Below are 54,209 nucleotides of genomic sequence, written 5' to 3' on the forward strand. Positions count from 1 at the left end.
GTTCGAGTAACCGATCAGCGCGAGGATCGCCGCCAGCGTGGTGATGTCGAACTCGATCCAGGTCAGCGACATGAATCCGAGCACCATCACGGCGTCGTGGATCAGCGCGGCGATGGCGCCGACCGAGAACTTCCACTCGAAGCGGAACATGATGTATAGCGCGATGCCGATGAAGGCGAACAGCATCGCCAGACCGCCCTTGTTCGCCAGCTCCTCGCCGACCTGCGGACCGACGAACTCGATGCGACGCAGCGTGATCTTCTGCTCATCGGCATGCAGCGCCTGCAGGATGTTGGTGCTGACCTGGGCCGACGAGACGTCTGCTTCGGGCGGCAGGCGGATCAGCACCGCGGTGCTCGCGCCGAAATACTGGACGACCGCCCGCTCGTAGCCTGCCGAACCCAGATCGCTGCGAACGTGGTCCAGTTCGACGGTCTGCGGATACTCGACCTCGACCAGCACACCGCCGGTGAAATCGATACCCAGGTTCAGGCCGCGAACCAGGACCAGCGCGATTGCTGCGATCGTCAGCACGGTGGAGACGATCAAGCCCACCTTGCGCTGGGCCATGAAGTCGAAATTGGGAACGCGTGCAAAGAATTTCATGATGTGTGCTCCGCGTTACCAGATCGGCAGTTCTTTAATCTGGCGCTTGGCAAAGACCAGCTGCGCCAGCGCACGGGTACCGACGATCGCGGTGAACTGCGAGGTGATGATGCCGATGGCGAGCGTGATCGCGAAGCCCTTGATCGGACCTTCGCCAAGCGCGAACAGCACCAGCGTCGCGATCAGGCCGGTGACGTTGGCGTCGGCGATCGTCAGGAAGGCGCGCTCGTAGCCGAGCTCGATCGCCGTATGCGGTTTGGCCCCGCCGCGTATTTCTTCGCGGATACGTTCGTAGATCAGCACGTTGGCGTCGACCGCGATACCCATGTGCAGGACGATACCTACGATGCCGGGCATGGTCAGCGTGGCCTGCAGCAGCGACAGAATCGCGACCAGCAGCACCAGGTTCAGCGCCAGCGCGGAGATCGCGAACAGGCCGAACACGCGGTAGTAGAACACCATGAACAGCACGACCAGGCCGAAGCCGAGCATCGCCGCCTGCATACCCTGGCGGATGTTGTCGGCACCGAGGCTCGGACCGACCGTGCGCTCTTCGACGATCTCGACCGGCGCGGCCAGCGCACCCGCCTTGAGCAGCAGCGCCAGATCGTGCGCCTCCTTGCTCTCCAGGCCGGTGGTCTGGAACTGCGGACCGAACACGCCGCGGATGTTGGCGATCGAGATCACTTCCTCGACCTGGCGATGCTCGCGGATCGGCTCGCCCTTGGCGTTGTAGTTGGTGACGACTTCGCGTTCCTTGAACAGCACCGCCATCGGCTTGCCGACGCTCTTCTCGGTAAACGCGAACATGCGCTTGGCACCGGCACCGTCGAGCTTGACGCTGACCGCCGGGCCGCCGTTCTCGTCGGCGGTTGCCGCAGCGTCGATGAGGTTGTCGCCGCCGGCGATGATCTCGCGGCTGAGCAGCACCGGACGCTTGCCTTCACGGGTATAGAACAGTTGGGTGCCGGCCGGGATGATGCCGGTGCTGGCCGCGGCGTAGGCGTCGTCTTCGGAGACGGCGCGGTATTCGAGGGTTGCGGTCGCGCCGAGCAGATCCTTGACGCGGGTCGTGTCCTGCACGCCCGGCAACTGCACGACGATGCGGTTCTGCCCCTGGCGCTGCACCAGCGGCTCGGCCACGCCGAGCTGGTTGACGCGATTGCGCAGGGTCTGCAGGTTCTGCTGGACCGCGAAGTCGACGATGCGCTTGGCTTCGCCTTCCGAGAGGCGCACTTCCAGCTGCAGCGCGGAATTCGGCAGCGTCGTCAGCGTGTACTCGGGGAAATCCTTGCCCAGCACCTTGCGCGCGGCCTTGACCTGTTCCTCGTTGGCGAATTCGAGGATGCCGGCGTCGCCCGCCTGGCGGCGCGCCGTATAACGCACGTTTTCCTTGCGCAGCACCGCCGGCACTTCGGTGACGATGCGTTCGACGGCGCGCGTGCGCACATCGTCGACATCGACTTCAAGCAGGAAGTGCACACCGCCGCGCAGGTCGAGGCCGAGGTTCATCGGCTTGGCGCCCAGCGCACGCAGCCATTCCGGCGTCTTCGAAGCAAGATTGAGTGCAACGACGTACTGACGGCCGAGTTCGCGCTTGAACAGATCGGCGGCCTGCAGCTGCGCCGTCGGGCTGTCGAAGCGGACGATCCACTGGGCTTCTTCCAGCTCATGGCCGTGAGCCTGCATCTGCCCTTCGGCAAGGATGCTGTCGACCCTGGCGCCGAAGTCGGCGCTGAGCGGCTCGCCGTTGGCCTGCGAGATCTGCACCGAAGGGTCATCGCCGTAGATGTTCGGCGCGGCGTAGATCGCACCGAAGATCAGGGCAACAATCAGGACGACGTACTTCCAGGTTGGATAGGATTTCATGAACGGGAACTCACGGCGGCGTACCGGTTCGCCGCACGGGACGGCGGCGAACGGCACAGCCCGCCATCAAAGCGCTTTCAGGGTGCCCTTGGGCAGGACGCTGGTGATCGAGGCTTTCTGCACCTTGACCGCAACGTTGTCGGCAATCTCGACCGTGATGTAGGCGTCGGTGATGTTGACGACCTTGCCGGCAATGCCGCCGGCGGTGACGACTTCATCGCCCTTGGCCATCGCGCCGAGCATGTCGCGATGTTCACGGCTGCGCTTCATCTGCGGACGGATCAGCATGAAGTAGAACAGCACGACGAGCACGATCAGCGGCAGGAACTGCATGACCGGACTGGCCGGCGCGGCAGCGGCCTGCGCGTAGGCAGGACTAATCAGAAAATCAAGCACAGAACAGGCTCCCTGGAGGCCGATGAAGGCATGGGGTGAAAAATGAAGGCGCGGATTATGCCACGGGCGGCTTGGCCCGACCGCTGCCCCCGACCCTCGTCGCAATCCCCTGTCCCGCTTCTGGGGGCAGCCGGGGCCCGTTCAACCCCCGGCTGCCAATCAGGCCCGGCGGCGGCCGATGCCCTGATAGACGAAGCCTTCGGCCGCCAGCTGCTCGGGGTCGTATTGATTACGGCCGTCGAGCAACAGCGGACGACGCAGGCGCGCCTTGATCGCGGCGAAATCCGGGCTGCGGAACTGTGACCATTCGGTCACCAGCACCAGCGCATCCGCCGCATCGCAGGCCTCCTCGGCACTGGCGCAGAGCCTGAGATCGGCACGCTCGCCGTAGATCTTGCGGGTCGCTTCCATCGCGATCGGGTCGAAGGCCTGGACGCGGCCGCCGGCGGCCCAGATCGCCTCCATCAGCACGCGGCTGGGCGCCTCGCGCATGTCGTCGGTATTCGGCTTGAAGGCAAGCCCCCACAGCGCGATGGTCTTGCCTTTGAGGTCGCCCAGATGCGCCTGCAGGCGACCGAACAGCAGGGATTTCTGATGATCGTTGGCGGCCTCGACGGCATTGAGAATCTTCAGCTCGTGGCCCTGCTCGGCGCCGGTGCGGACCAGTGCCTTGACGTCCTTCGGGAAGCAGGAACCGCCATAGCCGCAACCGGCGTACAGGAAATAGGTGCCGATACGCTTGTCCGCACCGATGCCGCGACGCACGCTTTCGATGTCCGCGCCGACCGATTCGGCCAGCAGCGCCAGCTCGTTCATGAAGGAGATGCGCGTCGCCAGCATGGCGTTGGCGGCGTACTTGGTCAGCTCGGCCGACTCGATATCCATCGCCATCAGGCGATCGCGATTGCGGTTGTAAGGGGCGTAGAGCTGGCGCATCAGGTCCAGCGCGCGCTCGCTGTCGGTGCCGACGACGATCCGGTCGGGGCGCATGAAATCCTCGACGGCCGCGCCTTCCTTGAGAAACTCCGGATTCGAGACCACATCGAAGTTGAGCTGCGCCCCACGTGCGGCCAGTGCGGCATTGAGCGCGGCACGCACCTTGGCAGCGGTGCCGACCGGCACCGTCGACTTGGTGCAGACGACCCGATAGTCCGCCATGTGCTCGCCGACGGTGCGCGCGACCTGCAGCACGTACTGCAGATCCGCCGAACCGTCTTCCTGCGGCGGCGTACCGACCGCAATGAAGATGATCTGGCCGTGGTCGACCGCCTGCGCGGCGTCGGTCGTGAACTGGATGCGTCCGGACCGCGCATTGCGGATCAGCAGCTGATCGACGCCCGGCTCGTAGAACGGACAGTGGCCGTCCTTGAGCATCTGCACGCGCGCCGCATCGACGTCAACGCAGACCACTTGATTGCCGGAATCGGCAAGACAGGCAGCGGTGACCAGACCCACATAACCGGAACCGAAAACAGTGACTTTCATGGCCGTGATTGTTCGGAAGAAGCGCGCATTGTAAGGGGCGCACTGTTGCAAGAATTGTCGGGTTCGCTGCCTGTCTGGGTAGGTCAACGCGCAGGAGCGCTGTGCTAGCCTGACGCCCCCATTTTGACACCGGACCGGCACATGGCCAGCTACAAGGCGCCGCTGCGCGAAATCAACTTTGTCCTCGACGACGTGCTCAAGGTCGGCCAGCTGACCGCCATTGAAGCCTTTGCCGAAGCCAGCCCCGACACCCTGCTGGGCCTGGTCGAGGAAGCCGCCAAGCTGATCGAAGAGCAGCTCGCGCCGTTCCATTCCAGCTCCGATGCCCAGGGCTGCGTCCTCAAGGACGGCGAAGTCACGGTGCCCAAGGGCTTCCCCGAGTTCTGGAAGATGTACAGCGAGGGCGGCTGGATCGGCATTTCGCAGAAGTCCGAGTACGGCGGCGCCAACCTACCGTTCACGCTGGGCAAGGTCATCGAGGAGATGCTGTGCTCGGCGAACGTTGCCTTTGCGCTGTACCCGGGCCTGACCCAGGGCTGCCTTGAGGCGCTGGAGGCCTCGGCCACCGACGAGCTCAAGCACACCTATCTGCCGAAGCTGGCGACCGGCGAATGGGCCGGCACCATGTGCATCACCGAGCCGCAGGCCGGCTCCGACGTCGGCGCCGCGAAGACCAAGGCGACGCCGCAGGCCGACGGCAGCTTCCTGCTCGACGGCGGCAAGATCTTCATCACCTCCGGCGAACACCGGATGGCCGACAACATCGTCCACTTCGTGCTCGCGCGCCTACCCGATTCGCCGGCCGGCGTGAAGGGACTGTCGACCTTCGTCGTGCCGAAGTTCCTCGTCAACGCCGACGGCACGCTCGGAGCGCGCAATGGCGTCAGCGTGCAGTCCATCGAGCACAAGATGGGCATCAACGGCTCGGTGACCTGCGTGCTGCAGTTCGACGGCGCGAAGGGCTGGATCGTCGGCTCGCCGAACCAGGGCATCCAGAACATGTTCGTCATGATGAACCTGGCGCGCATCATGGTCGGCTTCCAGGGCCTCGGGCAGTGCGAGCTGGCGACGCAGAATGCGATCCGCTACGCGATCGACCGCAAGCAGGGCAAGGCCTTCAACGGCAAGGCCGAGATCATCGAGCACCCCGATGTGCGCCGCATGCTGCTGCAGATGAAGGCGACGACCGAGGGCGCGCGCGTGCTCGCCTACGAAACTGCAATGTACGTGGACATCGCCCGCAACCACGCCGATCCGGCGGTACGCGAAGTCGCACAGGACTGGGTCGATCTCAACACGCCGCTGGTCAAGGCCTACTGCACCGACTCCGCAGTCGACCTCGGCTCGCTGGCGATCCAGGTCTACGGCGGCCACGGCTTCATCAAGGAACACGGCGTCGAACAGATCGTCCGTGACTCCAAGATTCTCTGTCTGTACGAAGGCACCAACGGCATCCAGGCCATGGACCTCGTGCGCCGCAAGCTGACGATGCACAACGGCCGCCTGCCCGGCCGCTTCTTCGCCGCCGCACGTGCCGACCTCGGCGCCGGCCCGGAATCGCTTGCCGGTCCGCTGAAGGCCGCGCTCGATGCGCTCGAAGACACGACGAAGTGGGTGCAGCAGAGCTACAAGTCCACGCCGGACGATGCCGCCTTCGGCTGCTGCGACTACCAGCGTGCCTTTGCCCTGACCTACCTGGGCTGGAACTGGCTGCGCATGGTCCGCGCCAGTTCCAATCATGCCGACGCCGGCTTTGCCAAGGCCAAGCGCGTGACCGGCGAGTTCTTCGCCAGCCGCATGCTGTCGCAGGTGCCTGCCCTGCTCGCCAACGTCCGCGAAAGCGCGACGCCGATGATGGAGCTCGAAGCCGCGAACTTCTGAGCCATCGGCCAGCCCTTGCCGTTCCGGGTGCGGGCGCGCGTAGAATCGCGGTCACTCTCATCCCGGCATTCATTTCGCAGGAGCACAGCATGGGCAGCGCGGACACGGTGTATGGCTTTGAAGCCAAGACGATCGACGGCAAGCAGCAGTCCCTCGGCGAATACGCCGGCAAGGTCCTGCTGATCGTCAACGTCGCCAGCAAGTGCGGCTTCACGCCGCAGTACAAGGGCCTCGAAGCCCTGTGGCGCAAGTACAAGGACAAGGGCCTCGTCGTTCTCGGCTTTCCCAGCGACCAGTTCGGTCATCAGGAACCCGGCGACGAAAACGAGATCAAGAACTTCTGCTCGCTGACCTATGAGGTCGACTTCCCGATGTTCGCGAAGATCGACGTCAATGGCGCCAATGCCCATCCGCTCTACCAGCACCTGAAGTCCGCGGCGCCGGGCGTGCTCGGCAGCGAGGGCATCAAGTGGAACTTCACGAAGTTCCTGGTCGGCAAGGACGGCAAGGTCGTCAAGCGTTACGGCTCGATCGATACGCCGGAGAAGATCGACGGCGATATCGCCAAGCTACTCTGATTCCGCGGTTCCCTGCACGACAGAAGCCCGCCTCCCGGCGGGCTTCTGCTTTTCGGGCCGGCGTCAGCGCAGCTGCAGCACGCCACCGCTGTCGGCCGTCGCCGTGCCGCCGACAGCGAGCGTCAGCGTATTGCCGCTGCGCGTCACGGTGTAGCCGGCGTTCGGAGTGAGGCCGGTGATGAGCACCCGACTCGCGCCGGCCGGCAGCGTCAGCGTGAATGCCCCGGCGTTGCCGACGGTTGCCGGGAAGATCGCCGCATCGCTGCCGACGGCCGCGCCCTGCCATGCGTTGTCGCCGCTCGCGAAACCGCTGACCGCCTGCAGCTGCGCGTTGCTGTCGGCACCCTGCAGCACGGTCAGGAAACGCGCCGTCTGCGGATTGCCCGGCGCGGTGATCGACAGGCGCGCCGTCATCGGCTCGTTGTTGGCGATCTTGCGCTCGATGTCCGGATCGTAGGCATCGCCGGTCACGCTCGCGAGCACGGCACCGCTCGGCAGCACGCTGGTGACGCCGAGCGACTGCCCTCCATCGGTGCGTGCCGTCGCGCGGTTGCCGCTGATCGTCGCCGGATTCGGCAACTGCAGCCAGAAGCGCTTGAAGCGGTTGGCGCTCCTGGTCTGCGCACGGTCGTAGACGAAGACCCGGTCGGACTGCAGCCAGACGATGCTGCGGTTCGCGAGCAGCACATCGGTGCTCGATTCATTGGTCGAGTTGTACAGCGTCGTCGCGTCGCCGAGCGCATAGGCGTAGTCGGCACCGAAACTGCGCGCACGGACGACCGGAGCATCGTCGCTGCCCAGATACCACTGGCTGCCGCGCCGCCACAGGTCGATGCGGTAGTCGCTGTTGTCACGGTCCGGCCGGTCGTTCTCGATGCACAGGCCGTTCGCATACTCGGTGCTCGCGATGCTCTCGCCGATGTCGGCATAGCCGAGCGTCGTCTTCGTCAGCCACTCGCCCTTGCGGAACATCGCGAAGCTGTTGCCTTCGGCATTCTGGTGATCGATGCTGTTCCAGGACAGCGCGTAGGTGAACCAGCTGGCATCGGCGTTCCAGCCGCTGCGCGCGAACATTCGCGCTGGACCGCTGGCGTAGTAGCGCGTCGCCAGCGCAGGGCGCGGATCGGTCGGCGTCGCCGCCGGGTCGAGCACCATGAAGTAAAGGATCGCCTCGCGCAGATCGGCAGGGTTGGAGATGCGCCGCATGACTTCGGCGGCGCCGCCGACCGGCGTGTTGAGCACCGCCCAGCGCGCCGCGTTGAGACGCGCCGGATTGCCGCCGTTGCGGCGGTCATGGATCCCCAGCGGCGCGAAGCTGTTGACGAAGTCCGGCAGCTGATACTCCTGCGCATCGCCGTAGAACGCCGGCAGATACTCGGCACCGCGCGATTCCTCGCGAACGACCGCGGCCGGCGACAGCGAATGGAAGTACGCGGTCACGAAATCGCTCCAGAACGGCATCGTGTCGATCGCCCGCGCATCGTCGCCGCCGGCACCGGCAGTGTTCAGCGCGAGCAGGAACTGCAGGTGGTACGCGGCAGTCTGCGGGCTGTACTCGAAGCCTTCCGGCAGCAGGCCGCCGGCCGAGTCGATCCGCACGAGTTCGCGGAAGATGTAGAAGTACGCACCGGTCGCGGTGTTCAGATAGGTGCGCAGCTGGCCGCCGGCGTCGTCGCCGGCATCGAGCGCCAGCGCCATCAGCGCGAGGTTGCGCATGTGCGCGCCGTAGTAGTTGTTGGCGGCGAAGCGGCGCTGGTACTTGTCGGCGTAAAGAGAAGGATCGTTGAGCAGGCCGACCGGCTCCGGATGGCGATAGCCGCGATTGACGATCTCGCTGCTCCAGCGCAGGAACACCCGGCGGATCGCGGCGCGGTCGGCGCCGCTCAGGCTCGGATAGATCCAGTCGACCGTCAGGCCGAAGGCTTCGCCGTGATAGCGCGCACGGTCGCGGTCCTCGGTCGCGAAATCCGGGTGGCGGAAGCGCGGATACTGCTGGTTGCCATCGCAGTTGAAGTTGCGCGCCGGCGCCGGCCCCTTGTCGGCCTCGTTGATGATCGTCATCAACAGCGTGCGCGCACGTTGCGCATAGCCGGCGCGCTGCGCTTCCGGCGCAACGAGCGACAGGAAGCCGAAGAACGCCGCGTAGCTCTCGGTCGGATATTCGGTGTAGCCGACGTCACCACAGTCCTCGGCAACCCTGCCCTCGTCCATGTCATTGACGGCGCGCTCGGCGGCGAGCTTCAGGCCGTCCTCCCAATAGGGATTGCCGCCGACGGCGAGCGAGCGCAGACGCGGCAGGTCGCTGGCCGTCAGCCACAGGCGCGGATGGCCCAGCGCGGTCGGCGTCAGCGTCGGCGCCGGTGTCGCGCTGGGAGTCGCCGTAGCCGTAGCGGTCGGCGTCGCAGTCGGAGTGGGCGTCGGCTCCGCGCTCGGACTCGCGGTGGGCGTGGCGGTCGACGTGGGGGTCGGCTCCACCGCCTCGCCATCTCCACCCGAATTGCAGGCACTCAAGAACACAGCGCAGGCGATCGAAAGCACCGTAATTGCACGCCGCGACACAGAATTCATTTCCCCACTCCCATCAGACAAGACGAAACGCGCCCCGGCGATAGCGTCGGGCAAACCGCCGGATCCGAAGTGGCCCACTGCCTGGCAAAAATGCGCGACACCCATTTCCGGGTACCGGCACCCGCTGTGGTCCCTATCCCCGCAAACGCAAACGCCGCGCAAATCCGGACATCGGTCGCACTCCGCCGCTGACGGCGCTGCTAACATCGGACGCTCAGAGGGCGGGCGGCATGACGGACATCACCGGAGTCATCGAAACAGCGCAGGGCAGCCAGGGCGTCGCCGTCGACGCGCTTTGGGACGCCGCCTACGACGAGCTGAAGAAACTCGCACGCGCGCGACTGCACGCGGCCGGTGGCCTGAGCCTGCTCGACACCACCGCGCTGGTCAACGAGAGCTACCTCAAGCTCGCCGCGGCGGGCACGCTGAAGGTCGAAAGCCGCAGCAAGTTCTTCGCCTACGCGTCGCGGGTCATGCGTTCGGTCATCGTCGATCTGGTCCGCGAGCGGCTCGCCGAACGCCGCGGCGGCGGTGCGCTGCATGTCACGCTCAATACCTTCGTCGCCGACCAGGCCGCCGCCGAGGATGAGCCGCTGCGAGTCGACGAAGCGTTGCGCAGCCTCGAGCAGCTCGAACCGCGGCTGGCACAGGTCGTCGAGATGCGCTATTTCGGCGGTCTGACCGAAACCGAGATCGGCGAGCTGCTCGGCCTGACCGAACGCACCGTGCGCCGCGACTGGGAAAAGGCGCGGCTGCTGCTGCGCGACATGCTCGCCTAGAGGGCGGCGCAAGAACCGATGTCCGGTTTACAGGCAGGGTTCCGTTCGAGCTGCAGGAGAGCAATTCGAGTCACCGCGTAACAATGACAACATCCGGCACCACCGAGAACCCCCCCGCCCAGTGCCCGCCGGCACTGTGGCCGCTGTTCTCGTGCCTGCTCGATGAGGCGCTGGACCTGCCGGAAAACGAGCGCCAGCGCTGGCTCGCCAGTCTCGATGCCAGCCATGCGGAGGTCCTGCCCTGGCTGCGCCGTATCCTGCTGCATCCCACAGGCGCCCCGACCCGGGACTATCTCGATGCGCCGCGCCTGCCCGCCGCGGATCCGGGCAATAGTTTCCAGCCCAGGCAGCGCGTCGGCCCCTACGTGCTGCAGCGCGAGCTCGGCCAGGGCGGCATGGGCGTGGTCTGGCTCGCCGGCCATGCCGACGGCCGCATCAAGCGCGCGGTCGCGCTCAAGCTGCCGCACGCGCATCTGCTGGCCGGCGCGGTGCGCGAACGCTTCGATCGCGAGCGCGACATCCTCGCGTCCCTGAACCATCCGCATATCGCCGCGCTCTACGATGCCGGCCTCGCCGACGGTGGCCAGCCGTATCTGGCCCTGGAGCACGTCGAGGGCAAACCGATCACCGAATGGTGCCGGGCACACGGTGCCACGCTCGCCGAACGCATCGCGCTGATGCGCCAGGTCATGGCCGCAGTGCAGTACGCGCACAGCCGGCTGGTCGTCCACCGCGATCTCAAACCCGGCAACGTTCTCGTCGATCCGCAGGCGCGAGCCAAGCTGCTCGACTTCGGCATCGCCAAGCTGCTGAGCGGCGACGCGCCTGGAGAGCTCACTGCGCTGACGCGGCTCGGCGGCGTTGCCGCGACACCCGACTATGCCGCGCCGGAGCAGCTCGCCGGCGATGCGGTGACGACGGCCACCGACGTCTATGCACTCGGCGTCATGCTCTACGAGCTGCTGTGCGGGCAGCGCCCGTTCCAGCGGCACGGCGGCCCACGTCTCGATCTCGCGAACGCCAGCCGCGCCGATGCGCCGCGCGCCTCCAGCCGTGTCGATGCCGCGCACGCGCAGAACACCGGCAAACTCGGAGTGCCGGCGCTGCGTCGCGCATTGCGCGGAGATCTCGACGCGATCCTCGCCAAGGCGCTCAGTGCCGATGCCGAGCAGCGTTATGCGTCGGTCGAAGCCTTCGCCGCCGACCTCGACCGCGCGCAGCACAGCGAACCAATCCATGCGCGGCGCATCGGCCGCCTGCAGCTTGCCGGCAAGTTCCTGCGCCGCCACCGGCTCGGTGCGACATTCAGTGCGACCCTGCTGCTGGTCGCACTGGCCGGCGCCGCCGGCGTGATGTGGCAGGCGCGCGAAGCCGAGCAGCAGGCGCGCCGTGCCACTGCCGTCAAGGACTTCCTGCTCAGCGTGTTCAAGGCCAGCGACCCGCGCATTGCCAGTGATCGTCCACGCGGTCAGATCAGCGCGCGCGAACTGCTCGACCTGTCGGCGGCGCGTATCGACGCGCGTTTCGCCGACGATCCTGAGGTGCAGATCGAACTGTTGCGCAGCGTCGCCGACATCTATCGCGAGCTCGGCGAAGAGCAGGCCTACGAGGCGCTGCAGGCGCGCCAGCTCGAACTCGTGCGTAGCCACTATGGTCCGCATCACGCCAACCTGCTCGACGCCGCCGTGGAAACCGGCGCGCGCAGCTGCGCGCGCGCCGATGCGCAGCGCTGCGCGCAGGCACAGCTGCAGGCGGATGCGCTGCTGCGCGCTGCCGGCGATGAAGATGCCGAACGCCGCGCGCTGTGGTGGATCAACGAGGGACTGCGCCTGCAAAGCAATCCCGAGCAGCGCGACGCGACCCGCGACGCCTATGAGCGCGCGGTACAGCTGCTCGCCGAACAGGTCCCGCACAGTCGCAGCCATGTCACCGCATTGCTGGAGCTGGCGAGCTTCGAGCAGACCCAGTTGCGGATGGCGGACAGCGTCCGTGTCACGCGGCGCGCGATCGATGTCGCCGCCAGCCTGCCTGAAAGCAACGATGCCGAACTTCAGACGCTGTGGGGCAACCTCGGCATCACCTATCAGCAGATGGGCCAGTTCGCCGATGCTGGTGCGGCGTTTCGCACCGCCGCCGAGTACGCGCAGCGTACGACCGGCGCCAACTCGCCGACCGCCTGGGGGCCGCGCGGCCAGGCCGCGCGCACGCTGCACCTGGCCGGTGAGCGCGAAGCGGCGCTACGCGAGTACGCGCTGCTGATCCCGCTGCTGCCGCCACTCGACCGCCTCGACCGCGATCTCGCGCTACAGCGTCTCAACTACGGCGACCGGCTCAGCGCCGAAGGCCGCGCCGCCGAGGCGATCCCGCAACTGGAAGCCGCGTCGCGCTACTTCGCGAGCGAGCAGGCCTTCGAGTTCCAGCATCGCCTGTCGCGCCGCTTCCTCGGCGAGGCTTATGCGCGCGCCGGTCGGCACGACGACGCGGCCCGCGAACTCAAGGCTGCGCTCGACGCCTACCTGCGTCACGACGAGCCACGCAATCAGCCGGTGATGGCCGCTCGCGAAAGCTGGGGCCGCTTCCTGCTCGACCATGCGCAGCCGATCGAGGCACGCGCGCAGTTCGAAGCGATCATCGAACACGCCGAGGGGCGCAAGCTTGCGCACATCGCCCTCGCACATGGCGGACTTGCGCGCGTTGCACTGGCGCAGAACGATCGCGCGCGTGCGCTAGCCGAAAGCGCAGCGGCGCTGGAGGTATGGGCCGCAGTGACCGGCTTCCGCGACGTTCGCATGGGGCCGTACCTGCAACGCATCCGCGCCGACGTGCTGACGGCAGACGGGCAAGTCGACGCCGCACAGGCGCTGGAGGACGAAGCCGCCGCAGCCAGCGCGCGCTACGACGCGCCGGACAGTGCGACAGTTCACAGAAGGACGCTGCGCCCCGGCTGAGCGATGTCCGGTTTCGGCACCGCAACGCGTTCGCTCCGGTATCCACACGCACGGAGCAGGACATGCGTTTCCAGACTCAGGCAGGATTTCTCGCACTGCTGCTATTCGCCACCGGAGTGACCCACGCGGTGCCCGGCTACTATCCGCCCAGCCAGTATCCGTCGGCCGATCCGACTGGGCCGCGCATGAACACACCGGACTACCGGCCCGGCTTTCCTCCAATCAATAACCAGGAGCGGTACAACGACGCGGTATCCGATTGGATCATCGACGCCAACAACCGCAGCGCCAGCCTGAAGGGCGATGTCGAGACACTGAAGCAGAAGGTCGCCGAGCTGGAGAAACAGCTCGCAGCGCTGAAGCAACAGCCGGGCGGCGGATCCAATCCCGCGCCGTCGGGCGGCAACGATGCCCGTCTGCAGGCGCTCGAAGACCGCGTCGCCAGGCTCGAGGCAGCGGGCACAACACTGAAGGCACCACTGAGCGTCACAGGCGCCGGCGGCAAGACGATCCTCAGGCTGAGCGCCGACGGCGCGCTACTGCTCGGCAGCGACGCCGGCAACCAGGTCGCGCTGATCGCGCAACCAAACGCACCGGCGCGTGTCGGCGTGCAGAGCGGCGCCTACGCAGTGCAGCTCAGCGCCGGCAACGGCAAGGCGTTGGTCGATGTGCTCGCGACCGAAGCGCGTACGGTCAGCCTGACGGCGGCAACCGACAATCTGGGCCTCAGCGTCGAGAAGGACGGAAAGCCAGCCGCCGGACTCGGCGCGGTGCTAGGCAAGAGCGTCGCGCTGCGGCTCTACGACAAGGCCGGCCGGACCATCGCCGCCGCGGGCGAGAACCCGGCGACGTCCGGCACCGGCATCGTCTATGTCGGCAACGGCAGCCGCAACAGCGCGGCACTGGCGGCGAACGATGACGGCGCCGGTGTAGTTCATGCCTTCGCGAAGGACGGCACGGTCGGTGCCGGTCTAATTGGCGCCGAGCGCCTGGTCGCCGCCTACAACGCGGCCGGCAACGCCGTCGTCACGATCGGCAAGAGCGAGAACTCCGAAGGCGGCAACGTCACCAGCCGCGATCCGAATGGCGAAGGCGTGTTCCGCGCCGGCTACCGCGCCGACATCGGCGGCGGCGAAGCCTGCGTCAACCGCGTCAAGAAGGGTCGGACGATCTGCCTCGGCCTCAACGTCGGGCCGATTCAGTGAGCGCAATGTCCGGTTTTGTGCGCCTGCCCCGTTCTCTGGATATCACCGCCCGGAGTTTTCGATGAACCACTCAAGACTCGCCTGCCTTGTCCTGCTTTTCGCCAGCGGCGCGGCGCAGGCCGCACCTGCCGCCTGCGAACCCTATCTCGCCGCAGCCGAGAAGACGGGGCAGCAGACCAGCCGTCACACGATCACCGAGTCCGACGACGGCACCCGCCTCGAGGCGATCCGCACCGGCGGCAAGACCTACATGAACACCGGCGAGCGCTGGCAGGAGATGAAGGTCGATCTGGGCGCTGCCGAAAACAAGATGATCGCGCAGATCCGCAGCGGTACGTTCTCGATCAAGGATTGCCGCAAGCTCGGCGACGAAACGGTCGACGGCATCAAGACCAGTGTCTACGCCTACACGCTCGACGTGCCCGGCCTGCCTTCGGGCAGCGCGAAGGTCTACATCGGCAAGGACGGACTCGTGCATGCACAGTCCACCGAGGGCACTCGCGTTCGCTACTTCTACGCCAACGTTGCCGCGCCCAAGCTCTGAGACAGGTTCCGATCATGCGCAAAACAATCATCGCGGCTGTCTGTGCCACGCACTTGCTGGCCCTCGCCGCCTGTGGAGGCGCCGACTCGGGTGCGTCCGAATGGCCGAGCCAGAGTGCGCCGCCGAAGGCCGTTGCGGTAGCGCAGAAACCGCTGCCGCCGGCCTGCACGCTGGTCACCGCCGAGGAAGCCGGCGCGATCATCGGCCAGGAGGTCGGCCTGATGGGCGATGAGCCGGAGAACTGCGTCTGGGCCAGCGCCGGCAATCCCGGCATGTTCACGATGGTCATGGTCCAGCTCGCCCGCGAAAGCTCGGTCGCACAGGCCGAGACGATGTTCGACGCGATGAGCAACGCACCCGGCGCCCTCAACGCGCTGATCAACGACCAGGCCGGCAGCAAGATACAGAAGTCCGGCCAGGAGATCGATGGCCTCGGCGATGCCGCCTGGCGCTCGGGGAGCAATGCCGACCTGATCGGCACCCAGCAGTTGGTCGTGCGCAAGGGTAAGACCGTGATCAGCATCAACATCACCGGCATGACCAAGGACGGCAAGCTCAAGGGCTTCGAGCAGCGCCTGGAAGCAGCGGCACGGACCGCGGTGTCGCGGCTTTGATCGCGATGCGCGTTGCGGCGCTGCTGCTGGCCTGCTGTTGCGGAGCCGCACAGGCAGAGACGCAGATTCCTCAGATCGCCGGCCTCACCATCGTCACCGCGGTGGCGGAAAAGGACGGCGACTACGAATCGCTGAAGACCTGGATCGCCCGCGAGGATGATCTCTGGCGCCTGCGCTACAGCGCGGAACTGCGCAACAGCGACGGACAGCACACGCCGGTCGCTGCCGAGAGGCTGGTCCACGATGTCGACGTCGCGGAGGCCCGCGCCTACCGGCACAGCTTCGAAAACGGCGTCGAGGAGGACTATCCGGGCACGACGGCGACCGGCGTCTCCAGGCGGGTGCTCGACGAGTTGCGCAACAACGGTAGCGCGGCGTTCTCGCTGATCGGCGGCGAGCGCTGGATGCAGAGTGGCCTGTCGACACCCAGCGGGCTGCCCGACCCGGCGCTGCTCGGGGCGCTGACGCGCGACGCCAATCTGCGCTTCAAGGGCGAGCTGCAGCGATTGCGGCGCGACACGCTGGCGGTGCTCGTCAACCAGCAGACCCGCAGCTTGCCGGTGATCGTCGCCAGCGGCCGCTTCACCGCGAAGAACGGCGCCTGGATGGACGCCGAGCTGAGCCTGCTCGACGACGATGGCAATCCGCTCGCGCTGCAATGGAAGATCGGCAAGGCCGTGCTGCGCGTCGTGCGCATCGACCTGCCACAGCCGCCGCAGACGCTGGGAGATGCCTTGCGCAAGCAACAGCGGATCGCCCTGCCCGGCCTGTATTTCGACAGCGGCAGCGCGGTGCTGCGGCCGGAGTCCCGCGCAGCGCTCGCCACGATCGCAGCAGCCCTCCGCGCACTGCCGGACGCGGAGCTGACGCTCGACGGCCATACCGACAATGTCGGCGCCGCCGCAGGCAATCAGGCTCTGTCGCAGGCCCGCGCGGAGGCGGTGCGCGCCGCGCTGATCGCGATCGATCCCGCACTGCGCGACCGCCTGCGCGCACAGGGCTTCGGTGCGATACGGGCGGTTGCCGACAACACGACGCTGGAAGGCCGCGCGCGCAACCGGCGCGTCGAGCTCGCGCTGCCGCGCTGAGCGGCGCGTCGCCCACAAAAAAGCCCGCGGTGTCGCGGGCCTTTTTGCTGCAGGCGGCGCTTACAGCTTGCCGCGTTCCTTGAGAAACGCCAGCAGCTTCTGCACCGACTGCTCGATGCTCAGCGCCCCGGTATCGATCGTCAGCTCCGGATGCTCCGGTGCCTCGTATGGCGAGTCGATGCCGGTGAAGTTCTTGATCTGACCGGCGCGCGCCTTCTTGTACAGGCCCTTCGGGTCGCGGCTTTCGCAGACGTCCAGCGCGGCGTGGACATGCACCTCGAAGAACTCGCCGTCCGGCAGCAGCTTGCGGACCAGTTCGCGGTCGGCGCGGAACGGCGAGATGAACGCGGTCAGCACGATCAGGCCGGCGTCGGCGAACAGCTTGGCAACCTCACCGATGCGGCGGATGTTCTCGACACGGTCGGCGTCGCCGAAGCCGAGATCCTTGTTGAGGCCCATGCGGACGTTGTCGCCGTCGAGCAGGTAGCTGTGCTGGCCGAGGCGGAAGAGCTCGCCTTCGAGCGCATTGGCGACGGTCGACTTGCCGGCGCCGGACAGGCCGGTGAACCAGATCACGCAGGGCTGCTGCTTCTTTTGCGCCGCGCGGTCCGCGCGCGAGACGTTATGGGCGTGCCACACGACGTTGGTGGCTTTGACGGTCGGTTCCAAGGCGTTCATCCGTTGCAGGGGTGTCGAAGGGCTGCAAGATTAAGGACGCGGCCACGATTTGACCAGCGCCAGATGCAGCTTGCGCCGGCCGGATTGTCTTGTTCAGGACAAAAAAAGGCGGCGCAGCCGCTGGGGCTGCGCCGCCGGCAGACCCCTAAATCCTCAGTTCGGAATGACCGCCTTGTTGACGCCGGCTTCGCCGACGATCATCAGCCCATCCTTCCAGGCCATCACCGCCGCCAGCGAACCGCCGCCGAGCGAGGTGATCGGCATCTCGATCTGCGCACGGCTGACCTTGCCGTCCACCGCGATGTGCACGATCGCGCCGTCGCCACCGACGAGTACGACACCGCCGTCCGGCAGCACGGTACCGCCGAACATCGACAGCACGGTGCCGATATCGACCGCCGACCACTGGCCGCCGCGGACGTCGTCGCTGCGCAGGACGTTGCCGCGCAGGCCGAACACAACCGCGCCCTTTTCGCCCACCGGCAGCACGCCGAACAGCGAGCCGTCGTAAGGCAGCGTCAGGCGCTCCCAGGTCACGCCGTCCGGGCTGATGCCGAGCAGGCCGGTTTCGCCGACCGCGAACAGCTCGCCGGTCTTCAGGCGCGTGATCGCATTCAGATGCAGACCTTCTTCAAGGATCACCGGTGCGTCGACATCGGCCCAGGTCTTGCCGCCGTCGGTCGTCGACATCAGCACGCCGAAGGCGCCGACGATGACGACGTTTTCGGGGCTGAGCGCGACGACGCCGAGCAGGGCCTGGTTCTTTTCCGGCTCGAAGCGCTGCACGTTCCAGGTCTTGCCGGCGTCAGCCGTATGCAGAACGGTGCCGTCGTGGCCGACCGCCCAACCCTGCTGGGCATCGGCGAACGCGACCGCCGTCAGCGCGACGTTGAGCGGCACCGCGACCTGGGTCCAGGCCACACCGTCCTCGGAACGCATGATCGTGCCGCGGTCACCCACGGCAACCAGCGTCTGGCCGGCCGGCTTGATGTCGAGCAGCAGGCTGGTCGCCGCCAGCGGCGCGATTTCGGCGGCACGCGGCTTGAAGCTGCCGAGGCCCTCGGCAGCGGCAGGCATGGCGACAGCGGTGGCGGCCAGGGCCATCAGCGTGGCCGCACTACGGATCAGGCGCTTCATGCGGCGGCTCCGGCAGAGGGACGATCAGACGTCGCGTTGGGGTCCGGCTTGAGCAGGAACGCCGCGAAGGCCGGCAGCAGGATGACCGCGGCGACGGCGTTGGCGAGGAACATGATCGTCAGCAGGATGCCCATGTCGACCTGGAACTGCAGGCCGGAGAGCAACCAGGTGCACACCGATGCGGCCAGCGCCAGGCCGGTGACGATCACCGCCTTGCCGGTCTGGTGCAGGGTCTGCGCATAAGCGGCGCGCAGCGTCATCTTCTTCTCCTTCACGCATTCCTCGAACACGCTGTAGATGTAGATGCCGTAGTCGACGCCGATACCGGCGGCGAACGCGGCCACCGGCAGCGTCGAAATCTTCAGACCGATGCCGAGCCACACCATCACCGCATAGGTCAGCACCGACACCAGCGCCAGCGGCACCAGCACGCAGACGAGGCCAGCGAGGCTGCGGAACGAGGCCCAGACGCAGATGCCGATGAACAGGAACAGCCAGGCCAGTACGGTGAACTCGGTTTCCTCGATCACGTCGTTGGCGGCGGCCATGACGCCGACGTTGCCGGTCGCGAGGCTGAACTTCACCAGCGGCTCGGGGCCCTGTTCGGAAGAGAACTTCTCGACCGCGGTGATGATGGTGTCGATCGTCTCCGCCTTGTGGTCGGCGGTGAAGATGAACACCGGCATCGCGCTGCAATCGTTGTTGAGGAAGCCCGTCGACGTCGGGAAGCGCTGGCCGGCAAGCACGAGCGCGCCCGGTTCGCGCGGCAGGGTCAGCCACTTCGGCGAGCCTTCGGAGAAGGCGTTGAAGACGATCTTCGCGACCTGCGGCATCGACAGCGTCGACTGCACGCCCGGCGTGTTCTGCATGCGCCAGGCGAAACGGTCGATCTCTTCCATGACCTCGTGGTTGATGCAGCCGTCGGCCGGATTCTCGGCAATGACCTTGATGACGTCGACGCCGATCGAGAACTCGCTGACGATGCGCGCGCTGTCCTTGTTGTAGCGCGAATCCGGGCGCAGCTCCGGCACGCCGTCATGCAGTTCGCCGATGGCGAGATCCTTCGACACGTATTCGGCATAACCCCAGGTCAGGATCGCCACGCCAAGCACCATCGCAGCAACCGGCTTGGCGGTGATACCGGACAGCCAGTGCCAGACCGGCTCGAACGCGGCATCGCGACGGCGCTGATGGTCGCGGAACTTGATCGGATCGTTGAGCTTGGCGAACGACAGCAGGCAGGGCAGCAGAATCTTCTTGCAGACGATGACCGCGACCAGGCCGAACATCGCGTTGATCGCCATCTCCTGCACGATGCCGACCGGGATCAGCAGGATCGTGCCGAAGCCGACGACGTTGGTCAGCAGCGCGGTGATGCCGGGGATGACGAGACGGCGATAGGTCGCACGCGAGGCGTCGAGGCTGTTGTGCCCATGCTCGGCCACTTCATACAACCAGAAACTGGTGATCTGGATGCCGTGCGAGACGCTGATCGCCATGACCAGGAACGGCACCAGGATCGCGAACGGATCGAGGCCGTAGCCCGCCATGTGCAGGATGCCCAGCTCCCAGACCACGGCGAGGATGCCGCAGGATAGCGGGATCAGCGCGATCAGCGGCGAGCCGGTGTACCACCAGAGGATGATCCAGGTCAGGAAGATCGTCAGCGCGAAGAAGCCGACGACCTCGAGCGAGGCATCGGCAATGTCGCCGACGACCTTGGCGAAGCCGACGATGTGCACATCGACATTCGGGTTGTAGTCCGGATTGGCGACTTCGGTGACTTCCAGATCGCTGCCCTTGATCGGGTGCAGCTCGATCTCGCCGTTGGGCAGCTGGTATACGCCGTCAACGGTCTTGAAGCGGAACATGAAACCGCGCGGATCGCTGTACGTGGTCGTCGCGATATCGCCCGCCTTGTACGGCGGGCTGTCGACCTTGAGCTTGTACTCGAACATCTTCGGTTCGGTGAAATGCCGCCGCACGTCCTCGATCAGGTGCGCGGTCTTGACGTAGTCGAGCTTGTCGCCGGTGACTGGATTGAGTTCGAGCAGCTCGGAGAACACCATCGCGCCGCGCGAATCGTTGGCGACGAGGCGGCCGATGATCTTGGCCTTGGTGACGTTGGAGCGCACCTGGTCGAGCATTTCCGGCGCCGGCGAGTACTCGGCGGGAATGACGTTGCCGCCGTAGAGTCCCTCCTCACGCACCTCGACGTAGCGCACGTCCGGCGTGAACAGCGAGCTGACGCGGGTGCGGTCCATGCCCGGCGTGAAGGCGACCGCTTCGGTCAGGCCTTTCAGCGAAGCGAGGAACTCGCCGTTGTAGATGTCCTTCTGCGGCGCATCTTCCTTCAGCACCAGCGCAAAAAGTACCGTGTTGGCTCCACCGAACTGCGCCTGGTACTTCTTGAAGATCTGCATGTACGGATGCTGCAGCGGCAGCTGCTTCTCGAAGCCAGTATCCAGCTTGAGCTGCGAGGCCTGCCAGGCCATCAGCAAGGTCATGAAGAACAGGACCGTCAGGGTCCGGCCACGGCGGCCGAACACGATCGGCTCGGTGACACGGATGAACATCTGCGAAAAAGCGCCGCGGGCATCGCCGTGCATGGACTCCCCCTGCCAAAAATGACTGCTAATGACTACTTGATATCGTGTGCTGCACGCGCACCGGGATGGCCCCTCGACCGCCCCGCTCCAAACTGCGCTGGCAACCCAATTCGTTAAAAATCCGCCGGAAGCTGAAGTAACTTAAAAGCTTCCTGTGCTTCGGCCCAGCATATCCTGTTTACCGGCGAATTAGACCACCCAGCGCAGCGAACAGGCCGGTCGGCGCGGCCTAAAGCTGGCTTGCCGCAAAGGTATCGCAACGGTCCGGATCGCCGGACGCAAAACCGGTGCGAAACCAGCGCACGCGCTGCTCCGAAGTCCCGTGGGTGAAAGCGTCCGGGACGACCGTGCCCTGGGCCTGCTTCTGCAGGCGGTCATCGCCGATGGCCGAGGCGGTATTCAGCGCCTCTTCGATGTCGCCGTCTTCCAGCCATTGCAGGCGCTGCTCGGCGCGATGGGCCCAGACGCCCGCCAGGCAATCGGCCTGCAGTTCCTGGCGCACCAGCAGGCCACCGTCGCCTTCGAGATCCTTGCCGGCGCGACGCGCATCGTTGACCCGTGCACTGATGCCGATCAGGGTCTGGATGTGATGCGCCACCTCGTGGGCGATGACATACGCATAGGCGAAATCACCGCCGCCGCCCAGGCGCTGCTGCATCTCCTCGAAAAACGACATGTCGAGATAGACCTGATGATCGCCGGGGCAGTAGAACGGCCCGGACGCCGAGCTGGCGTTACCGCAGGCGGAACTCACCGCGCCGGAAAACAGCACGAGCTTCGGCGCTTCGTAATGGCTTTTGGCCTTCTGGAAATAATCGGCCCAGACGACTTCGGTTTCGCCGAGGATGCTGCGCACGAACTCCGCGCCCTCGTCGTTCTGCGGCGGAGCGACACCCTGCTCCTGAGCCGGGGCCGGCATGCCCTGCGTCACCTGCTCGACGAAGCCAAGCATCTCCAGCGGATTCTTGCCGAGCAGCAGGCTGACGACGACGACGATCGCGACGCCGCCCAAGCCCAGCTTGCCACCGGGGCCGCCGCCGCGCGGACTCATGCCGCGCCGGTCGACGACGTTGTCACTGCGGCTGCCCGACTTCCATTTCATTGCGGTCTCCGGCGAAAGGCTATGCGGCGCTGGCTCCGGCACGGCTGCGCGCCGAGGCGCCGGCCGGTCCCGCCAGGAAGTCCTCGGCGAATGCAGTGTAGCGATCCTGCTCGATCGCAGTGCGGATCTGCTGCATCAGCGTCTGGTAGTAGCGCAGGTTGTGAATCGTGTTCAACCGCGAACCGAGAATCTCGTTGCAGCGATCGAGATGATGCAGGTAGGCGCGCGAGTAATTGGCGCAGGTATAGCAGTCGCAGGCCGGATCCAGCGCCTGGCCGTCGTCCTTGTACTGAGCGTTGCGGATCTTGACGACGCCAAGGCTGGTGAACAGATGCCCGTTGCGCGCGTTGCGCGTCGGCATCACGCAATCGAACATGTCGATGCCGCGCGCGACCGCCTGCACCAGATCGCGCGGCGTGCCGACGCCCATCAGGTAATGCGGATGATCGGGCGGCAGCTCCGGGCCGATCGCATCGAGCACCTGCAGACGCTCCGCCTCGGGCTCGCCCACTGACAGCCCGCCGAGCGCATAGCCGTCGAAACCGGTATCGCGCAGGCGCTGCAGAGACTCGCGGCGCAGCGTGGTGTGCATGCCGCCCTGCACAATGCCAAAAAGCGCGCCGTGATTGTCGCCATGCGCGGTCTTGCAACGCACGGCCCAGCGCGCCGACAGCTCCATCGACTTGCGCGCCTGCTTCTCGGTGGCCGGATACGGCGTGCACTCGTCGAACTGCATGACGATGTCCGAGCCCAGTGCGTGCTGCACTTCGATCGCGCGCTCGGGCGTCAGGAAGATGCGGTCGCCATTGATCGGCGACGCGAACTTGACGCCCTCCTCGGTGATCTTGCGCAGCGCCGACAGGCTCCAGACCTGGAAGCCGCCGGAGTCGGTCAGGATCGGCCCGTCCCAGTGCATGAACTTGTGCAGTCCGCCGAGCGCCTTGATCAGCTGCTCGCCCGGCCGCAGCATCAGGTGGAAGGTGTTGCCGAGGATGATCTGCGCACCGACGCCGCGCAGCTCTTCCGGCGACATCGCCTTGACCGTGCCGTAGGTGCCGACCGGCATGAAGGCCGGCGTCTCGACCGTGCCGCGCTCGAAGCTGAGGCGGCCGCGGCGAGCGGCAGCGGACGTGGAAATGAGTTCAAACTTCACGGCGACGCGGACCCATCAGGCGATGACGCGCGAATTGTCCCATGCCGGCCCGTCTCTTGCTGCTGCTTTGACTTGCCCCGGAGGCAGGGGTAGCGTCGAAACCCCCAGGGAAAGGATGTCCCCGATGAAGTTCGTTTCCGGCATGCTGGATCGCTTGTTGTTCGCGTGCGGGCTGCTGCTGTTTCTGCAGCTGCCGCAGTTCATCGATCACTACACCCAGCGCCTCGGCGGCTATCGCCAGGCGGTCGCCGACAGTGTTGCCGATTACCAGCGCAGCGCGGATACCCATTACGCCGGCGATCTCGATCGGCTGGTCGCGGATTTCCGCACCGACGACAACCCGGCCCAGCGCGACATGGGCGACAAGATGCAGCGCGATCGCGATCGGCTGGTCGAACTCGACAGCGCCATCGCGGTGCTGTCCGGCCACAGCCTGATCGACAAGCTGATCTTCCTGGCGCGCAACGTCGACATGCCGATCGCGAAGGCGACCGCAGAATCCTTCACGCCAGGCTTGCCGCTGAACCTGCAGGCGGGTGTGTGCGGGTTGATCGGCGGGTTGCTGGCCAGCGGTCTGTTCAACCTGCTGATCTGGCCGATCCGCAGGGCCAACCGCTACCAGCCGATGCCCAATCGCTGAGCCGCGCGCTTTGGCGCGGCTCAGCCTTGAGATTGATCAGCGCCGGCTGCGGGCGCGCGCGAAATTGAGGTCGCTGGTCGTCGTGCGCAGACGGCTGCCGAGGTAGTGCGCCATCTCGCGGTAGAACTTGACCGCCGTCGCCGGCCGCGCATCGAGATACTTCTGCAGCGCGCTGTAGGAGATCACGACGATCTCCGACTGCTCCATCGTGCGTGCGGTCGCCGAGCGCGGCTCGCCGTCGAGGAACGACACCTCGCCGAAATGCGCGCCGGTGCCCAGCGTCGCCAGCATCACCGTGTTGTTGTCGCCGTTCTGCGAGATCTGCACCGAACCGAACTTGACGACCAGCAGCGCATCCGCCGTGTCCTGCTCGTTGAACAGCACCGTGCCGGCGCTCAGGGTGCGCGGCTCGGCGACGGCTTCCAGCGCCGACAGCTCGTCCTCAGTGAAAGCCTTGAACAGGTAAATGTCGCTGAGGATGTGACGGGCCATGCAAAAAATCTCCGGGGTTTTCAGGTGCAGTGCGGGCGGTAAGGCCGGCTTGCGCGCCAGCATACACCAGCCATTTGCGCGGATCAGTGACCGGATCGGCAGACCGGGCCCAGAGCCTCAGCGCGCGTCGGCGCCCGCCGCCAGCGGCTCTATCAGCATGGCGTCGCCATAGCTGAAAAACCGGTACTGCTGCTCCACCGCGTGGCGATAGGCGGCCATCAGCCGCTCGTAACCGCCGAACGCGCAGACCAGCATCATCAGCGTCGACTGCGGCAGGTGGAAATTCGTCAGCAGGCGGTCGACCACGCGGAAGCGGAATCCCGGCGTGATGAACAGGCGCGTGTCGCCGCTCGCCGGCTCGATCATGCGCTCGCGGTCCTGCGCCAGCGCGGCGGATTCCAGCGCGCGGTTGACCGTGGTGCCGACCGCCACGACGCGGCCGCCGCGCTCACGCGTCGCCGCGATGGCCGCGCACAGCGCGGCGCTGATCTGGTAGCGCTCGGCATGCATGCGGTGCTCGGCCAGGTCGTCGCTGCGCACCGGCTGGAAGGTGCCGGCACCGACGTGCAGGGTCAGCGTCGCCGTCTCGACGCCGCGGTCGCGCAGCCGGCCGAGCAATTCCGCATCGAAATGCAGGCCCGCGGTCGGCGCGGCCACCGCACCTGGCTCGCGGGCGAACACGGTCTGATAACGCTCGGCATCCGCCTGATCCGGCGTATGCGTGATGTACGGCGGCAGCGGCAGCTGGCCGGCGCGCTGCAGCAGTGCCATGACGCCGTCGGTGCCGTCGTAGCGCAGGCGGAACAGATCCTCGTCGCGATCGATCGCCGTCAGCTCGTCGCCGCTGTCGAGCAGAATCTTGCCGCCGGGCTGCGGCTTCTTGCTGACGCCCAGCTGCGCGACCAATTCCTGCGCATCGATCACCCGCTCGACGAGAATCTCGACGCGCCCGCCGGTCGGCTTGCGGCCGAAGATGCGGGCGGGAATCACGCGGGTGTCGTTGAAAATCAGCAGATCGCCGGGCGAAAGCAGCGCCGGCAGGTCCGTCATCTGGCGATCGGTCCGGTTGCCGTCCGCGGCCAGATGCAGCAGCCGGCTCGCCGAGCGCTGCGCCGGCGGATGCTGGGCGATCAAGGCCTCGGGCAGAACGTAGTCGAAGTCGGAACGGCGCATGTTGAAAGCAGAGGATCGCGGCTGTCTGGCGCACAGTTTCTCATGGGCCTGCCTCCTTGATCGCGGTGAGCGGCGGCGAGCTGCGGACAAGAAAAAGGCCCGGCGCGAACGCCAGGCCATTCTCGAATTGGTGCCGGAGGTGGGCAACGGAGAAACCAACGGCATCAGCGGCTTAGGGTGCGTCTGGCGTAGCTATGGCGCTTGCCTCATGTGAGTCCCGCGCCGTGACCGTCATTGTACCGCGCCCACAAACGACAAAAGCCCCGCCAACCCAGAAGGGCTAGCGGGGCGTCATATATGGCGAATTAGAGCCGATTCGGCGCGATATTCGGCTCAGGTGGCGAGTTACGGCGGCTTTGGAATCTGCGTCGACCTGGCTCTGATCTCATTGTCCCGGCGCTGGATCGCGGCCACGGCATCTACGCGCTTTCGGTCGCTGGCCTGGGTCGCCTCGATCCGGTTCACTTGCTGCTGGATCTGGGCAATCGCCCCGACCTGCTGGTCGAGTTTGCCGCCGATCTCCTTGAGGGTCGTCATCGCCCCGTCCCCGAGCATGGTCCGGTCGAGCTTCTTGATCTCGACGTCGGTCTGAAGCTTGAACATCTCCAGCTGGAACGCACGGTCCCGATCCGATCCCTCGTTGAACTTGTCGAGTAGCAGCGCGCCACCGGTCATCGAGGGCAGGCCAACGACGAAAAACAGCATGGCAAAGCCCAAAAGCGCGCCAACTCCGAGACGCATAACCTTTTCGGGCGTCTTGGCCGTTTCTGATGGCTGAAACAGGAACCGGACCAGCCGCATCATCATGTGGTTGAAGTCGGGCGAACTGCTCGCCAGTTCAGCGTCCGATGCGCGTCGGCCAATGCTGCCCTTTTCAGGCTCCACCTCTGCCTCTGCCATCAATTCGCCTCCCCTACGTTGTCGTTATGGAACTGCCGGATAGCATCCAACCGGTTCAACTCGACGGAACAGGCTGCAAGGTCGTCGGCGATGGCTTGGGCGAACTCTCGATCTGCTTGGTCTTGAGCTTCGCTGCGGGGCGGTCCAGATGGGCCGGGAGCGGAGGACAGCGGTAGACGATCTGGGGCTGGCTTGCGCACGCAGACATCGTGCACGCGAGCAGCAATGCGCTCGACAGTCGGAGCATCGGCTTCCTGTTTCTGGACATAGCTGGTGACGGCCTCCAAGCCGGTCTGGGCTGCGCGGGTTTCGGACTGGCTGGCGGCTTTGTCGATCGACGCCTGCTGTTCGGCAAGGTCGTCTTGGGCGCCGTCGAGGCGATAGGTCTGCAGGCCGCAGAAGGCGACCAGCAGAAGGCAGATGTGGGGCCAGGGGATCATTGCGCTTGCTCCGGAGTGAGCGGCGCGGACTGTGGAGGATTCTTCAAGGTGTCCCGATAAGGCAGGTAGCAGTGCTTGCCGGACCCTGGCGAGACATCCTGCAGATGAACCCATGGATCACTGTTGGACCGACCAGCAGTCCACCGGGGATCTTCCATGTAGAGCCGGTGCTTCTTGAGCATCGCGCAGTCGTCGCGGAGGCAGAATCTGGCGAGCTTCCGAGTCGTGAAGGTGTCCTGAAGGTCGACACCACGGCAGAGCATGTGCTTCGACAGTGCCGCTGCATTCGATGTTCGGGCGTTCACTGCTGCCGGTCGATAACCGGACGCAACCGGATTGCCGCTGATCTGATCGTTTGGCAACTCAATGCCTTCGGCGGCCGCATCTGCGAGCAGCGCGTTGACACGTGCGAGCAAAGTCTTTGTCGCTGCCTTGTCGGCGCCGACATCGCCATGCAGCTTGAAGTAGTCAGCTTCGGTGATCTGCGTCACAGCATCACCGCCAACACGACCAGCCCAACCACGACCGCGCCGATGATCAAGAACGGACGCGCAGTCAGCCGATCGACCCCCGGCACGATGCCGAGGATGCGTTCAATGAGTTTCATGGAGACTCCGGGTTGAGGCCGTCCGTGGCTCAGGGGAAATCAGGAAGTGGGGAAAGGGGCTGTTGGGGGCGTGAACGGCGTCGTCGTGTAGCGACTCGCTTGAGTCAGGCGGAGTGCGTGCACGCGCCCGTTGAAGTACCGATTGGCGCCAGTAACGAGCCTGCCAATCTGAATGCTGGAGTGGCCGTTAACTCGCGTTCCGGTGATGGTCCCGGAGCCTCGCTCAACGCCCGCGATGTAAGCCTTTGCGGAAGTGCCATTCACGTTCCCTGCAACGTGGTAGATGTTGCCCGCCGTGATCGACGCGCCGGACGTCACGACATCGACGTTTGCTGAACCGCTACCGTTCTGAACTGAGAAGCGGAGGTTTCCGGAAGCGGCCACCTCGAAGACAAGGTCTACTGCTGCGGTGCTGGACCCGTTGCTGATGGAGAAAATCTCCATCTGAGTAGCACTGACAGCTGGCTGAATGATTGCCTCTATGCAGAAATTGCCCGTGCCAATGGCATTGGCAAGAGTGGCAATCAGGTAGTCGCCGGACCCATCAAGTAGAAGTTGATTGGAGTTCTTTTGCGCGTTGCCTGCAGCGGTCCAAGTAACTCCAGGGATCGCGTCAGTGAACGCTGATGTCCCATCGGCGCCATTGAAGTTGGGAAGCGCAATAACGCTGCCGAATAGTGGATCTGTTACCCCCGCATCGATGAACAGGTTCACGCCAGCACTCGCGTGTACTTGATCGAGAAACTGAGGCCGACCAGCGACGAAAGGCTGCTGAGCGTTATGACAATGTCATCGCCTGCAGAGAAGGCGTTGCTCGAACTATGTGACTGGCTTTGTTCAGAGGAGCTTGCTGAGTTCGCTGTGCCGCCAAGGGCCGTCGTATTGATCTTGAAGGTGACAGTGCCAGTGCCGCTTTCAGACCTCGTGGTCGTTTCCGTGATGGTCCCGCCATGCGCCGCCTTTACGACGATCCGATAATCCTTGGCAGATGGAGAGCCGATATATCCCGCCATCATCTCGTCTGGCTGCGTAGTGCTTGCCCCACCGGATGCTGTATTCAGCCATGCAGCCAGAGTGTCGAGCTCCAAGCGATAGTTCGCCCCTCCAAGGACAATCTCTAGGGATTCACTGCCAGCAAGATCCGAAGCGGAGGCTTCAGGAAGTTGAGAAATCTTCAGGTTTGGCATTCGGGCGCCTCAAATGAAAAACCCCGCTCGATGGCGGGGTTCTTTGATTCAGTAGGGGGTTACTGCGAGCGCTTGTAGACAGCGTTCGAAAAGACCATGTCAGGCCCATTGGGGCCGGCGAAAACCTGGGTAATGTCAGACCCGGGTGGGCTATTAACGCCGCGGACTACTGCCTCGGGCGGGAACAATTCAAAGGCAAGATCCATCGTTACTGGATCGAAGGCCTGAACGCCCATGTACTCAACAGCATCAATGACAGTGGTTGTATAGGAAGGAGGTCCGGAAACGATCTGCTGAGCCGTCACGGTGTAGCGTGAGTAGGCGTAGATATTCGTTCCATCGAAGTACAGATGGCCTCTCGGGCCCTGCGGACAGAACGGCCCCTTCTCTCCGGAATCCCCGTTGTACCAGCAGGGGATTGTCTTCAAGAGAGACCCGTCAGCGGCAGAGAAGACGCGGACATCCTCCTGCCCCATCATCCAGATTTTGCCCTGCGCATGGACAAGCTCGATGCCATAGCGAGGGATATCAGCGACGGTCCATACAACATCCCCGTCAGGCTCCATCTTCGCCAGCGTGGATGTAGTCCATGAGTTCTGAACCGCATAGACATGCGTGGCGTCGGTTGTGACGGCGTAGCAGATGCCTGGAATTCCAGTCACCACTGCCATGTCGATCGTATCGACGTCAGCCATCGTGTCCTTATCGAGCACGAACAGGCCCCCCGATGCGACAAAAAGATTCTGTCCGAGGATTGCCATTGAGGCCTGAACAGCACTGCCAGAGCCGCCGCCAGGCGGAACCTTTATCCGGCTGATCGTCCCTGCCTGAAGTGCCGTAGCATCGAAACGCGTGACGAACCCGGTGTTGACCAGATTGTCGTAGTACTGCGTGTATACCGCGTCAGCCGTGACGAGCAGAAAGCCGGTTAGCGTCTCCTGATTGGTGACGGTGGCGATCTCCTCGTAAGTGTCCTTGTCCAGAACAGAGATGGCGCTAGCAACTGGCGCTCTTGGAGAAGAGGTGTAGCTGTATAGATAGCTTCCGTCTCCGCGGACAATGGTCGGAAAGTAGGGCTCAATAGAGATATCCGGATAGAACACAGCATCTGGATTTATGACGGCATTCTCCAGCAGTCTCAGACCTCCATCCTCAAGAAGCCGGAAGCTGCCATCCTCCAGCAGTCGAACATCCTCTGCATAGCCGAATTCGATGACGCGAATCTGACGCTGCCAACTTGGGATTCCCGCTCTTACGCTCTCAATCTCTACTCGGATTTCACCGGCAGCAGAAAAGTCTGGTTCCCATTCAGTCCCGGAAATAGGGCCGCTCTGGAGTAACAACTCGTCGGTGTCGTTGTTGTAGAGGTAGACGGTATAAGTCGTCCCAGGCTCAGGGCCGATGTTCCCCTCGCCCTGATGGACTAGATAGGCCGTCTGCTGGACGCGGTCACGGTGCGCCCAGGTAATCTCTATCGGATCGTCGATCGGACCCGGCCAAGTCTGCCCGTTGACCTTCACGTTTCCGGGTGGATATGGGCGGGCCATTCGCTGAGCCAGCGTGATCTGCATCGGCTCGGCATCTTCAAGGTCGACCGCCCCGCCAGTCGCCAAGGTCTGTAACTTCACATCGACGACGTCTCCGGTCGCGCGCTCAGTAGGATCAGCCCCAAGAGCATTGTCTGTGAACCAGATCCTGGTCAAAGACGGCCAATCCTTCGGGACCGTATCCAGAACACCGCGGGCGACATTCATGCCAGTCTGGTTAGAATCCAGGCCGAGGAATTCGACCCATTCAGCCTCTCTGCCAGAGCCAATTAGAACCAGCGTCCCTTCCGTCACAGAGTTCAGGTCAATCGCGTTCTCGAACTCGAGGAAGTCATCTTGTTCCGTGATCGATCCAGACAGGATGGCAGTGGGCGCGAACTGTCCTACAGTCTGCTCAACATAGTCCGTTGAACCGACTTTTGAGTTGATTCGATAGCTCTGCCAAAGGCCATTTTCCCGAGCTGCCAGAGTGCGGACGAACCCTGCGTCTGCATCAAGCGCGCTGACCAGAGGCGCATCTGGGTCATCGCCAACAGCTCGGGCCATGTCCCAGTAAGTCGCCTCAAGAACATCCTGCTTCTCGATCGGATCTGCAGAATTATCGGGCGGCGTCCAGAGCGAATCCTGTTGATTCGAGTAGGTCGCCAGCGGCAATCCAAATACATCCTCAGCCGCCTGGATGGTTACTGCGCCATCTTCGAGAGTGCCGGTGTTGACCGAGAGAACACGCATCGGAACCGCTGTAATGCCGAGCTTCGGCCAGCTGACCAGGATCACATCGCCAACCCGAATCAACGCACCTTCGCGGTTAACCTTCATGGTGGCTTTGGAGAGCAAAGTGCTTTGAGCCACCAGATCGCGCATCGCTACGCGACCGGCGATATCGTTGCTCCGGATGCCAGGGTACTGCTTGGTCTGCGAGACAACCGCGCCTTGAGACTGGATGTTGGCGAGGTCTTGGACGGTGACGCTTAGCGACTGCCCGTTGTTCCGGTCGGTATAGACGACCGATATCTCGTTGACAGTCTCTCCATAGCCGGCTCGCTGGAACGAGTCCATCGACAGAATGTTCGTCTCATCGAGCGTGATCAGATCGCTCAGCGAGTAGTCGCCGCGAATCAAGACCAGCTGAAATTTGCCGGTGACAGGATCGATGCGCAGAACGCCGCCGATGTGATCAAGAACAATCTGTATGAAGTCCTCGATGGAAGACTGCTGATTCCAGATCATCGAAAGACCGAAGTCTTCCGAGAACAGGGTGTCGGCAGCACGGGTGAAGTACGCCTCGTCGATGCTGCTAATCGGATATCCCATGCCCCACTGAGGGTCGGTCAGGCACTGGTAAACGATATGCGCGCCGTTCATGTCGTAGTGCGCGCCGCCCAAAGCAGCAGCAATCGAATCTGTCAGCGCATCCGGATCACTCCCAGGAACTACCGGGACCCCATCTGCTGGTGTGTTATCCAGGAATGAGCTGTAAGTGGTATCCGAGAGATCGATGTTGAAGGCAAAGGACTGAACACCATCTACAGAGAACAGAGTGTCAGCCGCCTCGCGGGCCACCATCTCTGCATCTTCTGGGTCCATCGGGAATGGATATCCCGTTCTAGAAGGAACCCCATCAGTTATGAAAATGAACGTTTTGTCGCAGTCCTCCGGCGCCCCTGCGAAGAAAGCTGGCGCCGGATCAGTGGCGAAGACAAAGTCCGTCTCTGTACCGTTGATGTCCAGATCATCAAACCAATCCTTGATGTCCTGAATGTCATCAGCTGTGACCGATCGGCGGGTGATCGTCGTGGTGTAGCTGCCCCAGCCAACACCCATGAGGTCGAGGGGCAGACCTGATTCCTGAGTTAACGCCAGGATGTAGTCAAGCAACCCGGAAATGGCGACTTTGGCGTTATGGGCTCTTGTCTCTCCGTTCGGCGTCTCATCGTTCATTGACCCGGAGATATCGAGCGCAATGACAATGGCCTGAGGGTAAGTCCACTGGTTACCGATTGGCGCGGTTTCCGGATACCACGCGGAGCCACAATTCCAGCCGGCCAAAATTCTCCGGACACGGAATGACCACGGCTTCAGATATGGATTGTTGGCGGCAACCAGGCCAGTCTTGGGGCCGGACCGAAGAGATGTCGACAGAACAGACCAACCGCCTTCGTACTCTGGGACATCACTTTGAACTGTCGAAGGCCCATAGAGAATTGCACTGAACACGCCACGATAGGCAGGTATCTGCTCGCCGAGCTGGCTGACCAGATAAGAATCCTTGCCTTGGTTAGAAGCCCCCATGCAAACCTGCACAACCCCAGCCAGCCCGCCCTCGCGATCGTCACCACCAAACAGATTCGGCTCGTTGATGGTGATGGGTCCGCTGCTGGACTTAATCCCGCGCCAAGCAACGCGCTTGTCGGATTCGATCCTCTCCAGAGCATCAACGGGGCCATAGCAGACAGCAAACTGAATGCCCATGAAGTAGCGATAGCCAACGGTTTGTTTTTTACCGGAGCCCATCGTTCTTCCTCGCGTGTTCGACGACCTTCAGGGCCATCGCATCGCCTGTTTCTTCCAAGACTTCGGCGTCAATGCCGTGCCGTAGAAACTGCGGCCAGTTGATGCCGTGGCGTTTCGCGAACGCACGACTCCCCGCTGCGCAGAACTTGAGTTCGCGCAGATGGGTCAACGTGATAGTCACTTCCCGCCTTTCTTACGGATCGCAGAAGTAGAGAGGTCGCCGTACCAAACAACGTTAGGGCCGGTCACGAGAACAGTGCCGAAGACAACCGGAATCGGCCTGCCCTGCTCTGCAGTGGGGATATCGAAGTCAGCCAAGCTCGCTGGCTTAGGCTTCGGCGGCTTTGGGGCAAGCGCATAGCTGACGATCGCCGAGACAACCAGCACCGCCAGATAGAATGCAAAGTTCATTTCAGTAGACCGACGTCCCGCCGAAGGGGTTTTTGAAAGGGATGAAGGGGAACCCGCCGTAGTTGTCGAGGTTTGCGTAGACGTCGTCGCAGGTCGCCATCGTGTGATCGCAGCCCGGATAGACCGTCACCGGATCACCGGGGCTGATCCCGTTGAACGGCTGAGACAGACTCAGCGTCGATCCAGTAAATGCCATGATGAATCGACGCTCGATGACGCCTTGCGATTGCTCCCAGTCCACGAAGCCGCCGCCGTATGGCTTAGTCGCCATCGCGCCGACTTGCAGGGATACGCCACTGACAGCAACCACCGACACCGACTGAGCCTGCGTCGTGCGATCAAGGTTGCATCCGGGGCCATAGAGAACGTGCGGGCATTGCGCCTGGTACATCCGGCGAAGCCCGGTTCGGCGCAGAGAGGTGCTGACTGGCTCGCAGCTGATCAGCGCTCTCGCGCCATTGAACGCCACATTGAGCACTCTCCCGGCCCAGATGACTGCGGCATCAGTTGGCGAGCCGCGGTGAACGCGCTTTATCGTCAACGTCACTACATCCGATGGCGGAAAGACGCGGTACAAATCCGCGATCGGCAGGTTCCGGCGCGTCGTCAGGTTGATGTTGCTGCGCGGCAGCTCCGGCGTTGCCTCAATTGGAGAGCGAGAAATCTGATCGGATGGATACAGCTTCCCCGAAAGCGTGAAGTCGGCCTCAGACGAGGTATAGCGGTAGATGACCAGCTGCGCGGGAGTGCCATCACAGTCGCTTGGGGCTGGATAGGTGACGCGGGCGAACTCGTATAGCTCAATCGGCGCTCCGTTCTGTTCGCTAGTCTCGTCCGCGATGTAGGTCATAGCGGCACCTCAACGCAGGGAACAACCACGCGAGCGCCATATCCGGCGATGTAGGCGAACTCAATCCGGTCAGTGTCGAGCGTGACGCGGAACATGAGGCAAGCCATCGAGACATCGGAGACATTGATCGCGCTCGCGGCCGTGCCAACGAGAGTCAGGGCTTCCGTCGTGCCGTTGTCGATCGCCGAAGAAACCTGCAGGGTCGCGTAAGAGCCGTCGCGGCGCTGGATGAACAGATCACCGGACCCATAGCCAGCAGCGAATCCAACCGAGCGGATCGTGATCGAACCAGCGCCCATCGAGACATCCCCAACAAGCTGGATGCCGTTATTCTGCGATGGCAGCCAGAAGGCCTTCTGTCGCCCCTTGAGGAAGTAGAACCACTGGCGCAGCTGATAAACCTCGGCGCCCTTCTTGGGGATCCAAGCGGCGCTGAGGCGCTGCACAGCTCTGCTCATCGTGTCATCGAAGAACGGGCGGGCAATCCCGTTATCGACCGCTTCAACGTCGCGGATGGTTGATTCAGCAAGAGACCCGGCGCCAACCTTTGCGCACTGCTTCAGCAGCGGATTGCCGCGGTAGGTAGGAGCTTCGAGATCGTCGGCAATGTCAGGGCTGTCGTAGATACGCCACTCAATGTCGGCCTCGACATGCTTGCCTGCTGGGTGCTCTGCTCGCAGCCCCTCCGGCGCATAGGCAGAAAACGCCGGCGCCATGCGGGCATTCGCCCAGTTCTGAGTGGGGCCAACAGTGAGCACGATCTGATCGGGAGCAACTGAATCGATCAGAGCCACCTCACCCTCATCGTCTTTGCAGAATGAAACCCGGCCGCCGGCGACGTAATCCGCGATGGACGTATCGACAGGGATGACAGTTTGGCCGGCAGCCACGCTGATCTTGACGGCTTGAGACCACTCCGGTAGCCAGAAAGGCCCGGGCAAGCCCCCACGCATCATGGCCCGAACACGGTCATAAACCGTATTACGGAACGCATGCTGGTGCACCCAAATTCGCCTGGGCGTGTCGGTTAGCCTGATTCTCTGCTCAGCCGCACGAGCGCGCAGCGTGTCCGTCTTGAACTCGATCAACTCGACCATCTCTGCCCGTGGACAGAATGGAACGATCACGCGGGCATTCCGGCTGCGATCTGGCGAATCACCGAGCCATTGCGGCGGATTACGTTCATCACGTTCATCTCGCCTGGCTCGCTGCTGATGACGCCAGCCATAGTATCGGTGTCGAGCTGGTTGTAGATGCGGATGTTTTGCGCGCCGCCTCCGGTCTGGCTGCTTTTACCTGGGACAATCGATGGAGCCGCGACGGGCGCTGACTTCCCGCCGACTGATGGGGGCGTAAACCCAAACGCACTGCCGAGGGCATTTACCCCCATAGTTATCAACTGCTGAGAAAGCTGGTTCGCGGCAATACGACGCATTGCGTCAGAGAACTGCTTGACCATCCCATCAAGGCCATCCTTAAAGGGATCAAAAAGAAAGTCTGCGAAGGCGTCCTGAGCGTTACGCGCGGATTGGTCGGCAAAAACTGAAATCTGCTCCGAGGTTTCCTCGAGCTTTGGGTCAAGGGCCTCCAGAGAGCGGTAGTACTCATCATTGATCTGCACAAGACGACGCGTGCGCGTTTCAGCGTCAATGATCTGCCGGGTGTATTGGTCGTTCAGCTTTAGGATGTCAGCATCACGACGCTCATCCGGAGTGCGCACGGAATCTCGTACTGCCTGCCCCTCAGCTCGATCTGCCTCCTCCTGGGCGATCAGGCGATTCAACTCCTTGACGGCCTCAGCAGCACGCTTGGCGTCCTTCTCGGTCGAGTCTGCAGTCAGCTTGAAGGACTTGCGGATTTTGTCGTTGGCATCCTCCGCCGGCGCAGGGAGCGCGGCCATCCCTTCTTTCCAGATGTTGTCGATTCCTTCGAGGACATCGCTGACATCGCCTTTGACGTCGGAATACCAAGCTCGGGAAACCTCGTCTGCAGCTTTGAAGCCATCCTTGAACAAGGCGACCACGTAGGCCGCAATTCCGCCCAAAGTCTTGCCGACGAGGTCCGCAACGTTCTTCAGAACAAGGCCGGTAGTGACGACCAGCTTGAAAGAAGCTGCAAGGCCGCGCATTGCTTTGTCTACGGCCTCAGTGTCCTTGAGGTTCGTAATGAAGGTTTCGCTCAGCTTGGCGAGCGTCGGCAGCAGCTCGGCGGCGGTCCGCGTGGCAACGCCGCGGACCATTGCGCCGATCCGGTCGAGGTTGTCATTGAACTCGTCTGCCGCTGCAGCCGTGTCGCCGCGGATCGTCAGGCCAAGCGCCTCTGCCTCGGCGCGGAGCTCGGAGATGCCCTTCTTCCCCTCATTCAGCAAAGGGATCAAACCAGCGCCGGACTTGCCGAACAAATCCTGAGCGAGCGTGACCTTCTCTGCGCCATCCTCGTACTGGCTGAAGGCGTCGGCAACATCCAGCAGCAGGTCTTCCGTGCTACGGAGGTTTCCTTCCTCATCACGAATGCTGACGCCAAGCGCCTTGAAGGCTGCGGTTTGGCCCTTGCCGCCCTGCGCAGCCTCGCCGATCGTCTTGTTGAACTTTGCGAGACTGCCGGTCAGATCATCGACGCCTGCCATCTTTGCGGCGTAGTCGAGCTGAGATAGAGCTTCTGTCGCTAGCCCTGTCGTCTGGGACAATCGATACATGTCATCTGCGGCGTTGACCGCAGACTTCACGATGCCAGCAAACGCCGTAGCGCCTACAGCCAGCGCTGCGCCAACTGCTTTCCCGAAAGCGACAGCATCTTTCTCGAGTTGCTTGAAGTTCTTCTCGGCACGTTTCGCAGACCGATCCATGTCCGTGTCAAAACGACCCGTCAGCGCTTCAAGGACAACTGAGATTTTCATTTCTTGTCGTCCTGGAGAACGCTGCGAGACCACGCCAGTTCATCGGCTTCCCGCTCGTCTCGGACCCAAGGGTCTTCTCGATACGGAAGAAACGACTCCAGCCCCGTCTTCGAGGCATTGGGGTCTGTTTTGAAATCGGCGTAGAGCTTGGTGAAACGGGCTACGGCCATCTCGACCAGTTCGCCCTCAGTCGGCTGGCGCGCCATATAGGCTTCGAGAAGATCGATGTCGCGGAATGACCACGACCCGACCTCATGCAACGGACGGCGGAACAACACTGCCAGCCGGCATAGCCTGCGCAGCAGTGGGTCCGCCGCTAGTCGTTTTTTGCTGTATCGCCGTCTTCGTCATTGACTTCGTCAGCGATGGCATAGAGCTTCTTGATAAGCTTTGCAGACTGGCTCTGGACTGCCTTGAGGTTGGCGAAATGCCCAACGCCTTCTTCATTGCAGACCGAGTACAGCACCATCTTGTGCTGTTGCTCTTCGTTCAGAGCGAGGTCGATTTCCATGCGCGTGCCGATCCCGACTTCGCGGCTGACCTTCTGGCCTTTGAGAAGCTCGATGCGCTCTGCGCCCGTTATCTCTCGGAAGTGGTAGATCGATCCATTGACCTCCACCGACTTAACAACCAGATGCTTAAGGCTCATGGCTTAGTCGTAGATCGGAGTAGCGCGGTCACGCTTGAGCGGGCCGCTCGGCATCAGCACCAAGGTCGCGCGAACGATGTCGTCAACGGCCTTCTCGGTGCCGAACGACACGACGTAGGCCATGAAGCCATTCGTCGTTGGGCCAGGGCTAACGAGATAGCCTTGGCTGTCCAAAGCATCCGGCGTACCGACCTGGTCGGATAGAACTTCCATCCACGGCACGATCTCGCCGGAATCTTCCAAGCGTTCGAGCGCCTGATGGGCGGCAGACTTGGCGATGTAGTTCACGTTGATAGTGAGCTGCTGCCAAACCTTCATGCCCTGCTCGCCTTCGCTGCGCTCGCTGTCCAAGCAGGTCTTGTCGACATTGTTCGCCGGCGCGGCAAGCTGGCTGATGCCGGTTGGGCATGCCACCTTGTGGATCTCGGATGAGGAGACGCCAAAGAACAGCCGCGTTCCCTGGGTCTTAACGGTGCCTGTGGTCATTTCCTTTGCTCCAATAAAAAACCCGCCGAGTGGCGGGCGGGTTGCTGCTTCAAACTTCTATCTAATCCAGAACGAGAAGGTCATCGTCGACCGATATCTCTGGGTGCGTTCGTCCTTGGTATAGCTCGGGCCACTGACCAGATACGCATGAGGCTCGATGGCCGCGCGGGCGGCCTCGGTCAGCGTGACGATGCCGGTTGCTCCGGTACCGTCATTGTCCGACCAGCCGTCAAGCTGAACTTGCACGTTGTCGACCGGGGAAATGTCGTCGAGAACGTTGTCCGGCGTGGAGACCGGAATGAACCAGGTCATGTAGGGCGCTGTCGCCTTCTGAGGCGCATCTCCATGCGGGTAGACGCGCGGAGGATTGGCAATGATCGCTGTCACCGCAGCTGATGCCTGAAGAAGCGACTTGACTGGCGGCAGCATCAGCCTTTTACCCTGTTCATGCGCTTAAGCTTATTCAAGACGCGGCGGATGCCGGCGTTGATCTCACTTACAACAGTGTCCAGAGCCTGGCGCTTCTTGGACTCAAAGGCAGGGCGAATCGCTGGCATTGGGGCGCGCTTCTCAGTCCCATACTCAAGCAGTCGAGCAACCTGTGTCGTGGTGACTGGCTTTGAACCTGTCGCCTCTGGATACTTCTTGTTGCGAACGCGCACAACCATGCGCTCCCCATTTACCCCCGGAGCCGGGCGGCTTCGCGTTACAGAGATATTCTTCTCGTAAAGTCCGGTCGACTCGCTCGGCAGTCCGTCCGAGTTCGGCTCAGCTACGATGCGCTGAACGTTACCGATCCATTCCTTCTGAATGACTTGCGCACCCTTGCGAAGTGCCGATCGGACCACGCCGCCGCGCCGGCTGACGAGTTCAGGCGGAAGCCCGCGGAGCGTATCAACCACGCCCTCCAATCCCTCGAGTCTCACGAACTCACTGGCCACTGCTAACTCCATCTCGACACTTCAGCCGATATTCCCGGCGGGCAGTGGCATCTGCCTCGATGCTAGTGATGTCGTAGACCTTGCCGTCCCAGAGAATTCGCCAAGTCGGATCCATTCCTGGGAACCACCCTAGGTTGATCCGAGCCGTCGTCTCAGCCTGCTTTGCTGCAGCGGCGAGATATTCGGAACCAGGACCGGTCAGAACCTCCGCCGGAACTTTGTCGAGAGGCGTATCCGAATCGAGATAAACAGTTGCCCAAGTGAAATCTACTGCCCCAGACTCCGAATCCGTGACCTCCAACTTCTCTTGGAAGTGGATCCGGTGCCTGTATCGCTGCGCCTGCATCACACGCCCAGATTGCAGCGGTAGGGCATCAGAAGGGTTTCTGCCGCCTTGCGGAACTTCTCGACGTCCTCGGGTTTCGTGCCCTCGTAGCTGCACTGCGCCAGTCGCATCACTGCGACCCACACCGAATGCGGCATTGTTGGAGGCGGCTCACTGCTCTCGCTCGATTCGCAGGGGCAGATGTCGCCGAATGATCGGCGATCCATAAACTGGAGCGCCTCGTCCTCGGCACCGTCGAGTAATTTCTGGATGAGCGCATCGTCAGCCGCATGGATGACGCGCGCGAACATCCGGAATTCTTCGACGGTCGTGATGCTCACGCAGGAATCCTCTCGAATGCGATCCAGGTCTTGTCAACCCTGGTGATAGGTGCGCCGGCTTCGTACATCTCGTCCAGAACTTCCCGGACGTCGACCGTGCCGCGGTCGTGGTAGTCGTGCCAGATGATGATCCCGCCCGGACGGACGATCTGGCGGGCCAAAGCGGTGTCGTGTTCAACCGCCTCGCGGCCATGATCGCCATCAATGAAAATGGCATCCGCAGGCGCCAGATTCTCTGCTTTCAGATCAAAGGATCCCTTCGCGCTCAGAAGGAGTTGGAAACGTTCATCGGCTTTGGCCAAATGGCCGGGATGTGCCGGCACTTCGTTGCGCTGCACATGTTTTGCAAAGTAGTACCCCGGCAGGACGTCAATGCCCTGATACAGCTCGAGCGTCTTGACGTTGTCGAGCAGCGCCTTGGCAGTGCGGCCCTCGTTTACACCGAACTCGAGCATGCCAGTTGCATTGACACTCCGAACCAAAGCCACCAGGACTTCGAGTTCCCCAGGGTTCAAGAAGCGCTTTGGCAGCCCGTTCCAGTTGATCGACTGGATGTTCAGCGATTTCTGAGGCAGGACTGGCAGTTTCATGCGCCCACCCAATGCGCCACTTGCGCGTTAGCTGTCGGCACGACAAATAGGCCACGCTCTTCAATTGCCTGCTGAACTCCTAAACACCGCTCCCATCCGTAGTCGTCAAACACAAGAACACCTCCTGCACTCATGCGGGGTAGAAACCAGTCGATCGCCGCAAGCGTCGAAAGGTAGAAATCGAAGTCGATGTGAACTAAAGCAAACCGGCGCTCCGCATGAGGAGCAGCGGAATCAGGGAAGTAACCTCGGACCAGTCGAACATTCGGCACTCCAGAGCAGAGCTCACGAACCGAGTAGAACGGCGCATCCGAAAATTCCCCGATCTGGTGCCACTCCTCTGACCTCCACGCCTTCTGAGGAAGGCCTTGGAAGGTGTCAAACCCAAACACATGGCGCGATGGGAAAGCCTCTGCAATGGCCTTGATCGTCCCGCCCTTGTAGACCCCGCACTCCGCGAAATCGCCGGGCACATTGGCCAGTCGGCCAGCGATATCAAGCAAAGAGTCCAGCTTCGGACCCTCAATGAGCGAGTTCATTGAGCCCCGCGAAATGGCGCAGATCCCGGATTGCCTTGGGCATGTCGATGGCTTTCTGGCAGTCGTGGTTGTGGCTGAAACACCGGCAAGGTTTGATCGGATCGATGCCCAGATACGGCGAACCCGTGGCACCAGCGGAGAACGAGGAAGAGTCCTCATATCCGCCGACAACGACGCAGACCGGCGTCTTGACCGCTTGCCCAAGAACTGCAGCAAACCCCGGAGACGTGTAGACCAGAGCCGATCGCTTGATCAGTGCGGCCATCGTTTCGAAATCGAGCTCGCCCTTGTGAAGTTCGACGTCAGCCTTGATCGGCTTGCCAACCATCCATTCCAGAGTCGGCTGAAAATCGGCCACGCTGACCACGAAGAAATGCTCGCGGATCGATTCGATCAATCCTGAGTAGGCTTCATAGTCCGGATTCCGAGCCCGACAACCGCTCCATTCCTTGCGCTCGTTCAGGGGCCGATAGAACAAGATGGGTTTGTTCGGCTGCCATTCGGCAATGAGTTTGTCCGCGCGTGCCATCCATGCGTCAGGCACCGGCAGACTGAAGTCCCGCACAGGCACATTTGCGCCGGCGCACATTGCAGCTAGGACCGAGCCGGCGCGGCGGACTGTGTCTGGCGGATACCAGATCTTCATCTGGCTCACGTTGGCCGGCGGACGGCGCTTCGAGAACTTGCCAGCCTCGCGGGCCGCGTTCTTGGCCTGAGTCCGCAGTTGTGAGCCGCGGTCAAGCAGTTGCAGCCGGTCGCCGATAAGGTCGTGATAGACCGATGGCCACGGCGTTTCAAGCCATACCCGGCGCGACTTCATCAGATGCTGGACGATCGCTCGCTGATGCAGATTGTCGCCCAAGCCATGCATGCCATGAATGATCGTTTCTGGCACTGGAGACTCCTTGATGTTCAGCGCCTCTTCCAACCGCTGTCGCGGGAACATCGTCAGGACGGTATCTCGTGATGCATTGACGATCTGGATACCTGGGTTCGCCTTGGCAAGCTTCTCGAAGTGGCCAGGCCACTGAGCCACGCTCCCCGCATTCCCTAGTCCTTTCGGATGATCGCCATGCCAGTGCGAACCCTTGGCCGCGCTGCAGTCGTAGCCGAGCATGATGATTCGCTTGGCACCAAACAGAGTGATCGCCGCCTGCATGCATCCAGATCCGGAATTGCCGTGCCACGTATTTCGAGGGGGGCCGAAGCGCGGGATCTTTGCCGATGGTGGTAAGCAAGCCAGCGTGTAGCACTCACCGGAGAAAGTCCGACGCACTTCGTGGATGTACTTGTCCCACCACTGCTTGTCCATGGCGCAGAGAACATCTGCCCACGGAGCAATCTTGAATGTCGTGTTTGCGACGATTACGCCGCGGTCTTTCGGCGCTTCTTCGCGCCAACTTTTGACTCGTTCGCAGTCGTCTGCGGTGAGGCTTGGACCGCTGGCGATGCAGACAACTTCGCGCCAACGGCCTGGCTGGGGTCCGCTTCGACCGCCTTCAGGATCTTGACCAGACCTTTCCGCTCAAGCGCCTTGGCAACCTGTTCCGATACCTCGAACCGATCACCGCGCGCGCGCCCGCCACCGTGATCAAAGCCGGTCAGGCTCTCTACTTCCGTCATGGAGTTCTCCAACGAAGAAGGGGCCCGAAGGCCCCTTCTTGTTTCGCGGTGGTTTTACGATGCCGGCAGGCCGTCGAAGTCGCCCTTAACGAAGGCTTCCGGACGGAACACCGTCAGACCAACGCGCTCTTCAGCGAGGATCGTGACCATGTTCTTCACGAAGTTGTCGCGATCCTGGGTGCTGATCGTGACGTTCGCGTCCTCGCGATCCCAGCCCTGCGCGCCCATTGCGAACGCACCGACCAGGAAGTCCTCGGCGTCCATCGCCTTGGTCGCGACAACCGGACGACCCCAGAGACCCGGAGCAGCCAAGCCACGCGGCGTGGCAAACAGGTAGGCGTTGTCCGTCGTCTTGGTCAGCTCAATGGCCGTCCAGTCGATCGGGTTCAGCACGATACCGTCTGCGCTGTACTCGGCCAGTTCAACCTGCAGCAACGCGATGCGAAGACGGTCAATAGCCGTTTCCGCCTGGACGGTAACGCCCGGGTTCGCGTAGGCGGTTGCCTGCGTGTAGATGCCGTTGATGTTCAGACCAACGCCGGAACCCTTCAGCAGCTGAGCCTCTTCCTTGATCTTCAGACCGTAGATGAGGCGCCCGTTGATGTAGGCCTGCAGCATGCCGGCATCTGCGAGAACCTGCTTCGAAGCGCGAATCCAGTGCGCGATCGTCGCGATCGGCGCCTGATCCAGTTCGAAAGCCAGATCCGATTCCGGCTTCGGGTTCGTCGGGTTTTCCGACACGACATTCGCGTTGTTGGTGAAGCCCGTCTCGCGGACGTACTCGATGCTGTTCGAGCTGGTGCGCCCCCAGTTCAGGAGGTCACGCAGGAACAGACGCTGGTTCGGCGTGGCCACGATGCCTGGGACGCGCGTCGGTTCGATCAGCTCACCGGCGGAGGCAGGCTGGCTGGTGACCGCAGCATGCACGGAACCGACCTTGACCGACACGGAGCCGGCCATGTTGGCGTTGAAGTTCTTGACCGCATCCGACTCGGACACGACCTCGCCCAGGGACTTCACGGCCTGCTTGCCACCGCCGCCGTTCTCGAGCTTCGCGATGACCTGCTCCGCGGCGCGGAGGTTGGCCTTCAGCTCGCCCTGTGCAGTCAGCAGCTCGTCGACCTTTGCCTTGGTCTCTTCCGACATCTTGGCGTGCGCCTTGATTTCGGTCTGTGCCTTCTCGGCGTTTGCCTTGATCGCATCGCCGACTTCTTTCAGCGATGCCTTGATGGACTTGACGTCCTCGTCAACGGTACTCATGGATATCTCCTAGATACGGGTAAGGGATGCGGCGATCGCCGCGATTTCTCGAAATGCGGCGGGATCACCCGCGCCGGTCATGTCTGGATCACCCGAGACACCGCCGACCGCGAGATCGGACTTGAACTGCGAAATCAGGGTTATTGCTTGGGCTTTGTTGAGGCCCGAAGCGCGGAGCGCGGATTCCATGCGGCGCGCGGCAGAGGCCTTCGCCTTCGCTTCTTCTTTGCCGATCTCGTCGGAATCCAGCAGCGCGTCAGCGAAACCACGCTCGACCGCGGCAGAGCCGCCGATCCAGGTTTCGTTGTCCATCGACTTGTGGATGGTCTTGCGGTCTTCGCCGGTGCGCGTGGCGTAGATGTCCGCCATCGCCTCGTCGAACGGCTCAAGAGTGTCAGCGACCGAGCGTAGATCGTGCCGGTTGCCGATGGCCATGACCCAGGCGTTGTGGATCATCAGGAAGCCAGCGCGCGCGATCTGCACCTTGTCGCCGGCCATGGCGATGATCGAGGCCGCGGAGGCCGCGATACCCAAGACCTTCACCGTCACTTCGCCCTGATGCTCGCGGAGCATGTTGTAGATCGCGAGGCCCTCGAACAGATCGCCGCCCGGCGAGTTGACGTTTACCGTCACCGGACCAGAGCCGATCGCGCGAAGTGCGCCGGCAATGCGCTTGGCCGTCACGCCTTCACCGGTCCAGAAGTCCTGACCGATGACGTCGAGGATCGAGATCGTGTTGTCCTTCTCGTCTGCGGCGCGGATGCTCGTGTCCCACTGCGCGAGCGCGCGCGGCGACAGCGACGTTCCGACATCCGAGCGCGGGCGACCCGCCGGCGCGGCCGGCAGATTGGAATTCTTCATGGGGTGAGCCTTGGCCTACTCGGCCGGTTCGTTGAGTTGCAGCCAGTTCTTCAAAGCTGCTCGTGCGGCCGCGCTGTCGGTCTGCATGCCGATCGCATCCAGAGGGACCATTGCTGACTGCACCGTCAGCTCTGCGGCGTTACCGCCAACCGGTTCGCGGTCTTCGAGCTCGCGGCATTCGTCGCGGGTCAGGATTCCGTTGTTCACCATGGCGGTGTAGAACGAGGATCGGCCAGCGCTGTCAGCGCGCAGCAGGCCTTCGACAGCAAACTTCGGGTAATACCGGAGCCGCTCGCCGGCGGTGAGCAGATCCTTGCTGATTGCCTGCTCGATGCGGCGCAGCCATGGCGCCAGCGTGAATGTCAGGAAACCGATCATCTGCTGCTCTATGCCGGTCCCCCAGCTCGTCGATTTCTCCGCGTGGCCAACCATGAATGGCGGGACACGGAACCAGCGGCAGATTTCCTCGACGCTGAAGCCGCGAGACTCAAGCAACTGCGCATCGTTCGGGTTGATACCGAGCGTATCCGCCGACATTCCACCTTCCAGAAGCGGAGACTTGCCTGCGTTCAGCGCGCCAGAAACCGCCTTCAGGTTCTCGCGGAATTCTTCTCGCTGCTTTTCTTGAAGTACGCGGTCCATCTTGAAATAGACCGTCTGCATCAGGCCCGAGTCGAACGTCTTGTTCGCGGCCATATCGGCGGCCTGAGCCGAGCCAAACACATTGGCGCCGTACTGAATCACCGAAACTCCGCACTCACCGTCGAGCGAGAATCCGGGGATCATCCATATCCGGTCATTCGGGATGATGCGCTGCTTGCCGTCCCGATCGGTGTAGCGGTACTGCTTACGTCCCTGGCCGTCGCGGGTAATCGCGAGCCGCCCAGGCGCCAGAAAGTTGAGGCCGACAATCCGGCCGTTGAGCATCAGCTTCTCGATGTATGCCGCGCCGATCATCAGCATGGCGGCAACTACTGATTCCCAGAAGACCGCGGCGCTGGAATCCGCATTCGGCTGATCGTGGATCAGCATCTGCAGTTGGTGCTGGGGCGCTTGGCGCTTGCCACTCGACGTCTTCTCGTACATCGACAGCGGCAATGTCGCGATGGTCTCCGAGATCAATCGGACACAGGCCCAGACCGCTGACAGCTGCATCATTGTCCGCTGATTGACCGTCTGGCCGCTCGTCGAATTGGCGCCGATCCAGGCGTTCCAGAAGTCGCCGTCAGTCAGATGGATGGGCACGCCAAGCCACGACAGCACAGATGCCTTGAACCGACCCGGTTTCTTCGCCATCGGCTTCATCGTGCGATCACCGGGTTGCGGATGAATTCCATTACGTCACCGCCTTCCTGTGGTTGCATCGCCCGCGCCATGGCTGTGCAAAGCGCTACGAATGGGTCGATCTTGTTCTCGGGGCGTTCCTTGTTAGGGAACACGTTGTCCTTGCGATCGACCTTGGCAGTGACGTTAGACATGGCCCAGTTCATGACTGGGTCGCCGTTGTGGAACAGCTTCCGATCACAGATCAAGGCCTCGACCTGCTTCATCGGCTCACTGAAATTGAGGACCGTTGGTCCGACCTCGACCATCGGGAGGCCCGCTTCCTGCAGGGCGGTAACCAACATGGTCGCGTTGTGCGGATCAAATCCGATCTCGACGATCTCGAAGAGCTTCGCCGCGTCAGTCAGATCCTCCAGAACATGGAAGTAGTCGGTCTGATTGCCGGGAGTTGCCGACAGCCAACCTTCCTTGTGCCACGCCTGGTAGTGCTGGTTCTCAGGTTTGAGGATCGTTTCCTCGGGCAAGTAGTACTTGCCGAACCGTGCAAACGTGCCGTCATCAAGGGGGAACAGAAACTCAAGAGCCGTAAGGTCGATCTTGGACGCCAAGTCCATTCCGACGAAACAGCGCTTGCCGTAGAAATCTTCGATCTTCAGCTCGCGCTTGCACTCGGCATAGCGCTGCATGTTGATGAACGCATCGCGCGCCTGAACCCAGATGTTCAGGTGCTTTGTCTTGAAGTGCCCCTGCTTTCGCGGGTTGTTGATCGCGTCGCGCTGCTGAGCCAGCAGAAACTCGCCGGACACCGAAACGTCAAAGTTCGGATTCGCCTTGCGAAGCGCTGACTCGCTCGTCCAGTCGTCTTCGTTGTCGACAGTGTAGATCAGAGCGAACGTGCGCTCGTCCTCGACGATCCCTTCGAGAATCTTCTGGCACTGAAGCCAGTCGTCACGACACGGCCCCGCGACATTGTCGCCGGCGGTCGACACGATCGCCGACAGCGGCTGCTCGCGAGCGCCCATGCCGGTCTCCATCGTCGCCAACTGCTCGTCCGTGGCGTGTTCGTGGTACTCGTCTGTAATCGAGCAGTGCGGGCTCGCGCCGTCGCCGGGCTTGCCGATTACAGGCTCGAACTTCGCCATCCCTTCCTTGATGGTCAGGGTCTTGGCGTTCACCTCGACGCCGAACGCAGACTGGAAGTCGGGCACCAGCTTGGCCATCTGCCGCGCCGGCCCGAACACTTCCCACGCCTGCTTCTCGCTCGTGGCGCCCGAGTACACCTCGGCGCCGGGCTCGTTGTCCGCGGCGAACATGTAGAGGCCGATCGGCGCGACGGCCAGCGACTTGCCGTTCTTGCGCGGCACATACAGCCGAGCCTTGCGGAACCGGCGGAGCCCGGTCTTCTTGTGCACCCAGCCGAAGATGGAGCCGTAGAAGAAGCACTGCCATCCCTCGAGCTTCAGCAGTTCGCCCCGCGCTGCCCACTTGCCCTTCACATGCGGAAACTTCTCGGCGAACCGGCACGCCCGCTCGGCCTTATCCGGGTCGAACCGGTACGGGAACGATGCGCGTGCTTCCCTATCTCGCCGGTGACGCTCACACGCAAGCCGGATCCACTTGCACGCGATGATGTCGCCAGAAATCACCCCGGAGACATAGGCCTCCAGAGCCGCAACGTGAGGCGCCGGCTTCACAGGTCAGAGAAAGCGTTCTTCGGCTTGGCCTTCGGCACGGCAATCTTCGACCGCTCTGAGGGGTTCATGCCCATCTTCCCGAGCATCGAATCCAGTCGACTCAGCTTGCCGTCAGAAACGTCCTCGATCTTCACGCGCCGGGTCAGCGCCAGCAGCTTGGCGGCGATCTCGAGATGCGTCCGATCACTGTCGCCGAGCGAACCTGGCAGGGAGTTGGTGACCAACTCGTCCCAGCAGGACCGTTCGTCCTCGAGCAAGTAATCCGGAGGCGGGCCGATGCCTAGCTTTGGCTGGCCTTCGAGTTCGCGCTCAGGTTTGCGCTGCGGATTTCTCTTGTACGCGCCCCTCAGCTCCAGGACGTTTGTCGGTGTCCGGGGGCGTCCCATGGCTCAACTCTTTAGTTTTGTGGATGTGAGAAAAAGGCTGGGCGCTCGTGCTGCAATGCAACACATTCAGACTTTTTACCCACCCCTATAGGGTCTGATTAACGGATTCGTGCCTCGGGGAGTCATTCCCATCGAGGTCAACGGCTGGGCGCATGTCCTTCTCGTCCTCAGCCAATGCAGAGATCAGCGTGTCCAGCTTCGCTTCGATGCGGTCGAGCTGGGTTGGCTCTCGCTCCCGTCCTGATTGATCGTCGGCTTGCATGTGTTCCCGAATGCTCCGTTCTCTCGTGCCGTCTTGGCCGAGTGACATGCCTTGCAGAGTGACTGCAACTGCTCGTCGCCTACATCCTCATGGGCATTGCCATGGATATGGTCGACCTGGTCGGCGAGTGCGTTGCAGCCCTCTGCCTGACATGTGTAACTATCGCGGGCCAACACCCTAAGACGCTGTATGCGCCATGCCTTGCTGCCTGTGTTGAGTGCCCGCTTGGTCTGCCTGCTGGGCAGTGGCGCCTGATGGCGCTTGGCTCCCGTCACCCTGCTCTTATGGATAGGGGCGCGGTATGGCATTGGTTCGCCTCGGGAGTCCGACCTTTTAAGCCTTACTCGGACGTCCTTGGTTCTCAGGCCTAGGGCGCCTTTCTCAATGGGGACACGCCGCTGAGTACGGCGTTGCCGAAGCGAATAGAGGGAACGAAAAAGCCCCACCGATTTGGCAGGGCTTTTATTTGTGGCGCATGAACCACCACACTGGTTTTGACGATATCTGGTATCCCTTAAGACGTCAAGTGTTCATTCCAGCCATGCGCATGCTCATGCCCAGCTCGCGCTTAATGAGGCCCATCATTACCTTGCGCTGGTTGTCATTGAGCTCCATGCGCTTCTGGATGTCTTGCCACTCCAGACGAGCTTCAAAGCGGAACTTGACCAGGTCGGACCATAGCCGCGGCCAACGGCGCATCTCGACATGGATCGTGTAGATGGCCAGCCATGACGATCTGCTCAGTGCCTCGACATTTGCCAGAGTGGGGTCGCTGTGGCCAGCAGCTGCTGTCAGCTTCCGGTCAGTGTCGTCCATGGTGCTTGGATCGAACTCGGCGGCCAGAATGCGGCCCGCGCTGGCTTCGATCTTCCGGAGATCCTTGCACAGTGCACCCCAGAGCCATAGCCAAGTGTCGATGGTGTCGCTCTCGCGTTGCCTCAAGGCTTCTTCTCCAGGACAGCAGGGATGATCGGCAACTGAGCGCCGGCGGGGACTTCTTGGAATGATTCGCTGTGCACACGAACGCCGAATCCCTGTAATCCACAGGCGGCGCTGACGATCTCTGCATCTCCCGGCAGATTGAGGATGCGCTTCTCCCCCCTCAGTAGAGCCGCAAGGCAGGCGATCGGGATCAGATAGACGCGCGCCTTCATGCCGCTTCCCCTTTGAGGAGTTCCCGCGCCATCGCCTTGTACTTCTGCTCGATGGCCTTGAGTTGTTCAATGGTGTACTTGGCTGGCGGATGCGGACCTTCGAGCCATTCGACTTTGGCGAGGCCGATGCGCGCGATCAGGTTGACCTTGTAGGCTGCTGAAACCGTTCTGGCCTTTACAACGTGGTTGTACGAGCCGCTATTGCAGCTCTTGCATTGACGAGCGGCGTTGAGAGGTTCGAAGCGCAATTCGGGGTATGCGCCGACGCCGAGGAAGTGCCCGCAGTCCCACGCGCCACCGGGCTTCCATCCGTCAGTGCTTTGAACCTCATGCTCTGGCCGCAGGCACGAGATGCACGGCAGGCCAGCATCGCGAAGGCGGATGTACCGGTTGAACCAAGCCTGAGCGCGCGGGGTTATGTCTCGGCGATTTGCGTTCTTAGCCTTCCACTCGCGCTTTTCCTTCCTCGCCTGCTTCCGCTGGATCGTCTTCGCCAGAGTCAGCGCACACGCAGCACTGCACCATTTCTCCATGCTGCTGAATGGAGTGAATGGCTTCCTGCAGTCCTTGACTGCGCACTTCCTCGGACGGGGCTTGCTGATCATGCGAGCACACCTTTCCCTGCAATGGCCGAGACAATCGAGCTGGTTGAATGCCCTTCGAACCTGTCGGTGATGTACACCCTGCCACCGGCCTTGAGTACTGCGCGCTCGCCGGCGATCGGCTGGCCCGCGTAGTCGCCGCCCTTGACCAGAACATCTGGCAGGATCTGCTCAATCAGCGAAGTGGGCGTCTCCCCGTGAAACGGCACCACCCAGTCAACGCATTCCAGAGCGGCAAGCATCTGCATACGGTCGGCCAATTTCAGGATGGGGCGGCCTGACCCTTTCAGCTGTCGCACGCTCTCGTCAGAATTCACTGCAACAACCAGAATGTCTCCCTCGGCTTTGGCAGCTTCCAGGCATCGAATGTGGCCTGCGTGGAGGATGTCGAAGCATCCGTTGGTCAAAACCACTTCCTGACCATCAGCCTTTGCTTTGGCAGTGACATTCTTCAGCTCAGCCAAACAGAGAACCTTTCCTGTGGGCTGAAATAGCTCGTGAGCGCTGACGGTAGCCGTTCCCGCCTTCCCTACAGCGATTCCAGCCGCACGATTTGCGAGCTCGCAGGCTGAGGCCATGTCCATACCTTCAGACAACGCAACAGCAAGAGCCGCAACTACAGTGTCGCCAGCGCCAGTGACATCGAACACCTCGCGAGCCATTGACGGAATAAGAAGCGGGTCTTGGCCACAGCGCAGAAGAGCAACGCCTTTCTCACTGCGAGTCAACAGCATCGCCTGAATGTCATACTGGTCGAGCAACTGTGTGGCGCGGGCGAACAATTCATCATCCGTCGCCGACTTCCCAATGACTGCCTCGAGCTCGGCCATGTTAGGAGTTATCACTGTCGCGCCAGCGTACTTCGACCAATCAGCGCCCTTCGGGTCGACGATCAAGATGCAGCTGCTATCTATTGCCTTGCGGATAAATGAGGCCGTTGTGGTCGGGTCCAGAACGCCTTTCGCGTAATCGCTCAGCACTACGACGCTGTAACTGAACACAGTCTCCTGAAAGTGCTGGTGAAGCATGGTCTCCGTTTCAACCGGCGCTGAGCTGTCATGGTCGACTCTGAGAAGTTGCTGACCACCTGACATGTACCTGACTTTCGTCGTGGTCCAGTGCGCCAGCGATGCGAGCAAATGCATCGGTATGCCATGCGCATTCAGCTGCTTTCTGAGCAATTCTCCGTTGTCATCAATGCCGACATAGCCAGCCAACGTCACCTGTCCGCCTAGGCTCTTGATGTTCATGGCCACATTCGCGGCGCCGCCTGGCCTGTCAAATGACTTCTGAACCTTGAGAACAGGAACGGGGGCTTCGGGAGAGATGCGCTCTACAGAGCCCTCCAGATAGCGATCGAGCATCACATCGCCAACGACCAGGATTCGGCTCATGAGCTCACCATGTCGTCGATGGTCGCGCAGATACAGTGCAAGATTAGCCCGTGCACTTCTTGGATATTGGCCGTTACCGAAGCGGCCGCACGAAGCTCGATCGTTGGTCTCAACTTCGCCGCACTTCCGCCGTCTCCACCGGTCAGCGCAATGACTGACATTCCCGCAGCCTGAGCTGCAGCAATCGCGTTGACCACGTTCTCTGAGTTGCCGGATGTCGATATGGCAATCAGCACATCGCCCGCGCTTCCAAGGCCATCGATCTGGCGCGCGAATACGTGCTCATAGCCATAGTCATTGGCAATGGCCGTCAGCGCCGCAGAATCTGCTGTGAGCGCCACACAGGGAAGAGAGCGTCGCTCGCTCTTGTAGCGACCAAGCAATTCGGCCGCAAAGTGCTCTGAATCAGCTGCTGATCCGCCATTGCCACAAATGAGAACCTTGCCGCCGGCGATCAACGCTTGGCATATCAGATGAGCTGCGCCTTCTATATCCGCGGCAAGCCCGATGGAAGCGCGTTTAGCAGCAATGCTGGACTCGAACATCCCTGCAATGTCATTCATTGGCTGCCCCCAGCTTTATGACTCTTGGGTTTGTCCTCGACAAACCATTCCGGGTTCGGCTCCGGGATCACAACGCCATGCATAGCCGCGCGGTGCACTACGAATTCCCAGAACTGCGAGAACAGCAGTTTTCCAATAACCGACCGCTTGCCGTTCTCGTCCTTCGTCGTGGTGCGCTTCGGGCGCTGCTTCCGCTTGCCGAGGATTTCGTACTCCTCCCAGCCCCAGAACTCGCCGCAGAAGTACTCGTGGAGTTCCAACTTCTCCGCTTCACCGCGTAGGCCCATGTGTTCCATTAGAGGGGGATAGGCCACGCCGAAGAGCGCGTTGTTCTGAGGCTCACTGCGGGGCGGCTGGTATGGCTTGACGTCGATCTGCAACGGGCCGACCGCCAGCATCGTCTCTGCGGCCTTGTAGACGGCGACCAGCGTCTCGCGCATACGAGCCTGGCGGACGATGAAGGAGCGACTGTCGCTCACCGACGCAGGCCCTTCTGCTTCTTCACTTCTTTCACGAAGATGAAGCCAAGCAAGATGGCAAAGACGAACAGCGCAACTGCTGCCGAGATCCAGATCGGTGACAACACCCACCACCATGACCAGCCGATGTAGCCGGTCAGCTTCAAGCCGATGAAAAGGATCGTCAGCAGTCCGACAAACCCGATGCCGCCACTATTCTTCGATTCGTTGCTCATGCAGCCTCCTTGAGTTGAGCCATCAGTTCCTTCGCTGCCGCGCGCAGATCAGCCGCCAGTGACGGCCCTGCCCTCGTCAGCGATGAAATCCAGTCCAGGTAGCCCCGGCGATGCTTGTTGCTCGGCATCTCGGCAACGGTCTTTGCGGCCATCCAGAAGTGGCGCGAGGCCATGCAGTCGTTGCGCTTGCGCTTGTCACGCGAGTGGCAGTCGCAGGCGATGACGCCGGTTGCCGGGAAGCATTGCGGGCGGGATGGGAGCGTCATGCGACAGGCCTCGGCGCGATTTCGAGCAAAAAGGATGGGCGCCCGACTTCTGGAACCCTCACATCCTTAATGCGAAGAAGTCCCTGGAGGCGGAGCCGCGCTGCACGACGCCGAATGGCCTCGTATCCAAGGCCGAGCGCAACCGCAATTTCGCCGTAAGTCTTTGGCCCATCACTTAGGGCTGCGACGATCCGTTGATCGTGGGGACTCATGCCGCCGGCCTCCGCAGGCTGGCGCCGGTCATCTCGACAAGCGTTGCGCCTTCACGAACCCGATCAGCGACTCGCTCGCCAAACGCCGCGTTGAAGCCTGCTGCCGCGATATTGGTCGTGATGATCGTCCGCCCCATGCGGCCGGAGTCATACCGCTGGCAGATCAATTCCTGGATCAGTTCTGTGTCCGCGGCTTTGCCGGATCCGAGATCGTCGAGCATCAGGAACGGAGCCGTGGCGTAGCGGCTCAAAACCTGATCCTCCGTGAACTCACCATTGCGGTTCCAAGTCGACCGAATCTGGCGGCAATAGTCCGATGCCGACACGTACAGCGATTGCATGACACAGCGGTCAATCAGGGCGCGCATCAGCTCGCAGGCGCGGTGGGTCTTGCCGGATCCGACAGTCCCCGAAAGAACCAGCGGCCCTTGTTCCGACCCTTCTACCGCAGCGGCGTACCACTTGGACTCTGCCTTGCGGGGAGAGCCGGCCTTCACGTCAGAAAATTTGTGCGGGATGCCGCAGGAGCCGTGCAGATACTCGATCCGCTCGACGCGCTGTTCTTCCTTGCGGCGAATGTCCTCACGCGCCCTTTCTTCGTCACCGCACTTCTGGCAGCTTGTCCAGCGATCGATGCTGCCGAACTGATACTTGCGGGACAGGTATTCCCCGTGCGATCCGCACTCGGAAACCTTTTTCCTCCCGGCCTGAATCTCAGCTTGATCATGCTCGTTGAGTTCGATCATTTGCCCCATCCTTGCCCGTAGGCCTGTTCACCAATGTGGACGCCAGGACGCTTCGCGGCTTGCGTGGTCCCGGCAGATTTGATTTCAAAAACGCCCTTCCAGCCGTTCATCGTCGACTGGTCGAGAACGGTTGCCGGCGAGTGCCCAGCCGTGCGGAGTTCTTCGAGTTTCCCGATCAACAGCGTCACCGCCCGATCAGTCAGCGGGCTTCGGATCCGCTTGCGCATCTCGACGAATGCCGCCCACTCGGTTCGCGGAAGCCAGTCAGGCAACGCGATTGCATCCGATGACGGCGCGGATGCGCCTTTTCTTTTATCTTTGTCTTTAGATGTTGTTGCTTTAGGGTTGGGTGCATCTGGTGCGGGTTTGAATGCACCAGATGCGGGTTTGACCCCTTCCAAACCGGCATCTGCTGCGGGTTTGGCATCCATACCCGCACT

Annotated in this window: 59 protein-coding genes (2 of these 59 only partly in view); 10 read left to right on the forward strand and 49 right to left on the reverse strand. The window is 62.6% G+C overall.

Features of this window, described 5'->3' with window-relative positions:
- From secF to AC3WUF_RS09395, 4 genes are all read right to left on the reverse strand, one after another.
- Window positions 1–606 carry the 5' portion of a protein translocase subunit SecF gene (secF, locus tag AC3WUF_RS09380; protein WP_492424781.1) on the reverse strand. The gene continues 324 nt to the left of window position 1, outside the view, so 606 of the gene's 930 nt are visible here — the first part of the coding sequence; it begins with the start codon at window positions 604–606; the stop codon falls past the left edge of the window.
- A 15-nt stretch (window positions 607–621) separates the two neighbouring features.
- Window positions 622–2,475, reverse strand: coding sequence for a protein translocase subunit SecD (gene secD, locus AC3WUF_RS09385; protein WP_492424783.1), 1,854 nt, complete (start codon window positions 2,473–2,475; stop codon window positions 622–624).
- 66 nt (window positions 2,476–2,541) lie between these two features.
- Window positions 2,542–2,808, reverse strand: coding sequence for a preprotein translocase subunit YajC (yajC, locus tag AC3WUF_RS09390; RefSeq protein ID WP_492425609.1), 267 nt, complete (start codon window positions 2,806–2,808; stop codon window positions 2,542–2,544).
- A gap of 222 nt (window positions 2,809–3,030) precedes the next feature.
- Window positions 3,031–4,356 (reverse strand): UDP-glucose dehydrogenase family protein, encoded by a 1,326-nt coding sequence (locus tag AC3WUF_RS09395; RefSeq protein WP_492424785.1) that lies wholly within the window; start codon window positions 4,354–4,356, stop codon window positions 3,031–3,033.
- 141 nt (window positions 4,357–4,497) lie between these two features.
- On the opposite strand from AC3WUF_RS09395, the gene AC3WUF_RS09400 reads away from it, so the two are divergent.
- Window positions 4,498–6,237: an acyl-CoA dehydrogenase family protein gene (locus AC3WUF_RS09400; protein WP_492424787.1), complete on the forward strand. Its 1,740-nt coding sequence runs from the start codon at window positions 4,498–4,500 to the stop codon at window positions 6,235–6,237.
- Window positions 6,238–6,326: 89 nt separating this feature from the next.
- Complete coding sequence (locus AC3WUF_RS09405; protein ID WP_492424789.1) at window positions 6,327–6,815, forward strand: glutathione peroxidase; 489 nt, start codon at window positions 6,327–6,329, stop codon at window positions 6,813–6,815.
- A gap of 63 nt (window positions 6,816–6,878) precedes the next feature.
- On the opposite strand, the gene AC3WUF_RS09410 is transcribed toward AC3WUF_RS09405, so the two are convergent.
- Window positions 6,879–9,383 carry a hypothetical protein gene (locus AC3WUF_RS09410; protein WP_492424791.1) on the reverse strand — a complete coding sequence of 835 codons (2,505 nt, stop codon included), beginning with the start codon at window positions 9,381–9,383 and terminating at the stop codon, window positions 6,879–6,881.
- A gap of 230 nt (window positions 9,384–9,613) precedes the next feature.
- Here AC3WUF_RS09410 and AC3WUF_RS09415 point away from each other — a divergent pair, with 230 nt between their 5' ends.
- From AC3WUF_RS09415 to AC3WUF_RS09440, 6 genes are all read left to right on the forward strand, one after another.
- Window positions 9,614–10,162 (forward strand): ECF-type sigma factor, encoded by a 549-nt coding sequence (locus AC3WUF_RS09415; protein WP_492424793.1) that lies wholly within the window; start codon window positions 9,614–9,616, stop codon window positions 10,160–10,162.
- 83 nt (window positions 10,163–10,245) lie between these two features.
- On the forward strand, window positions 10,246–13,110 hold the full coding sequence (locus AC3WUF_RS09420) for a protein kinase domain-containing protein (RefSeq protein ID WP_492424795.1): 2,865 nt from the start codon (window positions 10,246–10,248) through the stop codon (window positions 13,108–13,110).
- A gap of 62 nt (window positions 13,111–13,172) precedes the next feature.
- Window positions 13,173–14,315, forward strand: coding sequence for a hypothetical protein (locus AC3WUF_RS09425; RefSeq protein WP_492424797.1), 1,143 nt, complete (start codon window positions 13,173–13,175; stop codon window positions 14,313–14,315).
- Between the two features lie 61 nt (window positions 14,316–14,376).
- Window positions 14,377–14,859: a hypothetical protein gene (locus tag AC3WUF_RS09430; RefSeq protein ID WP_492424799.1), complete on the forward strand. Its 483-nt coding sequence runs from the start codon at window positions 14,377–14,379 to the stop codon at window positions 14,857–14,859.
- Window positions 14,860–14,873: 14 nt separating this feature from the next.
- The gene (locus tag AC3WUF_RS09435) at window positions 14,874–15,473 is read left to right on the forward strand and encodes a DUF3558 domain-containing protein (RefSeq protein WP_492424801.1); all 600 of its coding nucleotides are present in this window, start codon (window positions 14,874–14,876) and stop codon (window positions 15,471–15,473) included.
- Window positions 15,474–15,478: 5 nt separating this feature from the next.
- Window positions 15,479–16,561, forward strand: a complete 1,083-nt coding sequence (locus AC3WUF_RS09440) for an OmpA family protein (RefSeq protein WP_492424803.1) — start codon at window positions 15,479–15,481, stop codon at window positions 16,559–16,561.
- A gap of 60 nt (window positions 16,562–16,621) precedes the next feature.
- On the opposite strand, the gene cysC is transcribed toward AC3WUF_RS09440, so the two are convergent.
- The 5 genes from cysC to tgt form a co-directional block, all read right to left on the reverse strand.
- Window positions 16,622–17,239 carry an adenylyl-sulfate kinase gene (cysC, locus tag AC3WUF_RS09445; protein WP_492424805.1) on the reverse strand — a complete coding sequence of 206 codons (618 nt, stop codon included), beginning with the start codon at window positions 17,237–17,239 and terminating at the stop codon, window positions 16,622–16,624.
- A 153-nt stretch (window positions 17,240–17,392) separates the two neighbouring features.
- Window positions 17,393–18,376 (reverse strand): WD40/YVTN/BNR-like repeat-containing protein, encoded by a 984-nt coding sequence (locus tag AC3WUF_RS09450; protein WP_492424807.1) that lies wholly within the window; start codon window positions 18,374–18,376, stop codon window positions 17,393–17,395.
- Complete coding sequence (locus tag AC3WUF_RS09455) at window positions 18,373–20,985, reverse strand: efflux RND transporter permease subunit (protein ID WP_492424809.1); 2,613 nt, start codon at window positions 20,983–20,985, stop codon at window positions 18,373–18,375. Before AC3WUF_RS09455 ends, AC3WUF_RS09450 begins: the two co-directional genes overlap by 4 nt.
- Before the next feature lie 229 nt (window positions 20,986–21,214).
- Window positions 21,215–22,087, reverse strand: coding sequence for a KPN_02809 family neutral zinc metallopeptidase (gene ypfJ / locus AC3WUF_RS09460; protein WP_492424811.1), 873 nt, complete (start codon window positions 22,085–22,087; stop codon window positions 21,215–21,217).
- A gap of 19 nt (window positions 22,088–22,106) precedes the next feature.
- Complete coding sequence (tgt, locus tag AC3WUF_RS09465; RefSeq protein ID WP_492424813.1) at window positions 22,107–23,240, reverse strand: tRNA guanosine(34) transglycosylase Tgt; 1,134 nt, start codon at window positions 23,238–23,240, stop codon at window positions 22,107–22,109.
- A 124-nt stretch (window positions 23,241–23,364) separates the two neighbouring features.
- On the opposite strand from tgt, the gene AC3WUF_RS09470 reads away from it, so the two are divergent.
- Window positions 23,365–23,880: a DUF2937 family protein gene (locus tag AC3WUF_RS09470; protein WP_492424815.1), complete on the forward strand. Its 516-nt coding sequence runs from the start codon at window positions 23,365–23,367 to the stop codon at window positions 23,878–23,880.
- A 36-nt stretch (window positions 23,881–23,916) separates the two neighbouring features.
- On the opposite strand, the gene AC3WUF_RS09475 is transcribed toward AC3WUF_RS09470, so the two are convergent.
- Window positions 23,917–24,372 carry a Crp/Fnr family transcriptional regulator gene (locus AC3WUF_RS09475; protein ID WP_492424817.1) on the reverse strand — a complete coding sequence of 152 codons (456 nt, stop codon included), beginning with the start codon at window positions 24,370–24,372 and terminating at the stop codon, window positions 23,917–23,919.
- A 117-nt stretch (window positions 24,373–24,489) separates the two neighbouring features.
- Window positions 24,490–25,545 carry a tRNA preQ1(34) S-adenosylmethionine ribosyltransferase-isomerase QueA gene (queA, locus tag AC3WUF_RS09480; protein ID WP_492424819.1) on the reverse strand — a complete coding sequence of 352 codons (1,056 nt, stop codon included), beginning with the start codon at window positions 25,543–25,545 and terminating at the stop codon, window positions 24,490–24,492.
- On the opposite strand from queA, the gene AC3WUF_RS09485 reads away from it, so the two are divergent.
- On the forward strand, window positions 25,544–25,759 hold the full coding sequence (locus AC3WUF_RS09485) for a hypothetical protein (RefSeq protein WP_492424821.1): 216 nt from the start codon (window positions 25,544–25,546) through the stop codon (window positions 25,757–25,759). The genes queA and AC3WUF_RS09485 overlap by 2 nt on opposite strands.
- A gap of 131 nt (window positions 25,760–25,890) precedes the next feature.
- On the opposite strand, the gene AC3WUF_RS09490 is transcribed toward AC3WUF_RS09485, so the two are convergent.
- The 37 genes from AC3WUF_RS09490 to AC3WUF_RS09670 form a co-directional block, all read right to left on the reverse strand.
- Entirely contained in the window at window positions 25,891–26,445 is a 555-nt protein-coding gene (locus AC3WUF_RS09490; protein ID WP_492424823.1) for a hypothetical protein, read from the reverse strand.
- Entirely contained in the window at window positions 26,445–26,885 is a 441-nt protein-coding gene (locus tag AC3WUF_RS09495; RefSeq protein WP_492424825.1) for a hypothetical protein, read from the reverse strand. The genes AC3WUF_RS09490 and AC3WUF_RS09495 overlap by 1 nt, the downstream gene beginning before the upstream one ends.
- A complete protein-coding gene (locus AC3WUF_RS09500; protein WP_492424827.1) occupies window positions 26,882–27,376 on the reverse strand; it encodes a hypothetical protein in 495 nt (164 codons plus the stop codon). The genes AC3WUF_RS09495 and AC3WUF_RS09500 overlap by 4 nt, the downstream gene beginning before the upstream one ends.
- Window positions 27,377–27,531: 155 nt before the next feature.
- Entirely contained in the window at window positions 27,532–28,206 is a 675-nt protein-coding gene (locus AC3WUF_RS09505) for a LamG domain-containing protein (RefSeq protein ID WP_492424829.1), read from the reverse strand.
- Window positions 28,203–28,679 carry a hypothetical protein gene (locus tag AC3WUF_RS09510; protein ID WP_492424831.1) on the reverse strand — a complete coding sequence of 159 codons (477 nt, stop codon included), beginning with the start codon at window positions 28,677–28,679 and terminating at the stop codon, window positions 28,203–28,205. Before AC3WUF_RS09510 ends, AC3WUF_RS09505 begins: the two co-directional genes overlap by 4 nt.
- A 59-nt stretch (window positions 28,680–28,738) precedes the next feature.
- Window positions 28,739–32,740 (reverse strand): phage tail protein, encoded by a 4,002-nt coding sequence (locus tag AC3WUF_RS09515; protein ID WP_492424833.1) that lies wholly within the window; start codon window positions 32,738–32,740, stop codon window positions 28,739–28,741.
- Window positions 32,727–32,921 carry a hypothetical protein gene (locus AC3WUF_RS09520; protein WP_492424835.1) on the reverse strand — a complete coding sequence of 65 codons (195 nt, stop codon included), beginning with the start codon at window positions 32,919–32,921 and terminating at the stop codon, window positions 32,727–32,729. Before AC3WUF_RS09520 ends, AC3WUF_RS09515 begins: the two co-directional genes overlap by 14 nt.
- Entirely contained in the window at window positions 32,918–33,151 is a 234-nt protein-coding gene (locus AC3WUF_RS09525; protein WP_492424837.1) for a hypothetical protein, read from the reverse strand. The genes AC3WUF_RS09520 and AC3WUF_RS09525 overlap by 4 nt, the downstream gene beginning before the upstream one ends.
- Before the next feature lies 1 nt (window position 33,152).
- Complete coding sequence (locus AC3WUF_RS09530) at window positions 33,153–34,001, reverse strand: phage BR0599 family protein (RefSeq protein ID WP_492424839.1); 849 nt, start codon at window positions 33,999–34,001, stop codon at window positions 33,153–33,155.
- The gene (locus AC3WUF_RS09535) at window positions 33,998–35,098 is read right to left on the reverse strand and encodes a hypothetical protein (RefSeq protein ID WP_492424841.1); all 1,101 of its coding nucleotides are present in this window, start codon (window positions 35,096–35,098) and stop codon (window positions 33,998–34,000) included. The genes AC3WUF_RS09530 and AC3WUF_RS09535 overlap by 4 nt, the downstream gene beginning before the upstream one ends.
- A gap of 26 nt (window positions 35,099–35,124) precedes the next feature.
- Entirely contained in the window at window positions 35,125–36,897 is a 1,773-nt protein-coding gene (locus tag AC3WUF_RS09540) for a hypothetical protein (RefSeq protein ID WP_492424843.1), read from the reverse strand.
- Complete coding sequence (locus AC3WUF_RS09545) at window positions 36,894–37,172, reverse strand: hypothetical protein (RefSeq protein WP_492424845.1); 279 nt, start codon at window positions 37,170–37,172, stop codon at window positions 36,894–36,896. The genes AC3WUF_RS09540 and AC3WUF_RS09545 overlap by 4 nt, the downstream gene beginning before the upstream one ends.
- A gap of 41 nt (window positions 37,173–37,213) precedes the next feature.
- Window positions 37,214–37,546 (reverse strand): hypothetical protein, encoded by a 333-nt coding sequence (locus AC3WUF_RS09550; protein ID WP_492424847.1) that lies wholly within the window; start codon window positions 37,544–37,546, stop codon window positions 37,214–37,216.
- A 3-nt stretch (window positions 37,547–37,549) separates the two neighbouring features.
- Window positions 37,550–38,032 carry a phage tail tube protein gene (locus tag AC3WUF_RS09555; RefSeq protein WP_492424849.1) on the reverse strand — a complete coding sequence of 161 codons (483 nt, stop codon included), beginning with the start codon at window positions 38,030–38,032 and terminating at the stop codon, window positions 37,550–37,552.
- 57 nt (window positions 38,033–38,089) lie between these two features.
- Window positions 38,090–38,461: a DUF3168 domain-containing protein gene (locus AC3WUF_RS09560; RefSeq protein WP_492424851.1), complete on the reverse strand. Its 372-nt coding sequence runs from the start codon at window positions 38,459–38,461 to the stop codon at window positions 38,090–38,092.
- Window positions 38,461–38,973: an HK97-gp10 family putative phage morphogenesis protein gene (locus AC3WUF_RS09565; RefSeq protein ID WP_492424853.1), complete on the reverse strand. Its 513-nt coding sequence runs from the start codon at window positions 38,971–38,973 to the stop codon at window positions 38,461–38,463. Before AC3WUF_RS09565 ends, AC3WUF_RS09560 begins: the two co-directional genes overlap by 1 nt.
- Window positions 38,963–39,319 (reverse strand): phage head closure protein, encoded by a 357-nt coding sequence (locus AC3WUF_RS09570; RefSeq protein WP_492424855.1) that lies wholly within the window; start codon window positions 39,317–39,319, stop codon window positions 38,963–38,965. The genes AC3WUF_RS09565 and AC3WUF_RS09570 overlap by 11 nt, the downstream gene beginning before the upstream one ends.
- Window positions 39,319–39,639 (reverse strand): head-tail connector protein, encoded by a 321-nt coding sequence (locus tag AC3WUF_RS09575; protein ID WP_492424857.1) that lies wholly within the window; start codon window positions 39,637–39,639, stop codon window positions 39,319–39,321. Before AC3WUF_RS09575 ends, AC3WUF_RS09570 begins: the two co-directional genes overlap by 1 nt.
- Window positions 39,636–40,229 carry a class I SAM-dependent methyltransferase gene (locus AC3WUF_RS09580; protein ID WP_492424859.1) on the reverse strand — a complete coding sequence of 198 codons (594 nt, stop codon included), beginning with the start codon at window positions 40,227–40,229 and terminating at the stop codon, window positions 39,636–39,638. The genes AC3WUF_RS09575 and AC3WUF_RS09580 overlap by 4 nt, the downstream gene beginning before the upstream one ends.
- Window positions 40,226–40,768, reverse strand: coding sequence for a TylF/MycF/NovP-related O-methyltransferase (locus AC3WUF_RS09585; protein ID WP_492424861.1), 543 nt, complete (start codon window positions 40,766–40,768; stop codon window positions 40,226–40,228). The genes AC3WUF_RS09580 and AC3WUF_RS09585 overlap by 4 nt, the downstream gene beginning before the upstream one ends.
- A complete protein-coding gene (locus tag AC3WUF_RS09590) occupies window positions 40,752–41,927 on the reverse strand; it encodes a hypothetical protein (RefSeq protein WP_492424863.1) in 1,176 nt (391 codons plus the stop codon). The genes AC3WUF_RS09585 and AC3WUF_RS09590 overlap by 17 nt, the downstream gene beginning before the upstream one ends.
- 206 nt (window positions 41,928–42,133) lie before the next feature.
- Complete coding sequence (locus AC3WUF_RS09595; RefSeq protein WP_492424865.1) at window positions 42,134–42,391, reverse strand: hypothetical protein; 258 nt, start codon at window positions 42,389–42,391, stop codon at window positions 42,134–42,136.
- 54 nt (window positions 42,392–42,445) lie between these two features.
- Window positions 42,446–43,651 carry a phage major capsid protein gene (locus AC3WUF_RS09600; protein WP_492424867.1) on the reverse strand — a complete coding sequence of 402 codons (1,206 nt, stop codon included), beginning with the start codon at window positions 43,649–43,651 and terminating at the stop codon, window positions 42,446–42,448.
- Window positions 43,652–43,660: 9 nt separating this feature from the next.
- Window positions 43,661–44,512 carry a head maturation protease, ClpP-related gene (locus AC3WUF_RS09605; RefSeq protein ID WP_492424869.1) on the reverse strand — a complete coding sequence of 284 codons (852 nt, stop codon included), beginning with the start codon at window positions 44,510–44,512 and terminating at the stop codon, window positions 43,661–43,663.
- Between the two features lie 15 nt (window positions 44,513–44,527).
- Complete coding sequence (locus AC3WUF_RS09610; protein ID WP_492424871.1) at window positions 44,528–45,817, reverse strand: phage portal protein; 1,290 nt, start codon at window positions 45,815–45,817, stop codon at window positions 44,528–44,530.
- Window positions 45,814–47,490, reverse strand: a complete 1,677-nt coding sequence (locus AC3WUF_RS09615) for a terminase large subunit (RefSeq protein ID WP_492424873.1) — start codon at window positions 47,488–47,490, stop codon at window positions 45,814–45,816. The genes AC3WUF_RS09610 and AC3WUF_RS09615 overlap by 4 nt, the downstream gene beginning before the upstream one ends.
- On the reverse strand, window positions 47,487–47,876 hold the full coding sequence (locus tag AC3WUF_RS09620) for a hypothetical protein (RefSeq protein ID WP_492424875.1): 390 nt from the start codon (window positions 47,874–47,876) through the stop codon (window positions 47,487–47,489). Before AC3WUF_RS09620 ends, AC3WUF_RS09615 begins: the two co-directional genes overlap by 4 nt.
- A gap of 784 nt (window positions 47,877–48,660) precedes the next feature.
- Window positions 48,661–49,080 (reverse strand): hypothetical protein, encoded by a 420-nt coding sequence (locus tag AC3WUF_RS09625; RefSeq protein ID WP_492424877.1) that lies wholly within the window; start codon window positions 49,078–49,080, stop codon window positions 48,661–48,663.
- On the reverse strand, window positions 49,077–49,292 hold the full coding sequence (locus tag AC3WUF_RS09630; RefSeq protein WP_492424879.1) for a hypothetical protein: 216 nt from the start codon (window positions 49,290–49,292) through the stop codon (window positions 49,077–49,079). Before AC3WUF_RS09630 ends, AC3WUF_RS09625 begins: the two co-directional genes overlap by 4 nt.
- Window positions 49,289–49,897 (reverse strand): recombination protein NinG, encoded by a 609-nt coding sequence (locus AC3WUF_RS09635; RefSeq protein WP_492424881.1) that lies wholly within the window; start codon window positions 49,895–49,897, stop codon window positions 49,289–49,291. Before AC3WUF_RS09635 ends, AC3WUF_RS09630 begins: the two co-directional genes overlap by 4 nt.
- The gene (gene hldE, locus AC3WUF_RS09640; protein ID WP_492424883.1) at window positions 49,894–51,288 is read right to left on the reverse strand and encodes a bifunctional D-glycero-beta-D-manno-heptose-7-phosphate kinase/D-glycero-beta-D-manno-heptose 1-phosphate adenylyltransferase HldE; all 1,395 of its coding nucleotides are present in this window, start codon (window positions 51,286–51,288) and stop codon (window positions 49,894–49,896) included. The genes AC3WUF_RS09635 and hldE overlap by 4 nt, the downstream gene beginning before the upstream one ends.
- Window positions 51,285–51,851 carry a D-sedoheptulose-7-phosphate isomerase gene (locus AC3WUF_RS09645; protein ID WP_492424885.1) on the reverse strand — a complete coding sequence of 189 codons (567 nt, stop codon included), beginning with the start codon at window positions 51,849–51,851 and terminating at the stop codon, window positions 51,285–51,287. The genes hldE and AC3WUF_RS09645 overlap by 4 nt, the downstream gene beginning before the upstream one ends.
- Window positions 51,848–52,330, reverse strand: coding sequence for a hypothetical protein (locus tag AC3WUF_RS09650; protein WP_492424887.1), 483 nt, complete (start codon window positions 52,328–52,330; stop codon window positions 51,848–51,850). Before AC3WUF_RS09650 ends, AC3WUF_RS09645 begins: the two co-directional genes overlap by 4 nt.
- Window positions 52,327–52,545, reverse strand: a complete 219-nt coding sequence (locus tag AC3WUF_RS09655; RefSeq protein WP_492424889.1) for a hypothetical protein — start codon at window positions 52,543–52,545, stop codon at window positions 52,327–52,329. Before AC3WUF_RS09655 ends, AC3WUF_RS09650 begins: the two co-directional genes overlap by 4 nt.
- Window positions 52,542–52,811, reverse strand: coding sequence for a hypothetical protein (locus AC3WUF_RS09660; protein WP_492424891.1), 270 nt, complete (start codon window positions 52,809–52,811; stop codon window positions 52,542–52,544). Before AC3WUF_RS09660 ends, AC3WUF_RS09655 begins: the two co-directional genes overlap by 4 nt.
- A 208-nt stretch (window positions 52,812–53,019) precedes the next feature.
- Window positions 53,020–53,769, reverse strand: coding sequence for an ATP-binding protein (locus AC3WUF_RS09665; RefSeq protein WP_492424893.1), 750 nt, complete (start codon window positions 53,767–53,769; stop codon window positions 53,020–53,022).
- A protein-coding gene (locus AC3WUF_RS09670; protein WP_492424895.1) for a helix-turn-helix domain-containing protein crosses the window boundary here: on the reverse strand, window positions 53,766–54,209 show its 3' portion. It continues 339 nt past the right edge of the window; only the last 444 of its 783 coding nucleotides appear in the window; the start codon falls outside the window, past its right edge — the gene reads right to left on this strand; its stop codon occupies window positions 53,766–53,768. The genes AC3WUF_RS09665 and AC3WUF_RS09670 overlap by 4 nt, the downstream gene beginning before the upstream one ends.

This window comes from Fontimonas sp. FW305-C-3 (assembly GCF_058783185.1).

What these genes read in the sequence shown, in the direction of transcription:
- secD (WP_492424783.1), bottom strand. Translation starts at nt 2,475, where the DNA reads ATGAAATCCTATCCAACCTGGAAGTACGTCGTCCTGATTGTTGCCCTG.
- yajC (WP_492425609.1), bottom strand. Translation starts at nt 2,808, where the DNA reads ATGCAGTTCCTGCCGCTGATCGTGCTCGTCGTGCTGTTCTACTTCATG.
- AC3WUF_RS09395 (WP_492424785.1), bottom strand. Translation starts at nt 4,356, where the DNA reads ATGAAAGTCACTGTTTTCGGTTCCGGTTATGTGGGTCTGGTCACCGCT.
- AC3WUF_RS09400 (WP_492424787.1), top strand. Translation starts at nt 4,498, where the DNA reads ATGGCCAGCTACAAGGCGCCGCTGCGCGAAATCAACTTTGTCCTCGAC.
- AC3WUF_RS09405 (WP_492424789.1), top strand. Translation starts at nt 6,327, where the DNA reads ATGGGCAGCGCGGACACGGTGTATGGCTTTGAAGCCAAGACGATCGAC.
- AC3WUF_RS09410 (WP_492424791.1), bottom strand. Translation starts at nt 9,383, where the DNA reads ATGAATTCTGTGTCGCGGCGTGCAATTACGGTGCTTTCGATCGCCTGC.
- AC3WUF_RS09415 (WP_492424793.1), top strand. Translation starts at nt 9,614, where the DNA reads ATGACGGACATCACCGGAGTCATCGAAACAGCGCAGGGCAGCCAGGGC.
- AC3WUF_RS09420 (WP_492424795.1), top strand. Translation starts at nt 10,246, where the DNA reads ATGACAACATCCGGCACCACCGAGAACCCCCCCGCCCAGTGCCCGCCG.
- AC3WUF_RS09425 (WP_492424797.1), top strand. Translation starts at nt 13,173, where the DNA reads ATGCGTTTCCAGACTCAGGCAGGATTTCTCGCACTGCTGCTATTCGCC.
- AC3WUF_RS09430 (WP_492424799.1), top strand. Translation starts at nt 14,377, where the DNA reads ATGAACCACTCAAGACTCGCCTGCCTTGTCCTGCTTTTCGCCAGCGGC.
- AC3WUF_RS09435 (WP_492424801.1), top strand. Translation starts at nt 14,874, where the DNA reads ATGCGCAAAACAATCATCGCGGCTGTCTGTGCCACGCACTTGCTGGCC.
- AC3WUF_RS09440 (WP_492424803.1), top strand. Translation starts at nt 15,479, where the DNA reads ATGCGCGTTGCGGCGCTGCTGCTGGCCTGCTGTTGCGGAGCCGCACAG.
- cysC (WP_492424805.1), bottom strand. Translation starts at nt 17,239, where the DNA reads ATGAACGCCTTGGAACCGACCGTCAAAGCCACCAACGTCGTGTGGCAC.
- AC3WUF_RS09450 (WP_492424807.1), bottom strand. Translation starts at nt 18,376, where the DNA reads ATGAAGCGCCTGATCCGTAGTGCGGCCACGCTGATGGCCCTGGCCGCC.
- AC3WUF_RS09455 (WP_492424809.1), bottom strand. Translation starts at nt 20,985, where the DNA reads ATGCACGGCGATGCCCGCGGCGCTTTTTCGCAGATGTTCATCCGTGTC.
- ypfJ (WP_492424811.1), bottom strand. Translation starts at nt 22,087, where the DNA reads ATGAAATGGAAGTCGGGCAGCCGCAGTGACAACGTCGTCGACCGGCGC.
- AC3WUF_RS09470 (WP_492424815.1), top strand. Translation starts at nt 23,365, where the DNA reads ATGAAGTTCGTTTCCGGCATGCTGGATCGCTTGTTGTTCGCGTGCGGG.
- AC3WUF_RS09475 (WP_492424817.1), bottom strand. Translation starts at nt 24,372, where the DNA reads ATGGCCCGTCACATCCTCAGCGACATTTACCTGTTCAAGGCTTTCACT.
- AC3WUF_RS09485 (WP_492424821.1), top strand. Translation starts at nt 25,544, where the DNA reads ATGTTGAAAGCAGAGGATCGCGGCTGTCTGGCGCACAGTTTCTCATGG.
- queA (WP_492424819.1), bottom strand. Translation starts at nt 25,545, where the DNA reads ATGCGCCGTTCCGACTTCGACTACGTTCTGCCCGAGGCCTTGATCGCC.
- AC3WUF_RS09490 (WP_492424823.1), bottom strand. Translation starts at nt 26,445, where the DNA reads ATGGCAGAGGCAGAGGTGGAGCCTGAAAAGGGCAGCATTGGCCGACGC.
- AC3WUF_RS09495 (WP_492424825.1), bottom strand. Translation starts at nt 26,885, where the DNA reads ATGATCCCCTGGCCCCACATCTGCCTTCTGCTGGTCGCCTTCTGCGGC.
- AC3WUF_RS09510 (WP_492424831.1), bottom strand. Translation starts at nt 28,679, where the DNA reads ATGCCAAACCTGAAGATTTCTCAACTTCCTGAAGCCTCCGCTTCGGAT.
- AC3WUF_RS09515 (WP_492424833.1), bottom strand. Translation starts at nt 32,740, where the DNA reads ATGGGCTCCGGTAAAAAACAAACCGTTGGCTATCGCTACTTCATGGGC.
- AC3WUF_RS09525 (WP_492424837.1), bottom strand. Translation starts at nt 33,151, where the DNA reads ATGAACTTTGCATTCTATCTGGCGGTGCTGGTTGTCTCGGCGATCGTC.
- AC3WUF_RS09530 (WP_492424839.1), bottom strand. Translation starts at nt 34,001, where the DNA reads ATGACCTACATCGCGGACGAGACTAGCGAACAGAACGGAGCGCCGATT.
- AC3WUF_RS09535 (WP_492424841.1), bottom strand. Translation starts at nt 35,098, where the DNA reads ATGGTCGAGTTGATCGAGTTCAAGACGGACACGCTGCGCGCTCGTGCG.
- AC3WUF_RS09540 (WP_492424843.1), bottom strand. Translation starts at nt 36,897, where the DNA reads ATGAAAATCTCAGTTGTCCTTGAAGCGCTGACGGGTCGTTTTGACACG.
- AC3WUF_RS09550 (WP_492424847.1), bottom strand. Translation starts at nt 37,546, where the DNA reads ATGAGCCTTAAGCATCTGGTTGTTAAGTCGGTGGAGGTCAATGGATCG.
- AC3WUF_RS09555 (WP_492424849.1), bottom strand. Translation starts at nt 38,032, where the DNA reads ATGACCACAGGCACCGTTAAGACCCAGGGAACGCGGCTGTTCTTTGGC.
- AC3WUF_RS09560 (WP_492424851.1), bottom strand. Translation starts at nt 38,461, where the DNA reads ATGCTGCCGCCAGTCAAGTCGCTTCTTCAGGCATCAGCTGCGGTGACA.
- AC3WUF_RS09570 (WP_492424855.1), bottom strand. Translation starts at nt 39,319, where the DNA reads ATGCAGGCGCAGCGATACAGGCACCGGATCCACTTCCAAGAGAAGTTG.
- AC3WUF_RS09580 (WP_492424859.1), bottom strand. Translation starts at nt 40,229, where the DNA reads ATGAAACTGCCAGTCCTGCCTCAGAAATCGCTGAACATCCAGTCGATC.
- AC3WUF_RS09585 (WP_492424861.1), bottom strand. Translation starts at nt 40,768, where the DNA reads ATGAACTCGCTCATTGAGGGTCCGAAGCTGGACTCTTTGCTTGATATC.
- AC3WUF_RS09590 (WP_492424863.1), bottom strand. Translation starts at nt 41,927, where the DNA reads ATGCAGGCGGCGATCACTCTGTTTGGTGCCAAGCGAATCATCATGCTC.
- AC3WUF_RS09595 (WP_492424865.1), bottom strand. Translation starts at nt 42,391, where the DNA reads ATGACGGAAGTAGAGAGCCTGACCGGCTTTGATCACGGTGGCGGGCGC.
- AC3WUF_RS09600 (WP_492424867.1), bottom strand. Translation starts at nt 43,651, where the DNA reads ATGAGTACCGTTGACGAGGACGTCAAGTCCATCAAGGCATCGCTGAAA.
- AC3WUF_RS09605 (WP_492424869.1), bottom strand. Translation starts at nt 44,512, where the DNA reads ATGAAGAATTCCAATCTGCCGGCCGCGCCGGCGGGTCGCCCGCGCTCG.
- AC3WUF_RS09610 (WP_492424871.1), bottom strand. Translation starts at nt 45,817, where the DNA reads ATGAAGCCGATGGCGAAGAAACCGGGTCGGTTCAAGGCATCTGTGCTG.
- AC3WUF_RS09620 (WP_492424875.1), bottom strand. Translation starts at nt 47,876, where the DNA reads ATGGGACGCCCCCGGACACCGACAAACGTCCTGGAGCTGAGGGGCGCG.
- AC3WUF_RS09630 (WP_492424879.1), bottom strand. Translation starts at nt 49,292, where the DNA reads ATGAAGGCGCGCGTCTATCTGATCCCGATCGCCTGCCTTGCGGCTCTA.
- AC3WUF_RS09635 (WP_492424881.1), bottom strand. Translation starts at nt 49,897, where the DNA reads ATGATCAGCAAGCCCCGTCCGAGGAAGTGCGCAGTCAAGGACTGCAGG.
- hldE (WP_492424883.1), bottom strand. Translation starts at nt 51,288, where the DNA reads ATGAGCCGAATCCTGGTCGTTGGCGATGTGATGCTCGATCGCTATCTG.
- AC3WUF_RS09645 (WP_492424885.1), bottom strand. Translation starts at nt 51,851, where the DNA reads ATGAATGACATTGCAGGGATGTTCGAGTCCAGCATTGCTGCTAAACGC.
- AC3WUF_RS09655 (WP_492424889.1), bottom strand. Translation starts at nt 52,545, where the DNA reads ATGAGCAACGAATCGAAGAATAGTGGCGGCATCGGGTTTGTCGGACTG.
- AC3WUF_RS09660 (WP_492424891.1), bottom strand. Translation starts at nt 52,811, where the DNA reads ATGACGCTCCCATCCCGCCCGCAATGCTTCCCGGCAACCGGCGTCATC.
- AC3WUF_RS09665 (WP_492424893.1), bottom strand. Translation starts at nt 53,769, where the DNA reads ATGATCGAACTCAACGAGCATGATCAAGCTGAGATTCAGGCCGGGAGG.